General features: G+C 74.2%; 51 protein-coding genes and 2 pseudogenes. 30 read left to right on the forward strand and 23 right to left on the reverse strand.

Annotated features, from left to right (window positions below; genetic code table 11):
* Positions 1-142: 142 nt before the first annotated feature.
* The 5 genes from ABIE39_RS17410 to ABIE39_RS17430 form a co-directional block, all read right to left on the reverse strand.
* Complete coding sequence (locus ABIE39_RS17410) at positions 143-1,135, reverse strand: siderophore-interacting protein (protein WP_354052798.1); 993 nt, start codon at positions 1,133-1,135, stop codon at positions 143-145.
* 80 nt (positions 1,136-1,215) lie between these two features.
* Positions 1,216-3,375: an iron ABC transporter permease gene (locus ABIE39_RS17415; RefSeq protein ID WP_502914896.1), complete on the reverse strand. Its 2,160-nt coding sequence runs from the start codon at positions 3,373-3,375 to the stop codon at positions 1,216-1,218.
* 106 nt (positions 3,376-3,481) lie between these two features.
* Positions 3,482-4,480, reverse strand: coding sequence for an ABC transporter substrate-binding protein (locus ABIE39_RS17420; RefSeq protein ID WP_108049087.1), 999 nt, complete (start codon positions 4,478-4,480; stop codon positions 3,482-3,484).
* An 80-nt stretch (positions 4,481-4,560) separates the two neighbouring features.
* The gene (locus tag ABIE39_RS17425; protein WP_051876422.1) at positions 4,561-5,421 is read right to left on the reverse strand and encodes an ABC transporter ATP-binding protein; all 861 of its coding nucleotides are present in this window, start codon (positions 5,419-5,421) and stop codon (positions 4,561-4,563) included.
* Between the two features lie 80 nt (positions 5,422-5,501).
* Entirely contained in the window at positions 5,502-6,386 is an 885-nt protein-coding gene (locus ABIE39_RS17430) for an endonuclease/exonuclease/phosphatase family protein (RefSeq protein ID WP_354052802.1), read from the reverse strand.
* 105 nt (positions 6,387-6,491) lie between these two features.
* Here ABIE39_RS17430 and ABIE39_RS17435 point away from each other — a divergent pair, with 105 nt between their 5' ends.
* From ABIE39_RS17435 to ABIE39_RS17450, 4 genes are all read left to right on the forward strand, one after another.
* Positions 6,492-7,124 (forward strand): nucleotidyltransferase family protein, encoded by a 633-nt coding sequence (locus tag ABIE39_RS17435; RefSeq protein ID WP_354052804.1) that lies wholly within the window; start codon positions 6,492-6,494, stop codon positions 7,122-7,124.
* Positions 7,125-7,209: 85 nt separating this feature from the next.
* Positions 7,210-7,659, forward strand: coding sequence for an SRPBCC family protein (locus tag ABIE39_RS17440; protein ID WP_021483430.1), 450 nt, complete (start codon positions 7,210-7,212; stop codon positions 7,657-7,659).
* On the forward strand, positions 7,638-8,579 hold the full coding sequence (locus ABIE39_RS17445; protein ID WP_354052806.1) for an alpha/beta fold hydrolase: 942 nt from the start codon (positions 7,638-7,640) through the stop codon (positions 8,577-8,579). Before ABIE39_RS17440 ends, ABIE39_RS17445 begins: the two co-directional genes overlap by 22 nt.
* Positions 8,576-9,280: an esterase/lipase family protein gene (locus ABIE39_RS17450; RefSeq protein WP_354052808.1), complete on the forward strand. Its 705-nt coding sequence runs from the start codon at positions 8,576-8,578 to the stop codon at positions 9,278-9,280. Before ABIE39_RS17445 ends, ABIE39_RS17450 begins: the two co-directional genes overlap by 4 nt.
* A gap of 9 nt (positions 9,281-9,289) precedes the next feature.
* Here the strand turns inward: ABIE39_RS17450 and ABIE39_RS17455 are convergent, their stop codons facing one another.
* Positions 9,290-11,524 carry a HelD family protein gene (locus tag ABIE39_RS17455; protein WP_354052810.1) on the reverse strand — a complete coding sequence of 745 codons (2,235 nt, stop codon included), beginning with the start codon at positions 11,522-11,524 and terminating at the stop codon, positions 9,290-9,292.
* A 91-nt stretch (positions 11,525-11,615) separates the two neighbouring features.
* Positions 11,616-12,497 carry a TrmH family RNA methyltransferase gene (locus tag ABIE39_RS17460; protein WP_502914892.1) on the reverse strand — a complete coding sequence of 294 codons (882 nt, stop codon included), beginning with the start codon at positions 12,495-12,497 and terminating at the stop codon, positions 11,616-11,618.
* 50 nt (positions 12,498-12,547) lie between these two features.
* Here ABIE39_RS17460 and ABIE39_RS17465 point away from each other — a divergent pair.
* The 4 genes and pseudogenes from ABIE39_RS17465 to ABIE39_RS17480 form a co-directional block, all read left to right on the forward strand.
* A pseudogene (locus tag ABIE39_RS17465) lies at positions 12,548-12,772 on the forward strand (PIN domain-containing protein); the annotation flags it as partial.
* An 84-nt stretch (positions 12,773-12,856) separates the two neighbouring features.
* Positions 12,857-15,682: a cation-translocating P-type ATPase gene (locus ABIE39_RS17470; RefSeq protein WP_354052812.1), complete on the forward strand. Its 2,826-nt coding sequence runs from the start codon at positions 12,857-12,859 to the stop codon at positions 15,680-15,682.
* An 11-nt stretch (positions 15,683-15,693) separates the two neighbouring features.
* A pseudogene (locus ABIE39_RS17475) lies at positions 15,694-15,933 on the forward strand (IS5/IS1182 family transposase); the annotation flags it as partial.
* A gap of 50 nt (positions 15,934-15,983) precedes the next feature.
* Positions 15,984-16,538 carry a hypothetical protein gene (locus ABIE39_RS17480; RefSeq protein ID WP_354052814.1) on the forward strand — a complete coding sequence of 185 codons (555 nt, stop codon included), beginning with the start codon at positions 15,984-15,986 and terminating at the stop codon, positions 16,536-16,538.
* Positions 16,539-16,711: 173 nt separating this feature from the next.
* On the opposite strand, the gene ABIE39_RS17485 is transcribed toward ABIE39_RS17480, so the two are convergent.
* Complete coding sequence (locus ABIE39_RS17485) at positions 16,712-17,056, reverse strand: Imm10 family immunity protein (protein ID WP_186810493.1); 345 nt, start codon at positions 17,054-17,056, stop codon at positions 16,712-16,714.
* Positions 17,057-17,276: 220 nt separating this feature from the next.
* Here ABIE39_RS17485 and ABIE39_RS17490 point away from each other — a divergent pair, with 220 nt between their 5' ends.
* From ABIE39_RS17490 to ABIE39_RS17500, 4 genes are all read left to right on the forward strand, one after another.
* Positions 17,277-19,043, forward strand: coding sequence for an FAD-dependent oxidoreductase (locus tag ABIE39_RS17490; protein WP_354052816.1), 1,767 nt, complete (start codon positions 17,277-17,279; stop codon positions 19,041-19,043).
* Positions 19,040-19,399, forward strand: coding sequence for a rhodanese-like domain-containing protein (locus ABIE39_RS17495; protein WP_354052818.1), 360 nt, complete (start codon positions 19,040-19,042; stop codon positions 19,397-19,399). Before ABIE39_RS17490 ends, ABIE39_RS17495 begins: the two co-directional genes overlap by 4 nt.
* A gap of 91 nt (positions 19,400-19,490) precedes the next feature.
* A complete protein-coding gene (locus tag ABIE39_RS18735; RefSeq protein ID WP_488179681.1) occupies positions 19,491-19,607 on the forward strand; it encodes a DUF8730 family Cys-rich protein in 117 nt (38 codons plus the stop codon).
* A gap of 107 nt (positions 19,608-19,714) precedes the next feature.
* Positions 19,715-19,987, forward strand: coding sequence for a metal-sensitive transcriptional regulator (locus tag ABIE39_RS17500; protein ID WP_354052820.1), 273 nt, complete (start codon positions 19,715-19,717; stop codon positions 19,985-19,987).
* Between the two features lie 78 nt (positions 19,988-20,065).
* Here ABIE39_RS17500 and ABIE39_RS17505 read toward each other — a convergent pair whose 3' ends face one another.
* From ABIE39_RS17505 to ABIE39_RS17530, 6 genes are all read right to left on the reverse strand, one after another.
* Positions 20,066-22,177 carry an ABC transporter ATP-binding protein gene (locus ABIE39_RS17505; RefSeq protein ID WP_502914893.1) on the reverse strand — a complete coding sequence of 704 codons (2,112 nt, stop codon included), beginning with the start codon at positions 22,175-22,177 and terminating at the stop codon, positions 20,066-20,068.
* Entirely contained in the window at positions 22,174-23,907 is a 1,734-nt protein-coding gene (locus ABIE39_RS17510; protein WP_175009860.1) for an ABC transporter transmembrane domain-containing protein, read from the reverse strand. The genes ABIE39_RS17505 and ABIE39_RS17510 overlap by 4 nt, the downstream gene beginning before the upstream one ends.
* 115 nt (positions 23,908-24,022) lie before the next feature.
* On the reverse strand, positions 24,023-24,775 hold the full coding sequence (locus ABIE39_RS17515; RefSeq protein ID WP_354052822.1) for a TetR/AcrR family transcriptional regulator: 753 nt from the start codon (positions 24,773-24,775) through the stop codon (positions 24,023-24,025).
* An 84-nt stretch (positions 24,776-24,859) separates the two neighbouring features.
* Positions 24,860-26,188 (reverse strand): SPFH domain-containing protein, encoded by a 1,329-nt coding sequence (locus ABIE39_RS17520; RefSeq protein WP_175009862.1) that lies wholly within the window; start codon positions 26,186-26,188, stop codon positions 24,860-24,862.
* A 67-nt stretch (positions 26,189-26,255) separates the two neighbouring features.
* Positions 26,256-26,708 (reverse strand): NfeD family protein, encoded by a 453-nt coding sequence (locus ABIE39_RS17525; protein WP_034655620.1) that lies wholly within the window; start codon positions 26,706-26,708, stop codon positions 26,256-26,258.
* 90 nt (positions 26,709-26,798) lie between these two features.
* Positions 26,799-27,587 (reverse strand): ABC transporter ATP-binding protein, encoded by a 789-nt coding sequence (locus ABIE39_RS17530; RefSeq protein ID WP_209829767.1) that lies wholly within the window; start codon positions 27,585-27,587, stop codon positions 26,799-26,801.
* A gap of 27 nt (positions 27,588-27,614) precedes the next feature.
* Here ABIE39_RS17530 and ABIE39_RS17535 point away from each other — a divergent pair, with 27 nt between their 5' ends.
* Positions 27,615-28,451 (forward strand): Rv1486c family protein, encoded by an 837-nt coding sequence (locus tag ABIE39_RS17535; protein WP_255437361.1) that lies wholly within the window; start codon positions 27,615-27,617, stop codon positions 28,449-28,451.
* Between the two features lie 93 nt (positions 28,452-28,544).
* Here the strand turns inward: ABIE39_RS17535 and ABIE39_RS17540 are convergent, their stop codons facing one another.
* Positions 28,545-29,027, reverse strand: coding sequence for an SRPBCC domain-containing protein (locus tag ABIE39_RS17540; protein WP_209829766.1), 483 nt, complete (start codon positions 29,025-29,027; stop codon positions 28,545-28,547).
* Positions 29,024-30,235 (reverse strand): glycogen synthase, encoded by a 1,212-nt coding sequence (gene glgA, locus ABIE39_RS17545; protein ID WP_209829765.1) that lies wholly within the window; start codon positions 30,233-30,235, stop codon positions 29,024-29,026. Before glgA ends, ABIE39_RS17540 begins: the two co-directional genes overlap by 4 nt.
* Before the next feature lie 119 nt (positions 30,236-30,354).
* Between glgA and glgC the strand changes: the two genes are divergently transcribed.
* A complete protein-coding gene (glgC, locus tag ABIE39_RS17550) occupies positions 30,355-31,596 on the forward strand; it encodes a glucose-1-phosphate adenylyltransferase (protein ID WP_175009865.1) in 1,242 nt (413 codons plus the stop codon).
* An 83-nt stretch (positions 31,597-31,679) separates the two neighbouring features.
* The gene (gene serB / locus ABIE39_RS17555; protein WP_255179027.1) at positions 31,680-32,348 is read left to right on the forward strand and encodes a phosphoserine phosphatase SerB; all 669 of its coding nucleotides are present in this window, start codon (positions 31,680-31,682) and stop codon (positions 32,346-32,348) included.
* Positions 32,349-32,418: 70 nt separating this feature from the next.
* On the opposite strand, the gene ABIE39_RS17560 is transcribed toward serB, so the two are convergent.
* The 3 genes from ABIE39_RS17560 to fabG all read right to left on the reverse strand — a co-directional run bounded on the left by ABIE39_RS17560 (position 32,419) and on the right by fabG (position 34,584).
* A complete protein-coding gene (locus ABIE39_RS17560) occupies positions 32,419-32,973 on the reverse strand; it encodes a SixA phosphatase family protein (RefSeq protein WP_209829764.1) in 555 nt (184 codons plus the stop codon).
* A complete protein-coding gene (gene fabI, locus ABIE39_RS17565) occupies positions 32,970-33,737 on the reverse strand; it encodes an enoyl-ACP reductase FabI (RefSeq protein WP_175009867.1) in 768 nt (255 codons plus the stop codon). Before fabI ends, ABIE39_RS17560 begins: the two co-directional genes overlap by 4 nt.
* A gap of 121 nt (positions 33,738-33,858) precedes the next feature.
* Entirely contained in the window at positions 33,859-34,584 is a 726-nt protein-coding gene (gene fabG / locus ABIE39_RS17570; RefSeq protein WP_108047549.1) for a 3-oxoacyl-ACP reductase FabG, read from the reverse strand.
* Positions 34,585-34,782: 198 nt separating this feature from the next.
* On the opposite strand from fabG, the gene ABIE39_RS17575 reads away from it, so the two are divergent.
* From ABIE39_RS17575 to ABIE39_RS17605, 7 genes are all read left to right on the forward strand, one after another.
* The gene (locus ABIE39_RS17575; protein ID WP_074807059.1) at positions 34,783-35,151 is read left to right on the forward strand and encodes a DUF3099 domain-containing protein; all 369 of its coding nucleotides are present in this window, start codon (positions 34,783-34,785) and stop codon (positions 35,149-35,151) included.
* A complete protein-coding gene (locus ABIE39_RS17580) occupies positions 35,148-35,396 on the forward strand; it encodes a hypothetical protein (RefSeq protein ID WP_108047547.1) in 249 nt (82 codons plus the stop codon). Before ABIE39_RS17575 ends, ABIE39_RS17580 begins: the two co-directional genes overlap by 4 nt.
* Positions 35,393-36,394, forward strand: a complete 1,002-nt coding sequence (locus ABIE39_RS17585; RefSeq protein WP_354052826.1) for an SURF1 family cytochrome oxidase biogenesis protein — start codon at positions 35,393-35,395, stop codon at positions 36,392-36,394. Before ABIE39_RS17580 ends, ABIE39_RS17585 begins: the two co-directional genes overlap by 4 nt.
* A gap of 119 nt (positions 36,395-36,513) precedes the next feature.
* The gene (locus tag ABIE39_RS17590; protein ID WP_209830041.1) at positions 36,514-37,449 is read left to right on the forward strand and encodes an ABC transporter ATP-binding protein; all 936 of its coding nucleotides are present in this window, start codon (positions 36,514-36,516) and stop codon (positions 37,447-37,449) included.
* Between the two features lie 26 nt (positions 37,450-37,475).
* Positions 37,476-38,213, forward strand: coding sequence for an ABC transporter permease (locus tag ABIE39_RS17595; RefSeq protein ID WP_354052828.1), 738 nt, complete (start codon positions 37,476-37,478; stop codon positions 38,211-38,213).
* 54 nt (positions 38,214-38,267) lie between these two features.
* The gene (locus ABIE39_RS17600) at positions 38,268-39,566 is read left to right on the forward strand and encodes a sensor histidine kinase (protein WP_222592436.1); all 1,299 of its coding nucleotides are present in this window, start codon (positions 38,268-38,270) and stop codon (positions 39,564-39,566) included.
* Positions 39,551-40,183, forward strand: a complete 633-nt coding sequence (locus tag ABIE39_RS17605) for a response regulator (protein ID WP_342779617.1) — start codon at positions 39,551-39,553, stop codon at positions 40,181-40,183. The genes ABIE39_RS17600 and ABIE39_RS17605 overlap by 16 nt, the downstream gene beginning before the upstream one ends.
* Before the next feature lie 6 nt (positions 40,184-40,189).
* Here the strand turns inward: ABIE39_RS17605 and ABIE39_RS17610 are convergent, their stop codons facing one another.
* Positions 40,190-41,788: an ABC-F family ATP-binding cassette domain-containing protein gene (locus ABIE39_RS17610; RefSeq protein ID WP_354052831.1), complete on the reverse strand. Its 1,599-nt coding sequence runs from the start codon at positions 41,786-41,788 to the stop codon at positions 40,190-40,192.
* A gap of 249 nt (positions 41,789-42,037) precedes the next feature.
* On the opposite strand from ABIE39_RS17610, the gene ABIE39_RS17615 reads away from it, so the two are divergent.
* The 3 genes from ABIE39_RS17615 to ypfJ are packed head-to-tail and all read left to right on the forward strand — an operon-like array spanning position 42,038 to position 43,885.
* A complete protein-coding gene (locus ABIE39_RS17615) occupies positions 42,038-42,406 on the forward strand; it encodes a hypothetical protein (RefSeq protein ID WP_074807068.1) in 369 nt (122 codons plus the stop codon).
* A 5-nt stretch (positions 42,407-42,411) separates the two neighbouring features.
* On the forward strand, positions 42,412-42,945 hold the full coding sequence (locus ABIE39_RS17620) for a hypothetical protein (RefSeq protein WP_175010070.1): 534 nt from the start codon (positions 42,412-42,414) through the stop codon (positions 42,943-42,945).
* 34 nt (positions 42,946-42,979) lie between these two features.
* Positions 42,980-43,885, forward strand: a complete 906-nt coding sequence (gene ypfJ / locus ABIE39_RS17625; protein ID WP_175010071.1) for a KPN_02809 family neutral zinc metallopeptidase — start codon at positions 42,980-42,982, stop codon at positions 43,883-43,885.
* Between the two features lie 19 nt (positions 43,886-43,904).
* On the opposite strand, the gene ABIE39_RS17630 is transcribed toward ypfJ, so the two are convergent.
* Entirely contained in the window at positions 43,905-45,038 is a 1,134-nt protein-coding gene (locus tag ABIE39_RS17630; protein ID WP_209830036.1) for a GNAT family N-acetyltransferase, read from the reverse strand.
* Between the two features lie 121 nt (positions 45,039-45,159).
* On the opposite strand from ABIE39_RS17630, the gene metH reads away from it, so the two are divergent.
* Entirely contained in the window at positions 45,160-48,753 is a 3,594-nt protein-coding gene (metH, locus tag ABIE39_RS17635) for a methionine synthase (RefSeq protein WP_354052833.1), read from the forward strand.
* A gap of 41 nt (positions 48,754-48,794) precedes the next feature.
* Here metH and ABIE39_RS17640 read toward each other — a convergent pair whose 3' ends face one another.
* Positions 48,795-49,487, reverse strand: coding sequence for a hypothetical protein (locus tag ABIE39_RS17640; protein ID WP_175010074.1), 693 nt, complete (start codon positions 49,485-49,487; stop codon positions 48,795-48,797).
* A gap of 384 nt (positions 49,488-49,871) precedes the next feature.
* Here ABIE39_RS17640 and ABIE39_RS17645 point away from each other — a divergent pair, with 384 nt between their 5' ends.
* From ABIE39_RS17645 to ABIE39_RS17660, 4 genes are all read left to right on the forward strand, one after another.
* Complete coding sequence (locus ABIE39_RS17645; protein ID WP_175010075.1) at positions 49,872-50,348, forward strand: DUF2975 domain-containing protein; 477 nt, start codon at positions 49,872-49,874, stop codon at positions 50,346-50,348.
* Entirely contained in the window at positions 50,349-50,585 is a 237-nt protein-coding gene (locus ABIE39_RS17650) for a helix-turn-helix domain-containing protein (protein ID WP_175010076.1), read from the forward strand.
* Between the two features lie 86 nt (positions 50,586-50,671).
* Positions 50,672-51,319, forward strand: coding sequence for a dihydrofolate reductase family protein (locus ABIE39_RS17655; RefSeq protein ID WP_175010077.1), 648 nt, complete (start codon positions 50,672-50,674; stop codon positions 51,317-51,319).
* Between the two features lie 77 nt (positions 51,320-51,396).
* Positions 51,397-51,837: a VOC family protein gene (locus ABIE39_RS17660; RefSeq protein WP_074807084.1), complete on the forward strand. Its 441-nt coding sequence runs from the start codon at positions 51,397-51,399 to the stop codon at positions 51,835-51,837.
* Between the two features lie 13 nt (positions 51,838-51,850).
* Here the strand turns inward: ABIE39_RS17660 and ABIE39_RS17665 are convergent.
* A partial coding sequence (locus tag ABIE39_RS17665) for an integrase core domain-containing protein (protein WP_209830042.1) occupies positions 51,851-51,950 on the reverse strand: 100 nt, incomplete at its 5' end.

The following is a 51,950-nucleotide window of genomic DNA, read 5'->3' on the forward strand; positions in this document are numbered from 1 at the left end:
CGGCGGGCCCCCCCCCCCCCCGGCCCCCCCCCCCGGGCCCCCCCCGCGCCCCCCCCCCCCCCCCCCCCCCCCCCCCCCGGCCCGGGGCCCCCCCCACTTCTCGTGTCTCGACGGGGTCTCTCGACCGGATCGCGGGACCGCGTCAGCTCTCCGCGCGGCCTTCTCGCCAGTAGCCCATGAACGCGACGGCGCGGCGGTCGACGCCGAGGTCGGCGACGAGGTGACGACGCAGCGTCTTGATGGCGCTCGCCTCGCCCGCGAGCCACGCGTAGAGGACGGTCTCCTCGTCGAGGAGCCCGGGGACCTCCCAGAGAATCGACGCGTCGACATCGACGTCCTCGAGGTCCTCCGCGGTGCGGCACTGGACGGGCGGGTCCGTCCCGAGGACGCCCGCACCGAGCATGCGTGCGGCGGCCTCCTTGACGGCCGGCACGAGGCGCGCGCCGTGGGCGTCGTGCGGCCCGTCGGGGACGTCGTCGCGCGCGAGGAACGTCACGCGTACCCCGGGCGGGGTCACGAGGTCGCGCGCGTCGCCCACGTGCGGGACCTCGACGTAGACCTCGCCCCACGCGTCGGCGGGCAGGTCCTCGCAGATCGCCGCGATGGCGGGCAGCGCGGTCTCGTCGCCCGCGAGCAGGAGCGCGTGCGGGCGGGTGGGCGGCCGGAACTCGATGCCGCCCGCCGGGCCGTCGAACGTGGCGTCCGGGCCGAGCAGGACGAGCGGCGTGCCGACCTCGGCGGCGAGCGCCCAGCGCGACGCGGGGCCGGCGTCGCCGTGCAGCACGACGTCCACGTCGACCTCGCGCGCCTCGGGGCGCACCGCGACGGTCGTGTAGGTGCGCAGCGGGTTGCGGCGCTCCTCCGGCTGGTCGCGCCACGCGGCGTACCAGGACTCGGCGTCGCGCACGAGGTGCTCGTAGCCGCCGTCGGGCGCGGGGAGCACGAACTTGATCCGGACGTCGAGACCCGGGTCGCCGAAGAGGTCGAGCTCGGGGCCCGTGAAGGTGAAGCGGCGGAAGCTCGGCGAGAGCTGCTCGACCCGCGCCACCTCGACGTCGAAGAAGCGCCAGGGGGCGGTCGCACGGGCGACGGGACGACGAGCGCGGGTGCGGGGTGCGACGACGGTCTGGCTCACACAGGTGAGGCTAACCTACGCGCCCACGGCGGGGTCAACCCGTCCGGGACGCGGACCTGCGCCCGGCAGGGTGAGACACGTCACGCTCCGCGGCCGCGGCTGCGCCAGAGCAGGTAGACGAAGTACGGCGCGCCCAGCAGCGCGGTGCCGAGACCCGCGGGGATCTGCCCCGGTGCGATGACGACGCGGCCCAGCGTGTCCGCGACGGACACGAGGAGGGCCCCGAGCAGCATGGCGACGGGCACGACCCGGGAGTGCCGGGAGCCGACGAGCGCGCGGGCGGCGTGCGGCGCGACGAGGCCCACGAACGCGAGCGCCCCGATCGCGCACACGGCCGCGGCGGTGAGCAGCGCGGCGACGCCGAGCAGGAGCAGCCGCGTGCGGTCGAGCGCGACGCCGAGGACGCGCGGGGTGTCGTCGTCGAGCGCCACGACGTCGAGGTCGCGCCGGAACACCGCGGTGAGCGGGGTGAGCACGAGCAGCGCGAGCGCGACGGGGATCAGCTGCTCGAGCGTGCGGCCGTACGTGGAGCCCGACAGCCACGTGAGCGCGAGGTTCACGTCCCACGGCGCGACGACGACGACGAGCAGCGTGATGATCGCCATCACCCCGGCCTGGGCGCCGATGCCGATGAGCACGAGCCGGTCGGAGCTCAGCCCGCCGCGGTAGGAGAGCCCGTAGACGAGCCCGAACACGGCGAAGGCACCGATCGCGGCGGCAGCGGACATCGGCCAGATCCCGACGCCGGGGACGAGCAGGATCATCGTCACGGCACCGAGGCCGGCGCCCGACGTCACGCCGAGCAGGCTCGGTTCCGCGAGCGGGTTGCGGCACACGGCCTGCACGATCGTGCCGGCGAGCGCGAGCGCGGCGCCCGCGAGGAGGGCCGCGAGCACACGCGGGACGCGTTGGTCGAGCACGAACGTCACGTGCCGCCCGGCGACCCCGGCCCACCAGTTCGCGACGTCGCCCAGCAGCACGACCCGGTCGCCGAGCAGGAGGCCCGCCACGGCGGCCGCGGCGACGGCGAGCGACAGGACGACCACGACCACGACGACCGCGCGCCGCGAGCGCGGCCGGCTCAGGGCACCGTGCCCGCCGCGCGACGACGCGGGCCCCGAGTCGCGCAGGCGGCGCGCGAGCCACACGAGCAGGATCGCGCCGAGGACGGTCGTGACGATGCCGGTCGGCACCGCGATCGAGAGCGTCCCGGGCAGCAGGAGGCGGAGCAGGACGTCGGCGCCGAGCACGACGACCACGCCGACGAGGGCGGCGAAGGGCAGCAGGAGCACGTGCCGCCCGAGCCCGGGCACGCGACGTGCGACGAGGCGGGCCACGACGGGCGCCGCGAGACCGACGAACCCGACCGGCCCGGCGACGGTCACGGCGATCGAGGCGAGCAGGACGGCGACGAGCACCGAGGCGACGCGCGTGCGGCGCACGTCGACGCCGAGGACGGTCGCGGCGTCGTCCCCGAGGCCGAGGAGGTCGAGCCGGCGCGACAGGACGAGCGCCGCGAGGACGCCGACCACGACCACGGGTGTGGCCAGCGTGACGGTGCGCGTGCCCGACTGGACGATCGAGCCGCTCCCCCACGCGAACAGGCCCATCGTCTCCTGCTCGAACAGCACGAGGAGGACCGTCGTCAGCGCGTGGAGCGCGAGCATGATGGCGGAGCCGGCGAGCACGAGCCGGGTCGGCCCGTCGGCGCCGCCGCGCGCCAGGACGAGCACGAGCCCGGCCGCGGCGAGCCCGCCGAGGAACGCGAGGCCGCCCTGGAGATAGAACGGGACCGAGAGGCCGAACGCGGCGACCACGACGACCGTGAGGTAGGCGCCCGCGTTGACCGCGAGCGTGTCGGGCGACGCGAGCGGGTTGCGCGCGACCGACTGCAGCACGGCCCCGGCGACGCCGAGCGCGACGCCCAGCAGCAGGCCGGCGAGGAGCCGCGGCACGCGCGACGCGACGAGGACGGCGACCGTCTGGTCGACCCCGTCCCCCCCGGTCGCGAGGCGCAGCAGGTCGAGCGGGCCGACGTCGGCCGTGCCCTGCGTGAGGTGCACGGCGGCGAGCACGAGCGCGACGACGGCCGCCGCGAGGAACGCGCCCGCGACCCCGAGGCGCGACGTCCGCGCACGGGGGGCGGTCGCCGTCGGGCCCGGGGCGGCGTGGGCGCCCGGGGGGACGCCGCCCTCCGGGCCGTCCGCGCCGGGGACGACGGCCGGAGCCGGGTCCTCCAGGAGGAGGGTGTCCGGCTCCGGCGTCGTGCGCTGCTCTCGCCTGCTCACAGTGGGTCTCGTCAGCCTTCTCGTCGTCCTGGCGGGGTGCGCGCCCAGGTGTGCCGCGTCAGGCCGTCAGGGCCTCGACGACCGCGTCGGCGTAGGCCGCGGCGGACAGCGGGCCGCCGAACATCCAGATGCCGTCGGGCAGACGGTGCACGTCGCCGGCCGTGACGAACGGGAGCTGCTCCCACACGGCGTTGCCGGCGAGGCCCTCCTCGAACGGGTTCGCCTCGGAGTCGCTCGCGACGTAGAGGAACTGCACGTCGCCGAGCTGGGTGAGGCCCTCGACGTCGGTCTGCGCGAGGCCGTAGTCGGGGTCCCCGCCCTCGGTCCACGCGTTGACGAGGCCGATCTCCTCACCGATGGCGCCGAAGAACGAGCCCGGCGTGTACATGCGGATCGAGACGGCGCCGTTCGTCACCCAGCCGTCGGCCATCGTGAACTCGGCCCCGGCGAGGCCCGCCTCGTCGAGCGCGGTGGTGGCCTCGGCGATCTTCGCGTCGTACTCCTCGAGCGCGGCGGCCGCCTCGTCCTCGCGGCCCGTCACGGTGCCGAGCGTCTCGACCGTGGAGCGCATGTAGCCGATGGGGTCCTCCCCGTCGGAGCCGCGCAGCGCGAGCACCGGCGCGACCTCCTCGATCTGCGCGATGACGTTCTCGGGCAGGTCCGTGGTCGTCACGACGAGGTCCGGCTCGAGCGCGGAGATCGCGTCGAGGCTGGGCTCGCCGCGCGTGCCGACGTCGGGCGTGCTCGCGTCGATCGGCGCGACGGTGTCCCACGTGTTGTAGCCCTCGACGTCCGCCTGGCCGACGGGCTCGACGCCCAGCGCCACGAGGTTCTCCGTGAGGCCCCACTCGAGCGAGACGATGTCGGTGGCCGGGGCGTCGAGGGTGACCTCGCCGCGCTCGTCGGTGACGGTGACGGGGCCGGACGCGGCGTCGGTCGTCGCGCCGTCGGACGTGCCGTCGTTCGCGGGCTCCTCGGTCGTGCCGCACGCGGTGAGCGCGAGCGCAGTCGCGAGCGCGACGGCGCCAGCGGCGAGGGAACGGGTGGTCGAGCGCATGGGTGTCCTTCGGGGTCGGTGCGGAGGGGTGCGAAGAAGAGGGACGGCGAGGTGCCGCGTCGGGAGGCCGGACGCAGCGGTCAGACGAGGACGGCCGCGTCCAGGCGGGCCGCGTGCCGGCCGAGCGGCTCGCAGCACGTGCGCCCCGTGAGGGGGTGCGTGTAGACGTCGACGTGGATGCCGTAGACCTCGGTGAGGAGCTCGGTGGTGAGCACGTCCTCGGCCCGGCCCGTGGCGCGCACGACGCCGCCGTGGAGCAGGACGACGTGGTCGGCCACCGCGGCGGCCTGGTTGAGGTCGTGCAGCACGACGCCCACGGCCACGCCGTGCTCGCTCGCCAGGTCGCGGACCAGGTCGAGCAGCTCGACCTGGTAGCGCAGGTCGAGGTACGTCGTCGGCTCGTCGAGCAGGAGCACCTTCGTGTCCTGCGCGAGGCACGTCGCGAGCCACACGCGCTGCAGCTCGCCGCCGGAGAGCTCGTCGACGCCACGGTCGGCCATCGCCGTGATGCCGGTGACGTCCATGGCGTGCGCGATCGCCCGCGGGCCGTCGGGGTCGTTCGAGCGGAACCGGCCGCGGTAGGGGTGGCGCCCGTACGCGACGACGTCGCGCACGCTCACGCCCGACGGCGTGGGCCGGCTCTGCGACAGGAGCGTCACGCGCCGCGCGAAGTCCTTGGCGTGGAGCGCGAGCGCGTCGGGCTCGTCGTCCAGGGCGACTGTCCCGGCGTCGGGCCGGTGGAGGCGCGCGAGCGAGCGCAGGAGGGTCGACTTGCCCGAGCCGTTGGGCCCGATGAGGGCCGTGACGGCCCCCGGGGCGAGCTCGAGCGCGGCGCCGTGCACCACGGTGCGGTCGTCGTAGGACAGCCGCAGGTCGTGACCCGCGAGCGCCGGGGCGCCGGGCAGGCCCGGCGCGACCGAGGCAGCTGAGGTTCCACTCACAAAGGTGAGGCTAATCTATGTCGCCCGCCCGGAACCAGCCCCTCGCACGCGTGTGACGGGGCTCACGAACAGCGTCGCGGTCAGCCCTCGACGGCCCGACCGGCGCGCCGTCGCGGCTCTCCCGCGCCCGCGGTGGGCGGCGCGTGGTCCTCGTCCGCCGCGTGCGCGCGCGTCGGGGACGCGTGCCGCTCCCCGCCGAGCGCGACGGGCACGGTGAGCGCCCGGTGGTCCGACAGCCCCGTGTCGACCGTGACGGCGGGCGCCGTCGCCCGGACCGGGCCGTGGGCGAGCACGTGGTCGAGCTGGCGCGCGGGCTCGCCGACGGGGAACGTCGGCGCGGAGGCGAGCGCGCGCCACCCGCTCGTGCGCGCGGCCTGCGGCGCCTCGATGTTGAGGTCCCCGAGCAGGACGACGGGCTCGCCGTCGGGCACGTCGGCGGCGAGCTCCCGGGTGAGCCGCACGAGCTGCGTGAGGTTGCGCCCGGGCACGAAGGTCAGGTGCGTGCACGCGACCGTCAGCGGTCCGCCCGGCGCCTCGACGCGCGCGACGAGAGCCGCGCGCGGCTCGTCGCGCACGAGCGTCGGCAGCCGACGCCCGGGGAAGCGCACGGGCACGCGCGTGCGGGGCGCGGGCAGCAGGACGGTGCGCCACGCCGTGACGGGGTACCGGCTCACGACGGCGATCCCGTAGGCCGCCCGGCCGGGCTGGTGCTCGCCCGTCGGCGCGGACCACACGCCCGGCTCGCCGACGAGCGTCGCGACGAACCGGTGGTCGACGGCGCCCGCCGCCTCGGCCGCGACCGCGGTGAGGTCGGCGCGGTGCGAGCGCGGCTGGTCCCGGTCCACCTCCTGGAGCGCGAGGACGTCCGCGTCGAGGGCGCGGACGGCAGCGGCGAAGCGGTCGACGTCGACGCGGTCGTCGACGAGCGACCGTCCGTGCAGGATGTTGAACGTCGCGAGGCGCACCCTCCCGATTGTGGGGACCACGGCCCGACGCCGCACGCGCTCGGCCGGGCGTCCGCTCCCCCGTGGCGACGTGCCAGCGCATCGCGGGTGGTGTAGACCCTGGGCATGGTGGACGACAGGGACGCACTGCACGACGGCCTCCGGATGACCGCCGCGGCGCTGGCCGAGGCCGAGATCCCGCACGCGCTCGTCGGCGGCTACGCGGCGTGGGCCCGCGGGGCGCCGGAGCCGAGCCACGACGCCGACTTCGCGATCCGCGAGGTCGACGTGGACCGCGCGCGCGAGGTGCTGCGCGAGGCGGGGCTCGAGATCACGGAGCCGACGGAGAACTGGCTCTTCAAGGCGTACCACGGGGGCGAGCTCATCGACGTCCTGTACCGGATGGTCGGCGAGCCGATCGACGACGACCTGCTCGCGCGCACCGACGAGCTCGAGGTCCTCGCGGTCCGCATGCCTGTGCTGTCGGCGACCGAGATCATGGCGTCGAAGCTGAGCGTGCTCGGGGAGCACTACTGCGACTTCTCGCGGCTCCTGCCGGTCGCGCGGGCGATGCGCGAGCAGATCGACTGGTCCGACGTCCGGGAGCGCGTCGACGACAACCCGTACGCGCGCGCCTTCCTGTTCCTCCTCGACGAGCTCGCCGTCGTGGACGCGCAGGACATGGGCGACGACTCCCTGGGCTCGCGCACCGACGCGGCCGAGCCGGCCTCCGGGGACCCGTCGAGCGCGCTCGAGTGAGCCCGACCCCCGTTCGCCGCGCGAGCGGGACGGACCCCGGGAAGGGTGTGGTCGTACCGCCCGCCAACCACAGGAGGTCTCACCGATGAGCACGGTCACCCAGTCGATCGACGTCGACGTCCCCGTCCGCACGGCCTACGACCAGTGGACCCAGTTCGAGGAGTTCCCCCGCTTCATGGAGGGCGTCGAGGAGATCCGCCAGCTCGACGCGACGCACACGCACTGGAAGACGAAGATCGGCGGCGTCGAGCGGGAGTTCGACGCGGAGATCACGGAGCAGCACCCCGACGAGCGGGTCGCGTGGAACAGCACGTCGGGCCCCGACCACGCGGGCGTCGTGACCTTCCACCGGCTGAACGACACGCAGACCCGCGTCACGGTCCAGCTCGACTGGACGCCGGAGGGGGTCGTGGAGAAGGTGGGCGACGTCCTCCAGCTCGACGAGCGCCGCGTCAAGGGCGACCTCGCCCGGTTCAAGGAGTTCATCGAGTCCCGCGGGGCCGAGACGGGCGCGTGGCGAGGAGACGTCAGCTGACGACCCGGAGCACGTCGCCGGCCACGGCCGGCGACACCCAGCGCGTCACGGAGCGGGTCCGGTTCACCCGGGCCCGCTCCGGCGCGTCGTCCGCGCCGTCGACGGCGTCGGCGGGCACCGCGGAGGTGCGCTGCTCGGTCGGCGACCTCACCGCCGTCGTGCACGTGTCCGGGGCGGACGCGCCCGACGTCGTCGTCGTGCTCGTGCACGGCGTCGGGTCGTCGGCGCGCGCGTTCGACCCGGTGCGGCGCGCGCTCCTGCGGCCGGAGGCGCTCCCCCGGGTCGCGGTGCACGCGATCGACCTGCCGGGCTTCGGCGCGGCGCCCCGCGCGCCGCGCGACGTGTCGATCGGGGAGCACGCGGCCGTCGTCGCGGAGCACGTGCGCCGCCACGTGCTCGACCTGCCCGACGGCGCCCCGCGCCCCGTCGTCGTCCTCGTCGGCCACTCGATGGGCGCGCAGGTCGTCGCCCAGGCCATGGCCGACCACCCCCGCGAGGCACCCGCCGGGGTGCTCGTCGGGCCGACGGCGGACCGCCACGCCCGCAGCGCGCCGCGCCAGGCGCTGCGGCTCGTGCGCGACGCGGTGGGCGAGCGGCCGCGCGCGCTCGCGACGCTCGCCGTCGACTACGTGCTGCGCTGCTCGCTGCCGCACTACGGGCGCCAGGTCCGGCACATGCTGGGGCACCGGCTCGAGGACGTCGTGCCGCGCGTGCCGGGGCGCCTGGTCGTCGTGCGGGGCGCGCACGACCCGATCGCGCCGCGCCGGTGGTGCCGCGAGCTCGCGCTCGCCGCGCCGCGCGGCACGTCCCGCGAGGTCCGGGGACGCCACCACGCGATGGACGCCGACCCGGAGGCGATCGTCGTGGCCGTGCGCGACGCCGGTGGACTGCCGCACGACCCGTCCCGGGACCTGCCGTGAGGGTGCCCCGCTGGCCCCGCTCCCTGCGGCTGCGCGACCGCGCGGTGGACTACGCGTACGTCGCCGCGCGCCAGGTCCAGGGTGCCCTGCGCGCGCGCCGGCCCGTCCCGACCGGCCCCGGCGGCGTGAGCCCCGTCGTGCTCCTGCCCGGCGTCTACGAGACGTGGCAGCTCCTCGGGCCGATCGCGACCGCTCTCGCCCGGGCCGGGCACCCGGTCCACGCCGTGCCCGGCCTCGGCTACAACCGGCGCCCGTTCGCCGAGGCGGCCGACCGCACGGCGGCGTTCCTCGAGCAGTCCGACCTGCACGACGTCGTCCTCGTCGCCCACAGCAAGGGCGGCCTCGTCGGCAAGCGCGTCATGCTGTCGGCCGCCGGGCCGCGCGTCGCCGGCATGGTCGCCGTGGCGACGCCGTTCCACGGCTCGCGCTACGCGCAGTACCTCCTCAGCCGAACCCTGCGCGCGTTCTCCCCGCGCGACGCCGCGCTGCTCGCGCTCGCCGCCGAGCGCGGCGTCGACGCCCGCATCACGGCTGTCTACCCGCGTTTCGACCCGCACATCCCCGAGACCGGCCGGCTCGAGGGCGGACGGAACGTCGAGCTGCCGCTCGCCGGGCACTTCCTCCCGCTCGGCGAGCCGGCGCTCGTCGAGGTCGTGGTGCGCGAGGTCGACCGGTTCGCCCGGTCGGCCCCCGTGGACTGAGCGCGGCCCTCAGGCTGAGCGGGCGCGCTCGCCCACCGCGACGCGCACGAGCTCCTGCGTGCACCGGGTCATCGCCACGTACAGCCCGTTCCACCCGCGCGGCTCGGCGGCGACGCCGTCGGGGTCCACGACGACGACCGCGTCCCACTCGAGGCCCTTCGCCTCCGACGTCACGAGGACGGGCACGTCCCGGACCGCCGCGCGCAGCGCCGCGAGGCGGGCGAGCGGGGCCACGACACCGACGGTCCCGCCGTCGTACCGGGCCGCGAGGCGTGCGACCTCGGCGGCGACCGTCTCGCCCAGTCGTCCCGGCGCACCGCCCGGCACGACGACGTCCCGCGGCTCGACCCCCGCGTCCCGCACCGCGCGCGGCGGGTCGTTCCGGCTGCCCGCGGCGCGCAGCACCGGCCCGACGAGCGCCATGACCTCGCGCGGCGTGCGGTAGCAGATGGTGAGGTCCGCGCGCCGCCAGCGGTCCCCGAGGACCGGGCCGACGGCGTCCGCCCAGTCCGTGTGGCGGTGCGGCGCCTCGGTCTGGTCGACGTCCCCGACGGCCGTCACGGACCGCGTCGGGCAGCGGCGCAGGACCATGTGCCACTGCAGGGGCGAGAGCTCCTGCGCCTCGTCGACCACGACGTGCCCGTAGACCCAGTCGCGGCGCGCGGCCGCGCGCTGCGCGAGGAACTCGCCCTGCTCGCCGGGTGCGTCGGCAGCCCCCAGCGCGTCGGCGAGCGCGTCGAGCAGCGGCACGTCGCTCGGCGCGAGCGAGGCCGGCTCGCTCGTCACGCGGCGCACCTCGGCCGCCGTCAGGTCGGGGGCGTGGCGCGCGAGCAGCGCGGCGTCGCCCAGGAGGTCCGCGAGCGCGGCCCGCGCGTCCACGACCGGCCACCAGGCGTCGACGGCGGCCGCGAACCCGGCGTCGCGCGCGAGGTCGTCCCGTAGCCGGTCGAGGTCGTCCTCGGTGAGCTCGCCGTCGACGTCGCTGCCGCGCGCCCCCGTCGTGGGGGCGCGGTCGTCGCGCGCGGCGAGCCCGGCGTCGAGCTTCCCGAGCACGTCCTCGAACCCCTCCTCGACGCGGGCGAGCAGCTCGGCGTGGCGTGCCGCGGCCTCGTCCACGAGCGCGTCGAGCAGCAGGTCCACGGCCCGGCCCCGCGCGGCGAGCACGCTCCGACCGCCTGCGCGGGCGGCACGGAGGACCTCGGCGACGCGGGCCGCATCGAGCGTCAGCGGCTCGCCGTCGAGGCGGACCGTCAGGTCCCGCGCGTCCGGGACGAGGGCGTCCGCGTACCGGGCGACGACGTCGTGCCACAGCGCGCGCCCCTTGATCTCCGCGACGTCGCGCCCCTCGTCCCGCTCCGGCGCGACGCCGGGCACGAGCGTGTCGCACGTCGCCGAGACGACCGCCGTCTCCCCGAGCGCGGGCAGCACCTGCGCCACGTACTCGAGGAAGCGCGACGACGGCCCGAGCAGGAGGACCCCCCGCTCCGCGAGGTGCGGGTGGGTGAACAGCAGGTACGCGACGCGGTGCAGCGCGACGACCGTCTTGCCCGTCCCCGGGCCGCCCTGCACGACGAGCGTCTGCTCGGCCGGGGCGCGCACGATCGCGTCCTGCTCGACCTGGAGCGTCGCGACCGCCGTGCCCATGCGGCCGGTCCGACGCTCGGAGAGCGCGGCGAGCAGAGCGCCCTCGCCGACGAGGCCGTCCTCATCGCCCGCCCCGCTCCCCGAGCCGTCGAGCGGCTCGTCGTCCACGCCGGTGACCCGCTCCCCCGTGGTCCGCACGTGCCGACGCCGGGCGAGACCCTGCGGCTCGCGCGCCGTCGCGGTGTAGAAGGCGCGGGCGCCGTCGGCGCGCCAGTCCAGGACGAGCGGGTCGGCGTCGCCGTCGGGCGCGGCGATCCCGACGCGCCCGACACGGCGCGTGACGCCCTCGACCGTGTCGAGCCGGCCGAAGACCAGCCCGCTCCCGGCGCGCTCGAGCTCGGTCCGACGGCGGCGCAGCCCGGCGCGCCGCGCGCGCTCGACGACGGTCTCGGCCCCGACCGGACCCGCGGCCGGGACCCGGTCGGCGACGTCGTCGGCAGGAGCGGCGAGCTGCGCGTCGAGCTCCGCCAGGAGCTCCGCGCGGCGGGCGAGCGCGGCGTCGAGGTGCTGCTGCTCCTCGGCGACGGCATGCGTCGCGACGTCGCGGACGCGGTCGGGAGGAGTGGTGTCAGGCAGGGACGGGGAGGGCTGGACCGGCACGGGACCTCTTCTCGTACGACGTACGGACACGGGCCCAACGCGTCGCCGCGCTCCGTTGTTCCCGGCCGCGCCGCCTCGGACCCCAGGGAGGTCAGGGCAGGCGCGTCGCCCAGAACGCGACGGCCGACGCCGCGGCGACGTTGAGCGAGTCCACTCCCCCGGCCATGGGGATCGTGACGACCCGGTCCGCCGCCTCGATCGCACCGCGCGACAGACCGTCGCCCTCCGTGCCGAGCACGAGCGCGAGCCGCTCGGGCGGGTCGGCCACGACCTCGTCGAGGCTCACCGCGTCGTCGGCGAGGGCGAGCGCGGCGACGACGAAGCCCTCGTCGCGCAGCAGGTCGAGGCCGCCCGGCCACGTCTCGAACCGCGTCCACGGCACCTGGAACACCGTGCCCATGCTCACGCGCACCGAGCGGCGGTAGAGCGGGTCGGCGCAGCGCGGCGAGACGAGCACCGCGTCCACGCCGAGCGCGGCGGCGGAGCGGAAGACCGCGCCGACGTTGGTGTGGTCGACGACGTCCTCCAGCACGGCCACGCGCCGCGCGCCCGTCCCGCCACGGGCTGCCGAGAGCAGGTCGCGCACGGGCGCGAGCGGCGGGCGGTGCATGGCCGCGAGCGCCCCGCGGTGCAGGTGGAACCCGGTGATCGCCTCGAGCACGTCGGGTGCGCCGACGTACACCGGGACCTGCTCGCCCGTGCCGCCCGGGGCGTCGTCGACCGGCAGGGCGGCGATGTCGTCGGCGAGGTCGTCGAGCCAGCGCTCGGCCATGAGGAACGACCGCGGGCGGTGTCCCGCGGCGAGCGCGCGCCGGATCACCGTCGAGCTCTCCGCGATGTACAGCCCCTTCTCCGGCTCGTGCTTGGACCGCAGCGCGACGTCGGTCAGGCGGTTGTAGTCCGCGAGGCGGTCGTCGGTGGGGTCGGTGACGTGCACGACCCGCAGGCCGGCTCGGGTGCTGGTCTCGCTCACGCGGTCGATTCTCCCAGGCGCGCGACGCCGCGCGGGCGACCGCACTCGAGACGTGGGTCCACGGCCTCGAGGAGACGTACGGGGACCGCATCCTCCCCGTGACGCTCGAGATCGCGCAGCGCTGGCCGGCCGTGCACGCGGCGCGCCCGCTGCCCGTCGTCGACTCCCTGCTCGCGGCGACCGCGCTCGCCCACGGGCTCACGGTGGCGACACGGAACACCCGGGACTTCGTCGACAGCGGCGTCCCCGTCGTCAACCCGTTCTCCTCGCCCTGACCGCCGACCATCGACCGCTGGCGTGGCGCGGGTCACGGTCCTTCGCCCCTCGCGCGATCCGGGCATCGGGGGTCGAATAGGGGCATGGGATCCGCGCCGGACGCTGCACCGACCCCCGCCACGGCGGCCTCCTCGACCTCGGCGAGCACGACCGAGCGACCGCTCGACGCGCCGTGGTCGCGCCCGCCCGACGCCGTCCTCGCCGAGCTCGGCACGGACGCGCGCGGCCTCTCCAGCGCCGACGCCGCGGCACGGCTCGCGGAGGTGGGGCCGAACCGGCTGCCGCCGCCGCAGCGCGACCCGCTGTGGAAGCGGATCCTGGTCCACTTCGACGACATCCTCATCTACATCCTGCTCGTGTCCGCCGTGCTCAAGGCGATCCTCGGCGACTGGGTCGACTTCACGGTGATCCTCGCGGTCGCGGTGATCAACGCGGCGATCGGGTTCATCCAGGAGGGCCGCGCGGAGAGTGCGCTCGAGGGCATCCGGAACATGCTCTCCGTCAACGCCGAGGTGCGGCGCGACGGCGCGTGGGCCCGCGTGGACGCCGACGACGTCGTGCCCGGCGACATCGTCCGGGTGCGCTCGGGCGACCGCGTGCCCGCGGACGTGCGGCTGATCCAGGCGACGAACCTGCGTGTCGAGGAGTCGGCCCTCACGGGCGAGTCGGTCGCGGCGGCAAAGTCGGTGGCCCCGGTCGGGGCGGACGCGGGCGTGGGCGACCGGTCGAGCATGCTCTTCTCGAGCACGCTCGTGGCCGCGGGCCAGGGCGTGGGCGTCGTCACCGCGACGGGGACGGCGACCGAGATCGGCCGGATCCAGACGATGATCTCCGAGGTTCGCAGCCTCGCGACGCCGCTGACGCGCCAGCTCGACCGGTTCGGCAAGCTGCTCGCGGTGCTCATCCTCGCGATGGCCGTCGTCATGGTGATCATCGGCCGCGTCTTCCACGACTTCACCGTCCCGGAGCTCATCTCGGCGTCGATCGGCTTCGCGGTCGCCGCGGTGCCGGAGGGCCTGCCCGCGCTCGTGACGATCACGCTCGCGCTCGGGGTGCAGCAGATGGCCCGCCGCCGCGCGATCACGCGCAAGCTCCCCGCGGTCGAGACGCTCGGCTCGGTGACGACGATCTGCTCGGACAAGACCGGCACGCTCACGAAGAACGAGATGACGGCGCGCACCGTCCGCACGAGCGGGCGCACGTTCGCGGTCGCGGGCGCGGGGTACGCGCCCGTCGGCGACGTCACGCTCGACGAGGTAGACGGCGAGCGGCACGCGGACCTCTCCGACGACCGCGACCTCGCGGCCCTCGCGACGGTCATGATGCTGTGCAACGACGCGCGGATCGTGCCCGACGGCGAGGACGCCGACGGCTGGCGGCTCGTGGGCGAACCGACGGAGGGCGCGCTGCGCACGCTCGGCATGAAGGCCGGCGTCGACCCGACGGGGTGGCGGCGCGTCGCCGTCGTGCCGTTCGAGTCCGAGAACAAGTTCATGGCGACGCTCGACGCGGACCCCGACGGCGGCCTGCACGTGCACGTCAAGGGCGCGCCCGACCGCGTCCTCGACCGCTGCGCGACCCAGGTCGGCCCGGACGGCGCGCCGGAGCCGCTCGACCGCGCGTTCTGGGACGCGCAGATCGACACGCTCGGCGGGCAGGGCCTGCGCGTGCTCGCGGCCGCGCGGCGCCCGGCAGCGGACGGCACGACCGACCTCGACGTCGCCGATGTCGCGGACGGCCTGGAGCTGTGCGGGCTCGTCGGCATCGTGGACCCGCCGCGCCCCGAGGCGATCGAGGCCATCGCCGAGTGCCGCGACGCGGGCATCCGCGTGAAGATGATCACCGGCGACCACGCCGGCACCGCGCTCGCGATCGGCCGGGAGATGGGCATCGTCGATGCCCACGACGGCTCGTCCGCGCCGGCCGTGCTCACCGGGCCGGAGCTCGAGGAGATGAGCACGGAGCGGCTGCGCACGGTCGTGCGCGACGTCGACGTGTACGCGCGCACGAGCCCCGAGCACAAGATCCGGATCGTGTCCGCACTCCAGTCGCACGGCGAGGTCGTCGCGATGACGGGCGACGGCGTCAACGACGCCCCCGCGCTCACCCAGGCGGACGTCGGCGTCGCGATGGGCATCAAGGGCACCGAGGCGACCAAGGAGGCCGCCGAGGTCGTGCTCGCCGACGACAACTTCGCGACCATCGAGCGCGCAGTGAAGGAGGGGCGGCGGATCTACGACAACATCCGCAAGTCCGTCCTGTTCCTGCTCCCGACCAACGGCGCGCAGTCGCTCGTCATCCTCGTCGCGGTCCTGTTCGGCCTCACCCTGCCGCTCCAGCCCGTCCAGGTGCTGTGGATCAACATGATCACCGCGGTCACGCTGTCGCTCGCGCTCGCGTACGAGAAGGCGGAGCCCGACGTCATGCGCCGCGCCCCGCGCGACCCGAAGGCGTCGATCCTCGACGGCGCGTACGTGCGCCGCATCCTCCTCGTGTCGCTCCTCATCGGCGGCGCGACGATCCTGCTGTTCTACGTCGAGCGGGCGCAGGGCGTCCCGCTCGCCGAGGCGCAGACGACGGCGGTCACGATGCTCGCGCTCGGCCAGCTCGCCTACCTGTTCAACTGCCGGTTCCTCGACCGGTCGAGCCTCACGCTCGACGTGCTGCGCGGCAACCGGGTGGTCTGGGTCTCGGCGGCGACGCTGCTCGCCCTGCAGGCCGTCTTCGTCTACGCGCCGTTCATGCACTCGTGGTTCGACTCGGCACCCATCGCGCTCGCGGAGTGGGGCAAGACGCTCGGGCTCGCGCTCGTCGTCTTCCTGCTCGTCGAGGTCATCAAGTGGGTCGGACGGCGCTGGACCGCGCGCGACCACGTCCCTGCGCTCGTCGATCGGCACGACGCCTCCTAGGGCGCGCCTCCTCGCCGATGTGCGTGCCGCTGCTGGACGCGATCCGGTTCCCTCGGGGCATGGCGGGACCACCGGGCACCACCCCGGACGCCGTGCTGGGCGACAGGGCGTACTCCAAGCGTGTGATCCGTGCCGAGCTGCGCCGGCGCGGCATCGTCGCGGTCATCCCGAACCGCACCAGCAAGGGCGGACGAGCACTCGCGACCCGCTACGACAAGCACGCCGCGATCTCCCGTGGCGCGGCGGTGCTCGCGCCGCTCGGCTCCTCAGGCTCGAGAACTGACACGAGTACGTTTCCCTCATGGACTCGGTCGATGATCCGCTCGCGCCCTGGAGAGAGCTGGAGGCGCAGCGCGAAGCCCTGCCGCTGGAGGACCAGGCGGTCTTCATCCTCATCTGCGTCGAGAGCACCCTGCCGATGCACCCGGCACGAGACGCCGCTGGCCAGGGGTATCTCCACGCCATCTGGGACGCGATCGGCGCAGACCGTTCAGAGCTCTCGACGATCGCCGAGGCCCTCGCCCAGCGCCCAGACATCGACGACCACGACGAGCTGGCCGCCCTTCTCCATGCGGTCGAGGCCCTCCGCGGATCCCGCGAGGCCGCGACATGGGGCGCCCGCCGCCTTCTTGACGACGCCTACGAACGTATCCCGAGAGACGGCAGCGACGCCTTCTTCCCACCGCTTGCCGATGACACGGCGCACGAAGTCGTCCAGGACGAGCTCCGCTGGCAGCGCTCAGTCCTCGCATCACTCAGCGCGAGCGACCATGCAGCGCGAATCGCCTACCTCCGCGCGCAGGCACAGATTCGCGGCGCGGCCGGTCACCAGGGAGACGCGCCGTCAATGTCCTGACACGCCGCGTTGCCGACGCGGTCGACAGGGCGAGCGCCGTCGATGCCGAGGCGGGTCGCTTCATGGTGTCGTGCTCGAGCAACGAGGCAAGGCCGCGGCGCATGCGTTGGCGGAGGACCAGATGCGGGTGCAGGCCCACTCGGTGGCGAAGGTCCAGTCGTCGAGCACACTGCTCAACGAGTCGGCTCCACGATCCGGGGCAGGTGCTGCTTGATGATCTCGGCTGCTGCTCCGTCCACGGTGAGCTCGAGCAGGTCGGGCAGCTCGAGCACTCGGGCTGCCTCAGGGTCCAGCTCGAGCACGAGGACGTCGCCCCGCACATCGAACCGCACGAGCCCGCCGTAGTGCACGGCTGCGCTACCACGCACGATCGCGTAGGTATCCATACCGAGCCGCGCGTCCTGCGGGTCGTGGGCCAGCGAACGTTGAAGCTCGATCGTGTCTCCCGACTCCGCGTCCAGCAGCACGATCGCCTCGTAGTTGCCCTCGATGCTGCGCGTGAAACCGACCCTGATCACAGCCGAGATTCTGCCGCATCGACGGCACGACGCCGGGACCCTTGACCTGAGAGACGCGCCCTCAAGCCTGCCCCGCCCGTGGTGCGATCGTACGCCGCCGCGAGCGGGCCCGTTACGTCACGCCTGCCGTCGACCATCGGGGGTGGAGCAACCGACCGGTGACCGACCTCTCAGGCCCCGGACTTGCCATCACCGATACCCCTGGGGGTATCGTCGGAGCATGATCCCTTCGACTCCCGGCTCGACGACCCCTCCGTCCGACCTCGACGGCGCCCGCCGCATCGTCGTCGTCGGCGGTGTCGCGGGCGGCATGAGCGCCGCCGCGCGCGCCCGTCGCCTCGACGAGCGCGCGTCGATCATCGTGCTCGAGCAGTCCGACCACGTCTCGTTCGCGGGCTGCGGCCTGCCGTACCAGCTGTCGGGCGAGATCGCGGACCGCGACACCCTCCTGCTGCACACGCCCGCCTCGCTCCGCGCGAGCCTCGACCTCGACGTGCGGACGCGCCACCGCGTCACCGCGGTCGACCGCGCGGCACGCACGGTCACCGTCGCCGCCCAGGGCGGGACGTACGAGCTCGGCTACGACGCGCTCCTCCTCGCACCGGGCGCGACGACGGTCCTCCCGCCCGTCACGGGGCTGGACCACCCGGCCGTGCACACGCTGCGGACGATCGGCGACCTGGACGCCCTCACCGGCCGGCTCGCCGAGCTCGAGGCTGAGGTGGCCGACGGCCGGACGGCCCCGGTGCGGGCCGTCGTCGTCGGCGCGGGCTTCATCGGGCTCGAGGCCGTGGAGGCGCTCGTCGGGCGGGGCCTCACGGTCGACGTCGTCGAGCGCGCCGACCAGGTGCTCCCGCCGCTGGAACCGGACCTCGCGCCGCTGCTGGCGGACGAGCTGCGCGACCACGGGGTCGGGCTGCACCTCGGGACCTCCGCGAGCGCCGTCGTGCCGCTGCCGGCGGGCGCGGACCACGCCGTCGCGCTCGAGCTCACGGACGGCACGGCCCTCGACGCCGACGTGGTGCTCGTCAGCGTGGGTGTCCGGCCCGCGAGCGACCTCGCGGCGGCAGCCGGGCTCGCCCTCGGCGAGCGTGGCGCGATCCGCGTCGACGGCGACCAGCGCACGTCCGACCCGCACGTGTGGGCCGTCGGCGACGCCGTCGAGGTCGTGCACGCCGTGACCGGCGCGACGGGCCCCGTCCCGCTCGCCGGGCCGGCCAACCGCCAGGGCCGCCGCGCCGCGGACTCGATGACCGGGCACCGCACCACGCCGCAGGCGCCCGTGCTCGGGACGGCGATCGTGCGCGTGTTCGGCCTCACCGCCGCCGTGACCGGGCCGAGCCACGCCACCCTGGCGGCGGCCGACGTCGCGCACGAGCAGGTGCGCGTCCACGCGGCCCACCACGCGGGCTGGTTCCCCGGGGCCGAGCCCGTGCACGTGACGGCGAGCTTCGCACCCGACGGCCGCCTGCTCGGCGCGCAGGCCGTGGGCCGCGCGGGGGTGGACAAGCGCATCGACGTGCTCGCGACCGCGCTGCGCGCCGGGCTCACGGCCGACGACCTCGCCGAGCTCGAGCTCGCGTACGCCCCGCCCTACGGCGCTGCCAAGGACGTCGTCAACATGCTGGGGTTCGTCGCCCAGAACGTGCTCGACGGCACGATGCCGCAGTGGCACGCGGCCGACCTCGACGAGGTCGTCGCGACCTCGCTCGTGCTCGACGTCCGGTCGCGCGCCGAGCACGCCGGAGGCCACCTCGACGGGGCCCTCAACGTGCCGCACACCGAGCTGCGCGAGCGGCTCGACGAGGTGCGCGCCGCCGCGGCGGGGCGCCCCGTCGCCGTGCACTGCGCGAGCGGCGTGCGCTCCTACCTCGCGACCCGTGTCCTGCTCGCCGCCGGGCTCGACGCGCGCAACCTCTCCGGCGGCTGGCTCACCCTGACCACCACGCCGCGCGCCGCGCGCACCCTCGAAGGAGTCCCCGCATGATCGACCGCCTCCGCCGCCTGTTCTCCCGCTCGTCCGACGACGGCGGCGTGCGCCCGACCGTCGACGCCACCACCGCGGTGCAGCTCGTCCGCGACGGCGCGACGCTCCTCGACGTGCGCGAGCGCGACGAGTGGCGCGCCGGGCACGCACCTCAGGCCGTGCACGTGCCGCTCGCCGACGTCCCCTCCGCCGCGCCGCGGCGGCTGAAGGACGACGCGACCGTCGTCGTCGTGTGCGCGTCGGGGATGCGCTCGCGCACCGCCGCCCGCCAGCTCCGCTCGCTCGGCTACGCCGCGACGAGCCTGTCCGGCGGGCTCGGCGCGTGGCAGGCCGCGGGCGGAGCCGTGCGACGCTGATCCTGCGCCACCGCGCACGTGCCGGCCCCGTCCCCGTCGAACCCATACCCCCACACCCCCGATCGACACCCCACACCCGAGGAGACACACCATGTGCAGTCCCGCCCTGTGCCGCACGTGCGGCAAGACCACCTGGACCGGCTGCGGCATGCACGCCGACGAGGTCATGGCCGAGGTGCCGCCCGAGCAGCGCTGCACCTGCGCCTGACGCGACCCGCCCGGGAGACCCCGGGGCCGGGCGACGACGGCAGCCCGCTGCCGACCTCAGCTCGACGAGCACCGAGACCAGAACCGACGAACGCAGGAGAGACGATCGTGGAGCTCGACCCCACCGACATGGGCAAGGTCGCCAACCGGCTCAAGCGCGCCCAGGGCCAGCTCGCGGCCGTCGTGCGCATGCTCGACGAAGGGCGGGACTGCGAGGACGTCGTCACGCAGCTCTCGGCCGTCTCGCGGGCCCTGGACCGCGCCGGGTTCGCGATCATCGCGTCCGGCATGCGCCAGTGCCTCACCGAGCCTGCCGAGGACGGCGAGGACCCGACGCTCGACGTGGCCAGGCTCGAGAAGCTCTTCCTCTCGCTCGCCTGAGCGCGACGGCGCCGGGCGGCACGCGGCCCGCACCTCGGCCCACCCCTCGGGGTGGGCAGGGGTGCGGGCCGCGGCGTGTCAGCGTCCCGCGGGACCGCCCGCGGGAGCGCCCACGCCCTCCGGGTCCTCCGCCTCGGCGCCGAGCGGCGCCGCGAACTGGCTCTCGTACAGCCGGGCGTAGGCGCCGCCCGCCGCGAGCAGCTCGTCGTGCGAGCCCTGCTCGACGATCGAGCCGTGCTCCATGACGAGGATGGTGTCCGCGTCGCGGATCGTCGAGAGGCGGTGGGCGATGACGAACGACGTGCGGCCCTCGCGCAGCGCGTTCATCGCCTGCTGCACGAGCACCTCCGTGCGCGTGTCCACGGAGCTCGTCGCCTCGTCGAGCACGAGGATCGCCGGGTCGGCGAGGAACGCGCGCGCGATCGTCAGGAGCTGCTTCTCCCCCGCGCTCACGCTCGAGCCCTCGTCGTCGATCACCGTGGCGTACCCGTCGGGCAGCGTGCGCACGAACGGGTCGACGTGGGTCGCGCGCGTGGCGGCGAGGAACGCCTCGTCGTCCACGGTGCGGCCGTCGCGCACGCCGTAGCGCAGGTTCTCCTCGATCGTGCCCTTGAAGAGCCACGTGTCCTGCAGGACCATCCCGATGTCGGAGCGCAGGTCGTCGCGCGTCATGTCCCGCGTGTCCACGCCGTCGAGCGTGATCCGGCCCCCGTCCACGTCGTAGAACCGCATGAGCAGGTTGACGAGCGTCGTCTTGCCCGCGCCCGTGGGCCCGACGATCGCGATCGTCTGCCCGGGCTCCACGACGAGGTCGAGGTGCTCGATGAGCGGGACGTCCGGGTCGTAGGAGAACGAGACGTCCTCGAACGCGACGCGTCCGCGCACCGGGTCCACCGTCGCCGCGGGCGACGGGTCCGGCGTCTGCTCCTGCGCGTCGAGCAGGTCGTAGACGCGCTCCGCCGACGCGACGCCCGACTGGAGCAGGTTCATCATCGACGCGATCTGCGTGATGGGCTGCGTGAACTGCCGCGAGTACTGGATGAACGCCTGCACGTCGCCGAGCGTCATCGTGCCCGACGCGACCCGCAGGCCGCCCACGACCGCGACGATCACGTAGTTGAGGTTCGCGAGGAAGCCCATCGCCGGCTGGATGGTGCCGGAGATGAACTGCGCGCGGAAGCTCGCGTCGTAGAGGGCCGCGTTCTCGCGCTCGAAGTCGTCGATCGCGGCCTGCTGGTGGCCGTACACCTTGACCAGCGTGTGGCCCGTGTACATCTCCTCGATGTGCGCGTTGAGGCGGCCCGTCGCGGCCCACTGCCGGATGAACTGCGGCTGGGACCGCTTGGCGATCTGCGTCGTGACGACCACGGAGAGCGGCACCGTCACGAGCGCGACGACCGCGAGCAGCGGCGAGATCCAGAACATCACACCGAGCACGCCGACCACGGTGAGCACGGACGTCACGAGCTGCGACAGCGTCTGCGTGAGCGTCTGGGAGATGTTGTCGATGTCGTTCGTCACGCGCGAGAGGATCTCGCCGCGCGGGTTGCGGTCGAAGTACGACAGCGGCAGGCGCCCCAGCTTGGCCTGGACCTCGCCCCGCAGCCGGTAGACGGTGCGCTGCACGACGATCGCCGTGATCCGGCCCTGGAGCCAGCCGAAGAGGAACGAGCCGACGTACACGGCGAGCACCCACGCGAGCACGGTCGCGAGCGCCGTGAAGTCGATGCCCTCTCCCGGCACGAGCCCCGGCACGCCCGAGACGAGGTCGGCGACCTGGTCCTGGCCCTGCGCCCGCAGCGCCTCGACGGCCTGCTGCTGGGTGACGCCGGCCGGGAGCTGCGAGCCGACCACGCCCGCGAAGATGATGTTCGTCGCGTTGCCGAGGAGCTTCGGCCCGGCGACCGCGAGCGCCACGGACACCACGCCGAGGATCACGACGGCGACGATCGGCACCCGCTCGGGGCGCAGCGAGGCCACGAACCGGCGCAGGGAGCCCTTGAAGTCGAGCGCCTTCTCCCCGGGGACGCCCATGCCACCCATGGGACCGTGCCCGCCGCCACCGCGGGGTCGGCCCGCGAGCCGGGTCCGGGCGACGTCGCGCCCCGTGCCGGCCGCCGCGGGTGCGCCCTCGGGCGAGGCCGCGCCCGACGTCGCGGGCGTGCGCGAGGCGTCCTGCTCGCCGCTCATGCTGCCTCCTCGATCGAGAGCTGGGAGTAGACGATCTCCTGGTACGTCTCGTTGGACTCGAGGAGCTCGGTGTGCGTGCCACGGCCGACGATGCGGCCGTGGTCGAGCACGAGGATCTGGTCGGCGCCCCGGATCGTCGCGACCCGCTGTGCCACGACGATCACCGTCGAGCGCCGCGTGCGGGGCGCGAGCGCCGCACGCAGGCGGGCGTCCGTCGCGTAGTCGAGCGCGGAGAACGAGTCGTCGAACAGGTAGACCGCCGGGTCGCGCACGATCGCCCGGGCGATCGCGAGCCGCTGGCGCTGCCCGCCCGAGAAGTTCGTGCCGCCCTGCGCGACCGGTGCGTCGAGGCCGCCGTCGAGCGCCTCGACGAAGTCGCGCGCCTGCGCGACCTCGAGGGCGTCCCACATCTGCTCCTCGGTGGCGTCCGGTCGGCCGTAGCGGAGGTTGTCCGCGACCGTCCCGGAGAAGAGGTAGGCCTTCTGCGGCACGAGGCCGAGGAGCGAGCCGAGGTCCGCGCCGGTGAGGTCGCGGACGTCGGTCCCGTCGATCCGCACGGCGCCGCCCGTCACGTCGAACAGCCGCGGCACGAGATTGAGCAGCGTGGTCTTGCCGGAGCCGGTCGAGCCGATGATCGCCGTCGTCCGCCCGGGCTCGGCGACGAACGAGACGTCGTGGAGCACGGGCTCCTCGGCCCCGGGGTAGCGGAACTCGACGCCGTCGAGCTCGACGCGGCCCGTCCGCGTGGTGAGGGCGACGGGCCGCTCGGGCTCGACGACCGTCGCGCGGGTCTGCATGACGTCGGTGATGCGCTCCGCGGAGACGGCCGCGCGCGGCACCATCATGAACATCATCGTCGACATCATCACGGCCATGAGGATGTACATGAGGTAGGACAGGAACGCGGTGAGCGCCCCGACCTCCATGTCGCCGGCATCGATCTGTCGTCCGCCGAACCACAGGACCGCGATGCTCGACGCGTTCATGACGAGCATGACGGTCGGGAACATGAGCGCCATGAGCTTGCCCGCCTTGAGCGAGACGTCGAACAGGGCGTCGTTCGCGACGTCGAACCGCTCGGCCTCGCGCCGCTCGCGCACGAACGCGCGGATCACGCGGATGCCGGTGATCTGCTCGCGCAGCACGGCGTTGATGCCGTCGATCTTCTTCTGCATCTGTCGGAAGTAGGGCACCATCCGCCAGATGATGAGCCCGACGCTCACCCCGAGGACGGGCACGATGACGAGCAGCAGCCCGGAGAGCTCGACGTTCTCCTGCAGCGCCATGACGACTCCGCCGACCAGCATGATCGGCGCCATCACCATGATGGTCAGCGACAGCAGCACGAGCATCTGCACCTGCTGCACGTCGTTCGTCGTGCGGGTGATGAGGGACGGCGCGCCGAACTGGCCCATCTCCTGCGCGGAGAAGCGCTGCACGTTGGTGAACAGGCCGGCGCGCACGTCGCGGCCGAACGACATGGCGACCCGCGCGCCGAAGTAGACGGCCGCGACCGCGCACACGACCTGGCCCAGGCTCACGAGGAGCATGAGGCCGCCGGTGCGCATGATGTAGGCGGTGTCACCCTGCGTGACGCCCTGGTCGATGATGTCGGCGTTGAGGCTCGGCAGGTAGAGCGACGCGAGCGTCGCGAGGAGCTGGAGCACGAGGAGGACGGCGATCGGCGTCCGGTAGGGACGCAGTCGTGTCCGCAAGAGGCTGACGAGCATGGGCTTCCTGTCCGGGAGGGGGCTGCGGGACGAGGGCGCGAGCCGCGGGTCGCGGGTGCGCGGGGCGGGCGGCACCGGGCGAGGGTGCGCGCGCGTCGTGGACGGGGCCGCCGGGTCAGGGCGACGGGTCGGTCGTGACGTCCGCCCCGATGCCGCCGAGGATCAGGTCGGCGAGCTGCACGGCGTCGAGCCTGTCACCGCCCGAGAGGTGCGGCAAGGCGTTTCCGAAGACGAGCGAGAACAGCGCCCGGGCGGCCAGCGCCGGGTCCACGCGCAGCTGCGCCCGGTGCGCCGTGAGCTTGCGCTCGATCGCCGCGACGATCTCGCGCGCCGAGCGCTCTCGCGCGTCGAACCCGGCGCGGCGGGCGTCCGGGGCGTCCCCGGCCCGCATCCGGCGTACGGCCTCGGCGCGGTCCGCCGTCGCACCGCGGTGCGGGTCGAGCACCTGGTGCGCCGCGGCGAAGATGCGCATGCCGACACGCTGCGCCTCGAGCAGGAAGTCGACGATGCTCACGACGAGCGGGCGCAGCCCGTCGTCGTCCGGGAGCGTGCCGATCGCGGCGACGGCGGGCGCCGGGTCGAGCGAGCGCACGACCGCCGCATGGAGGATCTCGCCCTTGTCCGCGAACGCGCGGAACAGCGTGCCCTCCGCGACGCCCGCCGCGTCGGCGATCTGGCGCGTCGTGACGGCGGCGCCGTGCTGGACGAGCAGCGGGATCGTCGCGGCGGCGATCGCGTCGCGGCGCTCCTCGCGCGAGAGCGGGCGCGCGCGCGTGCGCTCTGGGGCCGACGCGTCGGACGGCGCGTCGGTGGGTGCGTCGACGCGAGCGTCGGTCGGGGCGCCGGGGGGCACGGAGACGGGGACCACGCCTCGACGGTAACTGAGTGAGCACTCACTCTCAAGCCCGTCCGCTCCCGGCGGCCGCTCAGGCTGCGCGGGTCGCGCGCCCCGTCAGTGCCGCGGCGAGAAGGACGGCGGCCCGCCGGCGGGCGGCTCGTCGGTCGGGGGCTGGTCCGTGGTGGGCGCGTCCTCGACGATCGGCTGCGGCGGCGGCGGCGCGTACTGCGACGGCCCGCCCAGCGGCCGCGGCGTGGCGGCCCCGGGCTCCGGCGCGGCCGCGTGGTGCTCGCCGGCGCCGCCCGGGTGCTGGCCCCGCTCGGTCTGCGGGTCGAACGGCAGGCCGGACCGGGTGCCCGAGCTCGTCGCGTCGGCGGTCGCCGCCTCCGCCTGGCGCCGCGCCTCGGCGAGGGCCTCGGCGGGGTCGGTGAGCGACGGGACGCCGAACTTCACACGGTCGCGCTCGCGCTCGCGACGCGCCTCGGCGCTCGCCTCGGCCGCCTCCGCGTCCTCCGCGGAGCCCCCGCTCGGCACTCCCCCGCCGTCGATCCCCGGCACGCCGCCGAACCCCTTGGCGATCGAGCCGAGCGCCGCGGTGAACTCCGTCGGCACGACCCACAGCTTGCTCGCCGTGCCGTTCGCGATCTGCGGGAGCATCTGCAGGTACTGGTAGGCGAGGAGCTTCGGGTCCGCGTCACCCTCGTGGATGGCGTCGAAGACCTGGAGGATGGCGCGCGCCTCGCCCTCGGCCCGGAGGATCTGGGACTGCGCGTCACCCTCGGCCCGGAGGATCGCCGCCTGCTTCTCGCCCTCGGCCGTGAGGATCTGCGACTGCTTGACGCCCTCCGCGGTGAGGATCGCGGCGCGACGGTCACGCTCGGCGCGCATCTGCTGCTCCATGGAGCCCTGCACGCTGGGCGGCGGGTCGATCGACTTGAGCTCGACGCGGTTCACGCGGATGCCCCAGCGGCCGGTCGCCTCGTCGAGCACGCCGCGCAGCTGGCCGTTGATCTGGTCGCGGCTCGTGAGCGTCTGCTCCAGGTCCATCGAGCCGATGACGTTGCGCAGGGTCGTGACGGTGAGCTGCTCGATCGCGGTGATGTAGTTCGCGATCTCGTAGACCGCGGACTTCGGCTCGGTGACCTGGAAGTAGATCACCGTGTCGATGCTCACCACGAGGTTGTCGGACGTGATGACCGGCTGCGGCGGGAACGACACGACCTGCTCGCGCAGGTCCACCGACGCGCGGACGCGGTCGATGAACGGCACCAGCAGGTGCAGGCCCGGCTCGAGCGTGCGCGAGTACCGGCCCAGGCGCTCGACGATGATCGCGACCGCCTGCGGCACGATGCGCACCGCCTTGACGAGCGCGACGATGACGAAGATCAGGATCAGCGCGAGGACGACGTACGCGAGGATCGTTCCGGGACTGGGGTCGTTCATCGACTGCCTCCTGGTCGTCGGTCGCGCGACCGGTCGCCCGGCGGCGCGGTACGGGTGTGCCGGGTGGTCACGACCCGGTGGGGTGCTGTGCGGGCAGCGGCGCGACGACGGCCGTCGCCCCGTCGATCCGGACGACGCGCACCTCGGTGCCCACGGGGATCTGCGGCGCGTCGGGCTCGGTCCGCGCGGTCCAGACCTCGCCGACGAGCTTCACGCGGCCGCCGAACTCGCTCACGCGGTCCACGGCGAGCGCCGTGCGGCCGACGTGCGCCGCGACGTTCGTCTCCGTGAGGGGGACGCGCGAGCGCAGGTGCCGCAGGAGCCACGGGCGCAGCGTGAGGAGCAGGATGACGCTCACGACCGCGAACGCGACGATCTGGAGCCAGAGCGGCCCGCCGGCGGCGTTGACGCCCGCCGCGGCGAGGGATCCCCCGGCGAGCATGATGAGCACGAGGTCGAGCGAGATGATCTCCACGAGACCGAGGAGCAGCGCCGCTCCGACCCACCACAGCCAGTCCATCTCGAACCCCCGTCCCCACGTGCACGCTTTACGTGTACTTTACCGAATTTCCGCCCGTGGTGCACGCCCCGGGCGCACCCGGTGCGGAGGTCAGGCCCGTGCGGCCCGCGCCATCCACCGGCCGCCGCCGTGCGCGACGAGCAGCGGCACGCCGAACGCGTCGCTGAGGTTCTCCGCCGTGAGCACCTCGCGGATCGGGCCGGCGGTGTGCACCACGCCGTCCTTGAGCAGCAGGACGTGCGTGAAGCCCGGCGGGATCTCCTCGACGTGGTGCGTGACGAGCACGAGCACCGGCGACGCCGGGTCGCCCGCGAGCTCCGCGAGCGCCCCCACGAGCTCCTCGCGACCACCGAGGTCGAGGCCCGCGGCGGGCTCGTCGAGCAGCAGGAGCTCCGGGTCCGTCATGAGGGCACGCGCGATCTGCGTGCGCTTGCGCTCCCCCTCGGACAGCGTGCCGAAGGTGCGGTCCGCGAGGGGGTCGACGCCGAACGCGGCGAGCAGGTCGTCCGCACGCTGCGCGTCGAACTCCTCGTACTCCTCGCGCCACCGGCCCGTGACGCCGTAGGCGGCGGTGAGCACGACGTCGCGCACCGTCTCGTCGCCGGGGATGCGGTCGGCCAGGGCGGCGGACGCGAGCCCGACGCGCGGTCGCAGCTCGAACACGTCGACGCGGCCGAGCCGCTCGCCGAGGACGTCGGCCGTGCCGGCCGTCGGGTGCATGCGTGCGGACGCGATCTGCAGGAGCGTCGTCTTGCCGGCGCCGTTGCGGCCCAGCACGACCCACCGCTCGCCCTCGTTCACCTGCCAGTCCACCGCGTCGAGGATGGTCTTGGGGTGGCGTCGGACGGTGACGCCCTTCAGGTCGAGAACCGCGCTCATGGTCACCGACCCTATAGGTTGGCCGTCGTGGTCTCACACTCGTCCGGGGGTCCGCACGACGCCCCGCATCCCGCCCCGGGCCCCGGCTCCGCGTCGAGCGCGGGTGCCCTCCCCCGCAGCGCCCTGCTCGCGCTCTGGCTGCGCGCCGCGCGCCTCGGCGACGACGACGGGACGGCCCGCCTCGTGCGCGCCGTGGAGCGCGACGACGAGCCGCACGTGGTGTCCGGAGCGCTCGGCGACGTCCGGCTCGCGGACCTCGCGGGCGCGTGGGCCGGCGACGCGCGCGAGGTCGTCGCGCTCGCGCCGGTCCCCGGCGACGTGTCGGGCGTCCCGCCCGAGGCCGCCGCGCACGCGACGGACGCGGGCGAGTGCGTCGTGGTCACGACGTCGTCCGGGTCGTGGGCGCTCGTCCCCGAGGTCACGGAGTTCGGCAGCGAGCTCGAGCCGGGCCACCTCGTCACGTGGCACGTGACGCAGGTCGGGCCGTGGAGCGCCCGTGTGCTCGGCGCGGTCGGGTCGCTCCCCGAGGCGGAGCGCGACCTGCGTACGGCCCTGCTGCTGGCCACGCGCGCCCTCGACGAGCTCGACGTCGCCCGCTGGCGCGACGACGCCGCGGGCGCCATCGCCGACCTGCGCGCGGGCGGCGCCCCGACGTGGCAGCTCCCGTCCGCCGTCCCGCCGCGCGCCGTCCAGGTCCTCGTGCAGGCCGTCCGGCTGAGGGCGATCGTCGACCTCGCGACCGCCGACGACGGCGGGTCGGTCAACCTCTGGCAGGCAGACCAGCGCTCGACGGCGCTGCGCGAGGTGGACCGCGCGTCGCGCCACGCGGTGGGCGCCGCCACCCTCTGGACCGCCACCACCTGACCCGGTCCGGGAGATCGGCCCGGGCGTGACGAGATCACCCTCCCGAGGTCCGATCTCGCACGCCGGGGTCGACCTCGCGCTGCCGAGGACCCGTCAGGCGCGCGACGTCACGTACGCGTCGAGGTGGGCGAGCGAGGAGGCCATCCCGGCGGCGTGGTCCTGCGGGGAGATACCCGACGGCACGTCCGTGGCGCGGACCGTGACGAGCGCCCCGTCCGGGGCGGGCTCGACGGTCCACGTCATCGTCATGGTCCCGGCGAACGCCGGGTCGTCCGCGGCGAAGACGACCCGCTGCACGACGCTCCGGCCCGGGTCGAGGTCGACGATCGCGACGTCGACGACGTCGGTCCCCTCGCCCGTCTTGCCGGGGTCGGCCTGCGGGTCGTCGTAGGCGAGGACCATGCGGTAGCCGCCGCCGGGGCGCAGGTCGAAGCGCTCGAAGCGGCCGGTCATGCCGTCGGGCGGGAGCCAGGCCGCGAGCGCGTCCTCGTCGACGAGCGCGCGGTACACGGCGCGGGGCGCGGCGGCGACGAGGCGCGACGCCTCGTCGACCCGGCCGCTCCCCGCGGTGGTCACGACTGCTCCAGCACCGTCCGGTAGACCTCGAGCGTGCGATCGCCGATCGCGTCCCACGCGAAGTGGTCCTCGACGCGCTGGCGGGCCGCGCGGCCCATCGCGGCGGCGCGCTCGGGGTCGGCCACGACCTGCGTGAGCGCGGCCGCGAGGTCGGCCACGAAGCGGTCGGGGTCGAGCGGGGTGCCCGTGCCGTCGTCCGCCTGGTCGATCGGCACGAGGAGGCCGGTGACGCCGTCGTCCACGACCTCGGGGATGCCGCCCGTGGCCGTCCCGACGACGGGCAGCCCGACGGCCATCGCCTCGAGGTTGACGATGCCGAGCGGCTCGTACACGGACGGGCAGACGAAGACGGTCGACGCGGCGAGCACCGCGACGAGCTCGGCGCGCGGCAGCATCTGCTCGATCCAGACGACCCCGCTGCGCTCGGCCTGGAGCTCGGCGACGGCGCCGCTCACCTCGGCGGCGATCTCCGGGGTGTCCGGGGCGCCCGCGCACAGGACGAGCTGGACGTCGTCGGGCAGCGAGCGCGCGGCCCGGAGCAGGTACGGCAGCCCCTTCTGCCGCGTGATCCGCCCGACGAACACCACGGCGGGCCGCCCGGGGTCGATGCCCAGGTCGCGCACGACACGGTCGGCGACGTCCTGCTGGGTGCCGGGCTCGGGGCGGCGCCAGCCGTCGAGGTCGATCCCGTTGTGCACGACGTGCACCTTCGCCGGGTCGACCTGCGGGTAGACCCGCAGGATGTCGTCGCGCATCCCGCCGGAGACCGCGACGATCCCCGCCGCGCCCTCGTACGCGGTGCGCTCCGCCCACGACGACAGCGCGTACCCGCCGCCGAGCTGCTCCGCCTTCCACGGCCGCAGGGGCTCGAGCGAGTGCGCGGACAGCACGTGCGGGACGCCGTGCAGCAGCCCCGCGAGGTGGCCCCCGAGGTTCGCGTACCAGGTGTGCGAGTGCACGAGGTCGGCGCCCGCGACGTCGTCGGCCATCTGCAGGTCGACGCCGAACGTGCCGAGCGCGGCGTTCGCCCCGGACAGGACGCCGGGCACGGAGTAGCCGGTCACGCCGTCCTCGCCGCGCGGGCCGTCGAAGCAGCGCACGCGCACGTCGACGTGGCGCCGCAGCACCGCGGACAGCTCGGCGACGTGCACGCCGGCCCCGCCGTAGACGTGCGGCGGGTACTCACGGGTCAGGAGGTCGACTCTCACGCGCCACACCGTAGCCGAGTCGCCCGCCGCGGACCCCCCGGTGGGCGGGGCCGAAGCGACCCGCGCCCAGGATGCGGGTCCTGCTGCGTGGTCCCGCCCCGAGGGGCTACCGTCTGGGCATGGCCGCCGCACCCCGAGTCCTCGCCATCGTCCTCGCCGGGGGCGAGGGCAAGCGCCTCATGCCGCTCACCGCCTCGCGGGCCAAGCCCGCGGTGCCCTTCGGGGGCATCTACCGCCTCGTGGACTTCGCGCTGTCCAACCTCGTGAACTCCCACTACCTGCACATCATCGTGCTGACGCAGTACAAGTCGCACAGCCTCGACCGGCACATCACGAAGACGTGGCGCATGTCGTCCCTGCTCGGCAACTACGTCGCGCCGGTGCCCGCGCAGCAGCGCGTCGGCAAGCACTGGTACCTCGGCAGCGCGGACGCGATCTACCAGTGCCTCAACATCATCGACGACGAGCGCCCGGACATCGTCGTGGTCGTGGGCGCGGACCACGTGTACCGCATGGACTTCTCCCAGATGGTCGACGCGCACGTGGAGTCCGGCGCGCAGCTCACCGTCGCGGGCATCCGCCAGCCGATCTCGATGGCGGACCAGTTCGGCGTCATCGAGACCGACCCGAAGGACCCGACGAAGATCGCGGCGTTCCGCGAGAAGCCCTCGGACCCGGTGGGCCTCGCCGACTCCCCCCACGAGGTGCTCGCCTCGATGGGCAACTACGTCATCGACACCGACGCGCTCGTCGACGCCGTCACGTCCGACGCCGCGAACGCGGACTCGCGCCACGACATGGGCGGTGACATCGTGCCCGCCTTCGTCGAGAAGGGCACGGCCGCGGTCTACGACTTCATCCGCAACGACGTGCCGGGCTCGACCGACCGCGACCGCGACTACTGGCGCGACGTGGGGACGATCGACTCGTACTACGACGCGAACAAGGACCTCATCGCCGTCACGCCGGTCTTCAACCTCTACAACGAGGAGTGGCCGCTGCACACCGGCTACACGGGGCTGCCGCCCGCGAAGTTCGTGCACGCGGGCCGCGGCCGCCTGGGCCACGCCGCGGACTCGCTCGTCTCCCCCGGCGTCATCATCTCGGGCGCGACGGCGGTCGGCTCCGTCCTGTCGCCCGGCACCTACCTGCACTCGTGGTCGTCCGTCTCGGACTCCGTGCTCATGGACGGCGTGCAGGTGCACCGCCACGCGCAGGTGCACCGCGCGATCATCGACAAGAACGTCGTCGTCGGGGAGCAGGCCCGTATCGGCCTCGACCCCGAGCAGGACCGCGCGCGCGGCTTCACGGTCACCGAGTCCGGGATCACGGTCGTCCCCAAGGGGACGGTCGTCGAGTGACGCCTTCCCCGACCGGTGTCGTGCACGTGCCCGACGCCGCGCCGAGCCCTGTCCCGCCCGCGACCGCCACGAGGAGCCCTCGCGTGACCCCCGACCCGCCGAGCGCCCCCGTGCGGCTCCTCGTCATGGACGTCGACTCGACGCTCATCGAGCAGGAGGTCATCGAGCTCCTCGCCGACCACGCGGGCACGCGGGCCGAGGTCGCCGCGGTGACCGAGCGCGCGATGCGCGGCGAGATCGACTTCGGCGCCTCGCTGCGCGAACGGGTCGCGACCCTCGCGGGCGTGCCCGTCGCGGCGTTCGCCGACGTCCGTGCGCGGGCGACCTTCACCCCCGGCGTGCGGGAGCTCGTCACCGAGGCCCGGCGCCGCGGCTGGGAGGTCGCGCTCGTCTCGGGCGGCTTCGAGGAGGTCGTGGCCGGGCTCGCGGCCGAGCTCGGCATCACGCGCTTCCGCGCGAACCGGCTCGAGGTCTCCGACGGGCGGCTCACGGGCCGCACGACGGGGCCGGTCGTCGACCGCGCGGCGAAGGAGGCCGCGCTGCGCGAGTTCGCGGCCGAGCTCGGCCTGCCGCTGAGCGCCACGATCGCCGTGGGCGACGGCGCGAACGACCTCGACATGATCGGCGCGGCGGGCGTCGGCATCGCCTTCGCGGCCAAGCCCGTCGTGCGCGAGCAGGCGCCCTACGGCGTCGACGGTCCGCGACTCGACGCGGTGCTCGCGGTCGTCGACCAGGTCGACGCCGCGCGCTGAACCCGGACGCGCGAGAGCCCCGGCACCGTGAGGTGCCGGGGCTCCGTCGTGCGGGTGCGCCGGGCTCGGGTCAGGACGGCCGGCCCACGTACGTCAGCAGGGCGGCCTGCGGCTCCCACGCGTCCCACGACGCCCCGGACTCCAGCACCGAGTACGTCGCGGTCGGCACGCCGACGCGCACCTGGGCGAGCGCGCCGCCGTCGGACGCCGGGTCGGCCAGGTACGACGCGGTGGCCGCCATCGTGGGCTCGTGCCCGACGACGAGCAGCGTGCGGACGCGCGGGTCCGTGGTGCGCAGGAGGTCCAGCACGTCGGCCACGTCGGCCGCGTACAGCCCGTCGCTCACCAGCACGTCGGGCTCGACGTCGCCCAGGTGCGCCGCGAGGAGCTCCCACGTCTGACGCGTGCGCAGCGCGGAGGAGCACAGCACGCGCTCGGGGACGAGCCCCGTCTCGCGCAGCGCCGCACCGACGCGCACCGCCTGCCGGCGGCCGTTGAGCGCGAGGGGACGCAGCACGTCGTCGACGCTCCCGCCGCCGGGCTCCGCCTTCGCGTGGCGCAGCAGGACGAGGCGGCGCGCGCCGCCGTCGGGGGTCTGCGCGCCGTTGCGCTGCTCCGCGGTCACTGCCCCATGGCGTGCACGCCGCCGTCGACGTGCACGATCTCACCGGTCGTCGCCGGGAACCAGTCGGACAGGAGCGCGACGACCGCGCGCGCGGCGGGCTCCGCCGTCGTCTGGTCCCAGCCCAGGGGAGCCCGGTTCGGCCAGCCGTCCTCCATCTGCTCGAAGCCCGGGATGGACTTCGCCGCCGTGGTGCGGATCGGGCCCGCGGAGACGAGGTTGGCCCGGATGCCGTCGGGGCCGAGGTCGCGCGCGAGGTAGCGGTTCGCGGACTCGAGGCCCGCCTTCGCGACGCCCATCCAGTCGTAGACCGGCCACGCGAACTGCGCGTCGAACGTCAGGCCGACGACGGCGCCCCCGTCGGTCATGAGGGGCTTCGCGGCGACCGCGAGGGACTTGTAGGAGAACGTCGAGACCTGGAGCGCGGTCGCCACGTCCTCCCAGGTGGCGGAGAGGAAGTTGCCGCCCATGACGCTCTGCGGCGCGAACCCGATCGAGTGCACGACGCCGTCCAGGCGGTCCGTGTGCTCGCGCACCGCGTCCGCGAGGCCGGCGAGGTCGTCGGCGTCCGTGACGTCGAGCTGCACGACGGGCGCCTCGACCGGCAGGCGCTTCGAGAAGGCCTGCGTGAGCTTCATCTGGCGGCCGAACGAGGAGAGCACGACCTCGGCTCCCTCCTCCTGCGCGAGCCGCGCCGCGTGGAACGCGATCGAGGAGTCGGTGAGCACTCCCGTGACGAGGAGCTTCTTGCCGTCGAGCAGACCCATCGGTTTCCTTCCGTCGTGCGCCCGCTGTGGGCGCGCTGAGGCGAGCGTACTGAAAGAGAGGTGGGGCGGGCGCGTCGGTGACGGCGCCGCGGGCGGGCGCGGGACGCGCCGCCGGGAGCGGTCAGTGGCCCATGCCGAGGCCGCCGTCGACGGGGATCACAGCCCCCGAGACGTACGCGGCGTCGTCGGACGCGAGGAACTGCACGACGCCGGCGACCTCGTCCGCCTGGGCGAAGCGGCCCGCGGGGATGGCGGCCTTGTAGGCGGCCTGGCGCTCCTCGGGGAGCTCGGCGGTCATCGCGGTGTCGATGAACCCGGGCGCCACGACGTTCGCCGTGATGTTGCGCGACCCGAGCTCGCGCGTGATCGAGCGTGCCATGCCGACGAGCGCGGCCTTCGACGCGGCGTAGTTGACCTGGCCCGCGCCGCCGTAGAGGCCGATCACGGACGACACGAGCACGATGCGGCCGCGGCGCTGCCGGATCATGCCCTTCGTCACCCGGCGCACGCAGCGGAACGTCCCGGTGAGGTTGACGTCGATCACGGACTCGAAGTCCTCGTCGGTCATCCGCAGCAGGAGCTGGTCGTGCGTGACGCCCGCGTTCGCGACGAGCACCTCGACCGGGCCGAGCTCCTTCTCGATCTCGGAGAACGCGGCGTCGACGGCGGCGGTGTCGGTGATGTCCGCCACGGCGCCGAAGACGCCCTCGGGCAGGTCACCGCCCCGGTAGACGGTCGCGACACGGTCGCCGTTCGCGACGAAGCGCTCGGCGATGGCACGGCCGATGCCCCGGTTCGCGCCGGTGACGACGACGGTGCGCGGGGCGGGGGCGGTGGCTTCGGACACGTGCGGCTCCTCGGGACGGTCGGGTGGGTCGGCGGCCGGGGACGGGTCCCGCGCGGCCGGTGCCGGGTGGGCCCTGCCGGGCCCGGCGCGACGGCGCCGCACCGACCGTACCGTGCGCGGGGCCCGCGGTGCGCGGTGCGGCGAGGTCACACCGGTCCCCCACACTTTGTGGGGGACCGACAAACGTAGACTGGACGGGTGACCACACGACGCGCCGCCCGGAGGTCGGCCGAGGCGGTCCCGAGCATCACCGCCGCCCCGGAACCGCTCGCCGCGGACCAGGCGCGCCGGGAGCGCAAGTACCTGATCCAGATGGGCATCCGCCTCGTGTGCATCTTCGGCGCCATCCTGGCGCAGGGCAGCTGGGTGACCTGGGTCCTCGCCGTCGGCGCGGTCGTGCTGCCGTACAGCGCGGTGCTCGTCGCCAACGCGGGCCGCGACCAGGCGCACTACGACACCTCCCCCATGGAGCACCGGGCGCTGCCCACGGCGGGAGCACCCGGAAGCCACGGCATCGCGGGCGCCGAGCCCCGCGAGCCGCACGACGACGAGGAGGACCGCCGGTGACCGACGTCCTGGGCCTCGCCGACCCCGTCGGCGAGGAGGAGCTGGTGTGCAGCGCCAAGGGCTGCCGCGAGGCCGCCGCGTGGGGTCTGCTGTGGAACAACCCCAAGATCCACACGCCTGAGCGGCGCAAGGTGTGGCTCGCGTGCGACGCGCACCGGGAGCACCTGGAGACGTTCCTCGGCGCCCGCTCGTTCTGGCGCTCGACCGTGCCGGTCGACGAGCTCGAGCGCCGGGCGGCCCCGTGACGCAGGCCGCACCACCGCACGTCCCCGCGGGCCCGACGCCGCAGCGCGCCACCGCGGACGCCCACCAGCCGCGCACGCCGCGCCAGTGGGCGACGCTCGCGGTCGGGGTCCTCGTCCTCGTCGCGCTGTGCCTCGTCGCGGGCCGCTGGCAGTGGAACCGCTACGTCTCGCGCGACGCCGAGATCGAGCGCATCGAGGCGAACTACACGTCGACCCCGGTCCCGGTGGAGGACGTGCTCCCCGCCCCCGGTGCGGAGCTCGACGAGGCCGACCTCTGGCGGCCGGTGACGCTCGAGGGCCGCTACGAGACGGACGCCACGGTCCTGCTGCGCAACCGGCCGGTCGGAGGCAGCCCCGGCTTCCACGTGCTCGTCCCGTTCGTGACGAACCCCACGCCGTCCGCGCCGGACGGGCTCGTCGTCATCGTGGACCGCGGGTTCGTGCCGCTGGGGACCGACGCCGTCACCCCGGGGGACGTGCCCCCGCCCCCCGCGGGCGACGTCGAGGCGACCGTCACGCTGCGCGGCGACGAGCCGCCGTCGGGCCGGGACGCACCCGCGGGCCAGGTGCAGGCCATCTCGACGGACCAGGTCCTCGCCGCCGGCCCGGACGGCGGCGGCTGGGCCGAGGGTCGCACGGTCGGTGCCTACGGGCAGCTGCGCACCGAGGTCCCGCCCGCGGCGCAGACCCTGGAGGCGCTGCCGAAGCCGGACACCGACCCCGGCTCGCACCTGTCGTACGCGTTCCAGTGGGCGGTGTTCGCCCTCGGCGCCGTCGCCGGCTTCTGGCTCCTCGTGCGCCGCGACCGGCGCGACGCGCGCGGGGAGGAGACCACCCTCACCGCCGGTGACCTCCTCGCGGCCCAGGACCCGGACGCCGCGCGGGCCCGGCGGGAGCCGCGCTCGCGCCGTCCGAGCGCCGAGGACGAGGAGGACGCGCTCATCGACGCGCAGCTCGGCACGACGCCGGGTGACGCGAGCGAGCGACCGCCGCGCTAGGCCGCGCTCGCGTCGTCCCCGCCGCGGACCGGGTCCACCGAACGGTGGAGGCGCGCGTCCACCCGAGCAGCGACGCGACGGTCGATCCCCGGGGCGGCGCGCGTCCCTAGCCTCGCAGCATGACCGCACTGGAAGTCCGTCATCTGCACAAGCGCTACGGACGGCACGTCGCCGTCGACGACGTCTCGTTCTCCGTGGACGAGGGAGAGATCTTCGGCATCATCGGGCCCAACGGCGCCGGCAAGACGACGACCGTCGAGAGCATCGCCGGGCTCCGGAGGCCCGACTCCGGCTCGGTCTCGGTGCTGGGGCTCGACCCGGTCGCGGACCGGGCCGAGGTGCGCCGGCGGCTCGGCGTCCAGCTCCAGGAGAGCAGCTTCCCCGACGCGATCACGGTCGGCGAGGCCCTGGACCTCTACGCCTCCTTCTACCCGGACCCCGCCGACCGGCGCGAGCTGGTCGAGCTCCTCGACCTCGGCGACCAGCGCGACACCCGGTACAAGGCGTTGTCCGGCGGGCAGAAGCAACGCCTGTCGATCGCGCTCGCCCTCGTCGGCAACCCGAGGGTCGCGATCCTCGACGAGCTCACGACCGGTCTCGACCCGCAGGCGCGCCGCGACACGTGGAGCGTGGTCGAGCAGGTCCGCGACCGCGGCGTCACGATCCTCCTCGTCACGCACTTCATGGACGAGGCGGAGCGCCTCGGCGACCGGATCGCCGTCATCAGCGGCGGCAGGGTCGCGGCCGTGGACACGCCCGCGGGCCTGGTCGCACGGGTCGACGCGCCGCAGCAGGTCCGCTTCCGCCTGCGCCAGCCCCTCGACGCGAGCGTCCTGACGGGGCTGCCGGACGTGACCGGGGTGGACGTGGTGGACGACCGCTGGCGGGTCACCGGGCGAGGACAGGTCCTGAGCAGCGTCGCCGGGGCCCTCGCCCGGGCTCAGGTCGTCGCGGAGGACCTCCGCGTCGACCGACGCAACCTCGACGACGCGTTCGTGGCGCTCACGGGGCGTACCCCGGGCTCCGTGGACGCCTCCGAGCGGAAGGCCGGCTGATGGGCGCCCTGCGCAGGACGGTGACCGTGGAGACGAGGCTCTTCCTCCGCGACCCGACCACCGTCGTCTTCGGCGTGCTGTTCCCGACGGCGCTCCTGCTCGGCCTCGGCACGGTCCCCGCGCTCCGCGAGCCGACGCCGGAGTCCGGCGGGCTGCGCGCCATCGACGTCTGGGCACCGACCGCGCTGGTGTTCGGGATGGTGATGATCGCCGTCCAGCACGTCCCGGCGGTGGTCGCGACGTACCGCGAGCGCGGCATCCTGCGCAGGCTGTCGACCACTCCCCTGCCGCCGCAGCGCGTCCTGCTCGCCCAGGTGCTCGTCGCCTCGGCGTCGGTGGTCGTCTCGGCCGTGCTCCTCGTCCTCGCCGCCTGGGTGGTGCTGGACGTCGCACCGCCCGAGCGGCCGCTGGAGTTCGTCGTGGCCTTCGTCGTCGGCTACGCGGCGCTGCTCGGGGTCGGACTCGTCTCCGCGTCCGTGGTCCGCACGAGCAGCGCGGCCAACCAGGCCGGCACGATCCTGTTCGTCGCGCTCATGTTCTTCGGCGGGGCCTTCCTGCCCCGCGCCGTCATGCCCGACGCGCTGCGCGCCGTCGGCGAGCACGTGCCGCCCGGGCTCCAGGCCCTCACCACGGCCTGGTCCGCCGAGGCGGGCCAGGCCACCGCCACCAGCGCCGGGCAGCCCTTCTGGCTCCAGGTTGCCATAATGGCGGGCATCGCGGTCGTCGCGAGCGCGGTCGCCGCGAAGCTCTTCCGCTGGGAGTAGGGGTCGATGATGCGGGATCTCGCGGCGAGGCCGGAGCTGAGTCCCGGGACGCTCGTGCCCGACGCCACGGACGAGGCGGGGGCGGCCCACCGCCCCCGCCTGGCGTGGAGGGAGGAGCAGCTGCGGGTCTGGGACCTGCTGCAGCTGTTCGCGCCGTGGCTGCTGCTGACCGTCTCCACCGTCGCGTACCTCGTCCAGGCGCTGCCGCCCTCGGGCACGAGCTTCTGGCCGGAGGGCGCGTCGGCGCTCGGGCTGATCGCCGCCACGGCGCTGTGGGTGCTGTTCGGGCAGACGCTGCCGCTGCGGAGAAGGGCTCTGCGACCGGTGCCGGCGGGCCTCTACCTCGTGGGGCTGCTCGCCCTGTGCGTCGCCCTCATGACGGTCTCCGACGTGTTCCTCGTGCTCACCGTCGCCGGCTTCTTCCAGGCCTACCTGCTCCGACCGTGGCAGGTCGGCGTGCTCGGCGTGCTCGCGACCTCCGTGGCCCTCAACGGGGCGGCGATGGGCGTGTGGGCCGACCCGAGCCCGGACGTGCTCGCGGAGTTCCTCGTGATCGTCACCGTCCAGACCGCGGCGATCGGCGCCGGCATCCTCCTCACGGCGCGGAGCGAGCCGGAGGAGCGCAGACGGGAGGAGCTCGTCGCCCGGCTCGAGGCAGCCCTGCACGAGAACGCCGGTCTCCACGCGCAGCTCGTCGTCCAGGCCCGCGAGTCCGGGGCGCAGGACGAGCGGCAGCGGCTGGCCGGCGAGATCCACGACACCCTCGCCCAGGGCCTCGCCGGGATCATCACGCAGCTCCAGGCCGCGGAGCGCTCCGCGAGCGCCCGGGACGAGCCGGACGAGCACGTGACGCGGGCGCTCCGGCTCGCACGGAGCAGCCTGACGGAAGCGCGACGCTCCGTCCGGGCGCTCGCGCCGCGGGAGCTCGGGCAGGCGCACCTCCCCGACGCGCTGCGCACCCTGGCCGAACGCTGGTCGCGCGACCAGGGGGTCGGCACCCGGGTCGAGGTCACCGGCACGCGGGAACCGCTGAGCCCGGCGATCGAGGTGTCGCTCTTCCGGGTCGCGCAGGAGTCGCTCACCAACGTGGCGAAGCACGCCCGTGCGTCGCGCGTCGGTGTCACGCTGTCGTACACGGGCACCGAGGTGCTGCTCGACGTGCGGGACGACGGTCGCGGGTTCGCCGACGGGGTCGGCACCGGTTTCGGGCTCACGAGCATGCGCCAGCGCATCCGCGGGGTCGGGGGCCAGGTGGTGGTCCAGAGCACGCCGGGCGAGGGCACCTCCGTCAGCGCGCGCGTCCCGGCGATCGCCCTCGGGGGCGCGAGCGAGAGGGGGTGGACGGACCGATGATCCGGCTCGTCGTCGTCGACGACCACCCGGTCGTACGAGGCGGTCTGCGCGACACCTTCGCCGGGGCGGAGGACGTCGTGGTGGTCGGCGAGGCCGGGGACGGCGCCGAGGGCGTCGAGCGCGCGCGGGCGCTGGCGGCGGACGTCGTGCTGATGGACCTGCGCATGCCCGGGATGGACGGGGTCGCCGCCACGGCCGCCCTGCGCGCGCAGGTCCCCGACGCCCGGGTGCTGGTCCTGACCACCTTCGACGGCGAGAGCGACGTCCTCCCCGCGATCGAGGCGGGGGCGATCGGCTACCTCCTCAAGGACGCGCTGCCCGACGACCTGCTCCGGGCCGTGCGCGCGGCCGCCCGCGGAGAGCCGGTGCTCGCGCCGTCGGCGACCCAGCACCTCATGGGTCAGGTGCGCCGGCCCGGTGCCGGCACGCTCACCGACCGGGAGAGGCAGGTGCTGCAGCTCGTCGCGAACGGCAGCTCGAACCGGGAGGCCGCGGCGACGCTGTTCATCGGTGAGGCGAGCATCAAGACCCACCTCCAGCACGTCTACGACAAGCTCGGCGTGCGCGACCGCGCCGCCGCGGTGGCCGAGGGCTACCGCCGCCGCCTCCTGACGTGACGCCGGTCAGGCCAGCGAGACGAGCTCCGCGTACTCGTCGCTCCACAGGTCCTCGTCGCCGTCCGGCAGCAGGAGGACCCGCTCGGGCTCGAGCGCCTCGACCGCGCCGTCGTCGTGCGTGACCATGACGACCGCGCCCTCGTACGTCTTGAGCGCGCCGAGGATCTCGGCGCGCGACGCCGGGTCGAGGTTGTTCGTCGGCTCGTCGAGGAGCAGCACGTTCGCCGCCGAGACGACGAGCGTCGCGAGCGCGAGGCGCGTCTTCTCCCCGCCGGACAGCACGTTCGTCGGCTTGTCCGCGTCGTCGCCGGAGAACAGGAACGACCCGAGGACCGAGCGCACCTGCGTGTCCGTGAGGTCGGGCGCCGCGTGACGCAGGTTCTCGACGACGGTCGCGTCCATGTCGAGCGTGTCGTGCTCCTGGGCGTAGTACCCGATCTTCAGGCCGTGGCCCGGGTTCACCTCGCCCGTGTCCGGCTGCTCGACACCGCCGAGGATGCGCAGGAGCGTCGTCTTGCCGGCGCCGTTGAGGCCGAGCACGACGACGCGGCTGCCGCGGTCGATCGCGAGGTCGACGCCCGCGAAGACCTCCTGCGAGCCGTAGGCCTTGGACAGCCCGCTCGCGGTGAGCGGCGTGCGGCCGCACGGCGCGGGCTTGGGGAAGCGCAGCTTCGCGACCTTGTCGCTCTGGCGCTCGCCCTCGATGCCGGCGAGCATCTTCTCGGCGCGGCGCATCATCTGCTGCGCGGCGACGGCCTTGGTGGCCTTGGCGCGCATCTTCTCGCCCTGGGCGAGGAGCGCGCCCGCCTTCTTCTCCGCGTTCTGCCGCTCGCGACGACGGCGCCGCTCGTCGGACTCGCGCTGCGCGAGGTAGGCGTCCCAGCCGAGGTTGTACTGGTCGAGCTCGCCGCGGTTGGCGTCGAGGTGGAACACCTTGTTGACCGTCGCGCGCAGCAGCTCGACGTCGTGCGAGATCACGACGAAGCCGCCGCTGTACGACTTGAGGTAGTCGCGCAGCCAGACGATCGAGTCCGCGTCGAGGTGGTTCGTCGGCTCGTCGAGGAGCAGCGTCTCGACGCCGGAGAAGAGGATGCGCGCGAGCTCGATGCGGCGGCGCTGCCCGCCGGACAGCGTGCTCAACGGCTGGCCGAGCACGCGGTCGTCGAGACCGAGGTTGCTCGTGATGCGGTGCGCCTCGCTCTCGGCCGCGTACCCGCCCGCCGCGAGGAACCGTGCCTCGAGCTTGGGGTAGCGCTCCATCGCGGCCTCGTGGGTCTCCGCGTCCGCGCTCGCCATCGCGCCCTCGGTCTCGCGCATCTGGCGCACGATCTTGTCGAGGTTGCGTGCCGAGAGGACCCGGTCGAGCGCGATGACCTCGAGGTCGCCCGTGCGCGGGTCCTGGGGCAGGTAGCCGATGTCGTTGCCGCGCGTGATCTTGCCCGCCGTGGGCTGGGTCTCGCCCGCGAGGGTCTTGGTCAGGGTCGTCTTGCCGGCGCCGTTGCGGCCGACGAGGCCGATCCGGTCGCCCGCGGCGATCTGGAACGTCGCCTCGTGCAGCAGGACGCGGGCGCCGACGCGCAGCTCGACGCCGTGGGCGGTGATCACGTGCAGGTCCTCTCCGAAGGGGTGACCCCGGTGGATCCAGCCTGGTGGGGCGATCCGATCGACGGGGCCCGACGATTCTACGGGCCGCGGGCTCGCTCTCGCGCGGTCTTTCCACGGACCGTGCCGCGGACCCTCGCCGGCGCCTTCGACGGGCGTGGAACAGAACGGGACAATCAGCCCATCATGCTAGCCTCCGGACGACCCGGACCACGGACGAGACCGCGGTCCGGCCCGAGCAAGGAGAGCACGTTGAGCAACGCCGAAGCAGCACTGAGCACGGTCCTCGAGCTGGACGGGGCGATCGCGATCGCGGTCGTCGACTACAGCAGCGGCATGGCCCTGGTCCAGAAGCAGACCGCTCCGTTCGACCTCGAGCTCGCCGCGGCGGCCAACACCGAGGTCATCCGTGCCAAGCTCCGGGCGATCGAGCAGCTCGGTCTCGAGGACGGCATCGAGGACATCCTCATCACGCTCGGCCGCCAGTACCACCTCATCCGCCTCGCGCAGCGCGAGAGCCTGCGCGGCACCTTCTCCTACCTCGTGCTCGACCGCGGACGGGCGAACCTCGCGCTCGCGCGCCGCGGCCTGGCCCAGCTCGACGAGTCGTTGTCCCTCTGACGCCCGTGGTCGCGGACGCCCTCGACCAGCCCGGGCGGGTCGCCCCCCGCAGCGTGGTGGACGTGCTGCGGGGCATCGACGACGCCCTCGACCACGAGGCGCACGTGCTGGCGCTCGGACCCGGCGGCCGGGTCCTCGGCAGCGCCGGCCCCTCCCCCGGGCCGGTGGTCGAGGTGGCGCGGGCCGTCGCCGCGGCCCTCACCCAGGGCCCGGCCGTCCCGGGCAGCTCGGCGCGGTGCATCCTCAACACCGCGGAGGCGTGCGTCTTCGTCTACCTGCTCGGGCAGGACCTGTCGGTCATCCTCGTGGGCCCGACGGACTGGAACATCGCCCTCACGGGCCGACGCGTCGAACGGTTCCTCGTCGACTTCGTCGACACCTACCTGGCCGAGACCGTCGCCGAGCTCCCGGGTGAGGACCCCGGGACCCTGCCGCGTCGCGAGCCACCGGCGCCCGTCGTCGGGCCCGGTGAGCGGCACGAGCACCGCGGCGACCACGACCTGCTCGCGCGCGTGCTGCGCGCCCTGGTCCGTTTCTGAGGCCTGTGGCCGCGCTCGGCGGTAGCGTTCCCCTGTGACATTCCAGGAAGGCGGATCGTTCGAGGGCGGACGCGTCCGCAAGGGTGGCGGCCGCGGGCGCGGCCCGTTGATCGCGGGCGGCGGGATCGGCGCGGTGCTCGTCGCGCTGCTCATCGCGTTCGTCGGCAACCAGACGGGCGTCGACCTCAGCGCGCTGACCGGCGGCGACGGGTCGGACTCGGGCGCGTACGGCGACGGTCAGCAGGAGTACATCGACACCTGCACCGCCGAGCAGGCGAACACGACGCGCGAGTGCCGGCTCAACGGCACCGTCCAGTCGCTCGACGCCTACTGGACCGAGGCCCTCCCCCAGCAGGCCGGCGTCGAGTACGCGCTGCCCGAGGTCGTGAGCTTCACCGGGCAGGTCTCGACGGGCTGCGGTGCGGCGACGAGCGCCGTGGGGCCGTTCTACTGCCCGCCCGACCAGACGGTGTACATCGACCTCGGCTTCTACGACGACCTGACGAACCGCTTCGGCGCGAACGACGGCGGGCTCGCGGAGATGTACGTCGTCGCGCACGAGTTCGGGCACCACATCGAGCAGCTCACCGGCGCCATGGACTCGGCGGACCGGCAGGGCACGGGCCCGGAGTCCGACTCCGTGCGCATCGAGCTCATGGCCGACTGCCTCGCCGGCATGTGGGCGGGCCACGCGGCGACCACCGTCGACCCGGACACAGGCGTGACGTTCCTCGCACCGATCACCGCGCAGGAGCTGGACGACGCGCTGTCCGCGGCGTCCGCCGTCGGGGACGACCGCATCCAGGAGGCCGCGACCGGCCAGGTCAACCCCGAGGGCTGGACCCACGGGTCGAGCGAGCAGCGCCAGCGCTGGTTCACGACCGGCTACGAGGGCGGCACGCTCCAGGACTGCGACGCGCTCTCCGCCTCGACGCTGTGACCGCTCCCGTCGAGCTCGCTCAGAGCTCGATCGAGTACATGCGCGAGCCGGTGACCTTCTCGTAGCCGAGGCTCGCGTACAGGCCGTGCGCACCGGACGGGTTCTCGGTGTCGACGTCGAGCGCGGCGTACTGCATGCCGTCCGCCGCGAACGCGCGCATCGCGGCCGCGAGCGCCGCGACGGCGACGCGGCGGCCGCGGTACGCGCGCCGGACGCCGAGGAGCTCGGTGTACCCGAACGTGTACCCGCGCACGGGGAAGTCCTCGTCGTACCGGCCCGCCATCTCGTAGCCGACGACGAGCGGCTCGCCCGCGCGCAGCGCGGCCGCGGTCTCGGGGTCGGTGGCCGGGTCGGCGAGGAGCGCGTCGACGTCGGGCGCGTCGTCGACCACGAGGAACGACCACTGCGGCGCGAACTCGCTGCGACCGTGGGTCCAGGCCTCGGCGGTGCGGGGCTCGCTCCCCCAGTGGTCACGGAACGCGTCGTTGTGCGCGAGGCGCGTCGCCTCGTCGAGCTCGGTGGTCCAGGGGACGACGCGCAGGGACCCGTCGAGCGGGACGTCGGGCACGGGGGCCGCGAGGTCGCGGCGCAGGTCGGAATAGAAGCGGCGGGCGACGAACCCGAACCGCGCGTAGAGCCGCGCCTTCTCGGGCGGGTCGGTGTCCTCCCCGAAGACGGCGAGCCGCGCGGGCAGCTCCTTGCCGCTCGCGGCGAGCACCTGCCGGGCACGGGCGACCTGCCAGGCGAGCACCTCGCGCCCGATGCCCCGCCCCCGGTGGGTGGGATGGACGCCGCCGCCGAGGAACGCCCGCACGGTGCGCGCGTCCCCGGGGTTGGTGTCAACCATCCCGTAGGCGCGCAGCGTCCCGTCGGCGTCGACGCCGACGATCGAGTCGGCCGCGACGTCGCGCCACGGCGCGGTGAAGATCTCCTCGATCTCCGCGAGCGTCTCGCGGTACGGCTCGTCGTCCGCCTCCGCGATGTCGTTGCGCAGCGTGAGCAGGGCCGGCGCGTCGGCAGGCGTGGCGGAGCGCCACGTGAGCCCGCCCGCGGTGACCGGCGGCAGGGTCGACGGCGCGGCGGCGCGCTCGGCGATCGGGGCGAGCGTCGGGGGCGCCGCCTCGGCGCGGTCGGTCGTCGAGGGAGAGGACATGGCGACCACGGTAGGGGGGCCCGCTCCGTCGGGCACGTGCTTTTCCCATGACGTCCGCGCGGCGCGTCGGCAGGCTGAGACGGCTCCCCGTGCCGTGCCGCACGCGATCTACGCTGCGAGCATGCCGACCGTCGTTCCTCAGGACCTCGCCGACGCCCGCTCCCGGGCCCTCGCGGAGGCGCTGCGCACGCGCGTCGTCGTCGCGGACGGCGCGATGGGCACGATGATCCAGGAGCAGGACCCGACGCTCGAGGACTACCAGGGGCTCGAGGGCTGCAACGAGATCCTCAACGTCTCGCGACCCGACATCATCGCCGCGGTGCACGACGCGTACCTCGAGGTCGGGGTGGACGCGATCGAGACGAACACGTTCGGCGCCAACTGGTCCAACCTGTCGGACTACGACATCGACGACCGGATCCGCGAGCTCGCCGCGGCCGGGGCGCGGATCGCGCGCGAGCGCGCGGACGCCCACGCGACCGCCGACCACCCGCGCTGGGTGCTCGGCTCGATGGGTCCGGGGACCAAGCTGCCGAGTCTCGGGCACACGACGTACGCGCACCTGCGCGACACGTTCGCCGAGCAGGCCGCGGGTCTCCTGGAGGGCGGGGCCGACGCGATCCTCGTCGAGACGAGCCAGGACCTGCTCCAGGCGAAGGCCGCGGTGACCGGGTCGCGGAACGCGATGCGCGACGTCGGGCGCGAGGTGCCCGTGATCGTCCAGGTGACGGTCGAGACCACGGGCACGATGCTCATGGGCTCCGAGATCGGGGCCGCGCTGACCACGCTCCAGGCGCTCGGCGTCGACGCGATCGGTCTCAACTGCGCGACCGGCCCGGCCGAGATGAGCGAGCACCTGCGGCACCTGTCGCGGCACGCGGAGATCCCCGTGACGTGCATGCCCAACGCGGGGCTGCCGGTGCTCGGCCCGAACGGGGCGACGTACCCGCTGACGCCGGACGAGCTCGCCGCCGCCCACACCCAGTTCGTCACCGAGTTCGGCCTGGGCCTTGTGGGAGGCTGCTGCGGCACGACGCCCGAGCACCTGCGCCGCGTCGTCGAGGCGGTGCGCGCGCGGCCGGTCGTCGAGCGCCACCCGGAGCGGGAGAACGGCGTCGCGAGCCTGTACTCGCACACCGACCTGCACCAGGACGCGTCCTTCCTCGCGATCGGCGAGCGCACGAACGCGAACGGGTCGAAGGCGTTCCGCGAGGCGATGCTGGCGGAGAACTGGGACGAGTGCGTCGAGATCGCGCGGGCGCAGACGCGCGACGGCGCGCACCTGCTCGACGTGTGCATCGACTACGTGGGGCGCGACGGCGTCGCGGACGTGCAGCAGGTCGTCTCGCGCCTCGCGAGCGCGTCGACGCTCCCGCTCGTCATCGACTCGACGGAGCCCGAGGTCATCGCGGCGGGCCTCGAGCTCGTGGGCGGCCGCGCCGTCGTGAACTCGGTGAACTTCGAGGACGGCGACGGGCCGACGTCGCGGTTCGCACGGATCATGCCGCACGTGGTCGAGCACGGGGCGGCCGTCGTCGCGCTGACGATCGACGAGGAGGGCCAGGCGCGCACCGCGTCGGGCAAGGTGGAGATCGCGACCCGGCTCGTCGAGACCCTGACGCGCGACTGGGGCCTGCGCGTGGACGACATCATCGTCGACGCCCTCACGTTCCCCATCGCCACGGGTCAGGAGGAGACGCGGCGCGACGCGATCGAGACGATCGAGGCGATCCGCGAGATCACGCGCCGCTACCCCGGCATCCACACGACGCTCGGCGTCTCGAACGTGTCGTTCGGCCTCAACCCCGCGGCGCGCACGGTTCTCAACTCGGTGTTCCTCCACGAGGCGGTCGAGGCCGGGCTGGACTCCGCGATCGTGCACGCCGCGAAGATCCTGCCCCTCGCGCAGATCCCCGACGAGCAGCGCGAGGCTGCGCTCGACCTCGTGTGGGACCGGCGGCGGTACGACGACGAGGGGAACCTCGTGCACGACCCGCTCGCCCGGCTGCTCGAGCTGTTCGAGGGCGTGGACTCGGCGGCGCTCAAGGACCAGCGCGCGGCCGAGCTCGCGGCGCTCCCGGTCGGCGAGCGGCTCGAGCGCCGGATCGTCGACGGCGCGCGCAAGGGCCTGGAGGACGACCTCGACGCCGCGATGGCGTCGGGCATCTCGGCGCTCGACATCGTCAACGAGCACCTGCTCGAGGGCATGAAGGTCGTGGGCGACCTGTTCGGGCGCGGTGAGATGCAGCTCCCGTTCGTGCTCCAGTCCGCCGAGGTCATGAAGACGGCCGTCGCGTACCTCGAGCCGCACATGGAGAAGGTCGAGGGCGCGAGCGGGTCCAAGGGCACGATCGTGCTCGCGACCGTGCGCGGCGACGTGCACGACATCGGCAAGAACCTCGTCGACATCATCCTCACCAACAACGGCTACACGGTCGTGAACATCGGCATCAAGCAGCCGATCTCCGCGATGATCGAGGCCGCCGAGGAGCACGACGCCGACGTCATCGGCATGTCCGGGCTGCTCGTGAAGTCCACCGTCGTCATGAAGGAGAACCTCGCGGAGCTCGCGTCGCGCGGGCTCGCCGGCCGCTGGCCGGTCCTGCTCGGTGGCGCGGCGCTCACGCGCACGTACGTCGAGGACGACCTCGCGGGCCAGTTCCCGGGCGTGGTCCGGTACGCGCGCGACGCGTTCGAGGGACTGCGCCTCATGGAGCCGCTCGTGCGCGTCGCGCGCGGCGAGTCGCCCGACGCCGTCGGGCTGCCCGCGCTGAAGAAGCGCCGGCACGCGGTGGTCACCGTGACCGAGACGCCCGCCGAGGACCTGCCCGCGCGGTCCGACGTCGCGGCCGACAACCCGGTGCCCGCTCCCCCGTTCTGGGGCACGCGCCTCGTCAAGGGCGTCCAGCTCGCCGAGTACGCGGCGTTCCTCGACGAGCGCGCGACGTTCATGGGCCAGTGGGGTCTCAAGCCGGGGCGTGGCGACGACGGGGCGTCGTACGAGGAGCTCGTCGAGACCGAGGGTCGCCCGCGCCTCAACGCCTGGTACGAGCGGATCCGCACCGAGGGCGTCGTCGACCCGTCGGTCGTGTACGGGTACTTCCCGGTGTGGTCGGAGGGTGACGACGTCGTCGTCGCGCACCACGGCGCCGGGCTCGCAGGGATCGGCGCGCCCGACGGCGGGTCGGGCGGCGAGCCGGGGACGGAGCGACTGCGCTTCACCTTCCCGCGCCAGCGCCGCGACCGGCACCTGTGCCTCGCCGACTTCGTCAAGCCGCGGTCCTGGGTCGAGGAGACCGGCCGGTACGACGTGCTGCCCGTCCAGCTCGTCACCATGGGCGCCTCCGTGGATCAGCACACCGCGAAGCTGTTCGCCGGGAACCACTACCGCGAGTACATGGAGCTCCACGGGCTGTCGGTGCAGCTCACCGAGGCGCTGGCCGAGATGTGGCACTCGCGCGTGCGTGCCGAGCTCGGGTTCGCCGACGAGGACCCGACCGAGGTCGAGGGCATGTTCAAGCTCGAGTACCGCGGGGCACGCTTCTCGCTCGGTTACCCCGCCTGCCCCGACATGGAGGACCGCACCAAGGTCGTCGAGCTCCTGCGACCCGAGCGCGTGGGCGTCGAGCTGTCCGCGGAGCTCCAGCTCCACCCCGAGCAGTCGACGGACTGTTTCGTGTTCCATCACCCCGAGGCCAAGTACTTCAGCGTCTGACGTTCCCGGGGACGACGTCCCCGAGCGCACGAGGTGCCGCGTCAGGCCCACGTCCACGAACCCGCCACCTGGTCGATGAGCTCGTCGCCGTTGTCGTAGGGGGTGACGATCGCGATCACGAAGAACTGCACCTCGTCGGTGCCCGTCGTGAACCGCTCGGGTGCGAAGGCCGTGATGAAGGCCTTCGTCCGCGTCTCCTCGAACGTTCCGTGGACCCGGGTGATGTTTGCCGGGACACCGTCGAGGGTGGTCGCCTCGTGCAGGCTGAGGATGCTGCCGTTCTCCGCGAAGTACGAGTCCGCGAGGAGGTCGACCGCTCCCCCGAGATCGGTCCCGACCCCCCACGCCTCGGACGTCGCGACCCGCACCGGTTGGACCGACACCTGCCCGTAGACCGCCCCGACGCCCGTGGGCACCACCGCGCCGTCGACGACCTCACCCCAGAGCTCGAGGGCCCCGTGGCAACGCTCCTCCTCCTCCGTGGACACGTTGTTCACGAAGGCCTCAGGACCCTCGTAGGACCAGCACGGCGTCCGGATCGGCTGGCCCGACACGATCGCGTGCTCCGCTCCCGAGGCAGGTCCGGGGGTCGCCGACTCGCCCTCGCTCGACTCGTTCTCGCTCCGGGATGACGCTGCCGCCACAGGGGTCGCGCCGTCGTCGGTCTCGACGATCGGCAGCGCGCACCCGGGGACGACCGCGAGGACGACGGCGACCACGAGTCCTGAGAGCACACGACCGACGGCGGCTCTCCGACGGGTGGCGAGAGACGCACGGCGACGGTGCCCCGTGCGAGGCACCCCGGTCGATCGCTCGGGCCGGCTCGTGCGCTCGTGCTGGTCGGGCATGATGATCCTCCTGGTCGTGGACTTCTGGACCGGACGGTAGACGCCACGACGACGAGGGCACCGGTTATCCACAGGCCAGGATCCGCGGGTGCCTCGGACGACACGCTGTGACTCGCCTGATCGTCCGTCTCACGGGCGAGAGAACGGCGGAAGCCGTGGGCGGCGGCGGGCGCCGCGCTGACCAGGACGGCCGGGCCGCGCGTTCTTTCTCCGGGCCACGGTCGTGCCTCGTTCGTTGACACCAGCACCCCATCTATCGACAATCGATAGATGAAACGTCCTCTCGTCGCGTGCACACGAGCGCTCCTCGTCCTCGTGGCCCTCGGCACCGCTCTGTCGATGTTCCTCGCCCCGCTCCTCGCGGCCGAGGTCGCCACGCAGTACCCGGAGGTCCGCGGCCTCGTGGTCCCGTACTCCGTCCTGGCCGTGCTGGCGCTGCTCGCGGTCGAGGTCGCGCTCGTGGCGGTGTGGCGCCTGCTCGATCTCGCCGCCCGCGACGAGGTGTTCGACCCGCGCGCGCTGCGTTCGGTCACCGTGGTGATCGGGTGCGTGATCACGGTCGCGACCCTCGCCGCGACGGTGTTCGGTCACCTGACCTTCGGGGCGCAGGTCGGCGGCCCGCTCGTGCTCCTCGGCCTCCTGGGCTCGCTCGCGGGCGGGGGCGCGCTGGCACTGCTCGTCGTGGTCCTGCGCGAGCTGCTGCGCGCCGCGACCACCGACCGCCGCGAGCTGGCCGCGGTGATCTAGGTGCCGATCGTCATCGACCTCGACGTCCTCCTGGAGCGGAGGCAGATGGCCGTCGGCGACTTCGCCGCCGCGGTCGGCATCACCCCGGCGAACGTCGCCGTCCTGAAGAACGGGCGCGCCAAGGCCGTGCGGTTCTCGACGCTCGACGCCGTCTGCCGTGTCCTCGGGTGCCAGCCCGGCGACGTCCTCCGGTGGGTCCCGGACGAGCGCGACGACGCGGGTCCGCCCGACTCCTGACCCGCCTCGGCCGCCGCGTCGATGAGTTCGGCGACCGGACGACGTCCTACCCGTGACGGAGACCACGACGCCACGGGAGCCGAGCCATGGGAAGCATCGAGATCGAGCTGTTCACGACCCTCGACCTCGTCGGGCAGGCGCCCGGCGGGCCAGAGGAGGACCCGGAGGGCGGGTTCGCGTTCGGCGGGTGGCAGGCGCCGCTGCTCGACGACGTCGCGGGCGCGCAGATCGCCGCGGCGTACGAGGGCACGGACGCGCTGCTGCTCGGGCGCCGCACGTACGACATCTTCGCGTCGTACTGGCCGTTCCAGGAGGGCGGGCAGGACGACGACTTCGCCACCCTGTTCAACCGCATCCCGAAGTACGTCGCGTCGCGCGGGACGCCGGACCTGCCGTGGGCCGGGTCGACGCTGCTCGGCCCGGACCTGCCCGCCGCGGTGCACGAGGTGCGCGACCGGCACGCGCACGTCAAGGTCGTGGGGAGCCTCGACCTGGTGCAGACGCTGCTGCGCGAGAGGCTGTTCGACCGGCTCGACCTGTGGGTGCACCCCATCGTGCTCGGCACGGGCAAGACCGTGTTCGACGGCGGTGCTGTCCCCACCAACCTCACGCTCCTCGAACCGCCGTCGTCCAGCCCCACTGGCACGGTCCTGCTGCGCTACGGCCTCGGCGACGGCACGCCGAGCACGGGTGACATGAGCGAGCCGGGACGCGGCGTCGGGCAGGGCGCCTGACCCCGGGGAGACCGCCGCCCGGCACGGCTGCCCGGCACCGTGGACGACCCACCGACACCAGACCTCAGGAGGAACCCGTGGCGATCCAGCGCCTCGACAACGTGGCCGTCGTCGTCGACGACCTCGACGCGGCCGTCGCGTTCTTCGCCGAGCTCGGGATGGAGCTCGAGAACCGGATGACGATCGAGGGGCGGTGGGCGGAGCGCGTCGTCGGGCTCGACGGCCTGCGGTCGGAGATCGCGATGATGCGCGTCCCCGACGGCTCTGGGCGGCTGGAGCTCACGCGGTACCACGCGCCGGCGCCGCTCGACCTCGGCCTGAGCACGGCGTCGCCGAACGTGCTGGGCCTGCATAGGGTGATGTTCGCCGTGGACGACCTCGACGACACGGTCGAGCGCCTCGCCCGCCACGGCGGGGCGGTGCTGCGGGAGATCGTGCGCTTCGAGGACGCGTACCGGCTCTGCTACCTGCGGGGACCCGGAGGCATCATCGTCGGGCTCGCGGAAGAGCTCGGGTGAGCCCCGGGCGCCGCTAGGTGTACTGACCGGACAGGTTGGTCAATCGGGTGATCGGTGGCTTGTTCCCGCAGGCGGTGTGGGGGCGGTGGTGGTTGTACTCGTGGATCCATGCT

The organism is Cellulosimicrobium sp. 4261, assembly GCF_040546915.1.
GTDB classification, from domain to species: Bacteria; Actinomycetota; Actinomycetes; order Actinomycetales; family Cellulomonadaceae; genus Cellulosimicrobium; species Cellulosimicrobium cinnabarinum.

What these genes read in the sequence shown, in the direction of transcription:
- ABIE39_RS17520 (WP_175009862.1), bottom strand. Translation starts at nt 26,188, where the DNA reads ATGAACGACCCCAGTCCCGGAACGATCCTCGCGTACGTCGTCCTCGCG.
- glgC (WP_175009865.1), top strand. Translation starts at nt 30,355, where the DNA reads ATGGCCGCCGCACCCCGAGTCCTCGCCATCGTCCTCGCCGGGGGCGAG.
- ABIE39_RS17530 (WP_209829767.1), bottom strand. Translation starts at nt 27,587, where the DNA reads ATGAGCGCGGTTCTCGACCTGAAGGGCGTCACCGTCCGACGCCACCCC.
- ABIE39_RS17505 (WP_502914893.1), bottom strand. Translation starts at nt 22,177, where the DNA reads ATGAGCGGCGAGCAGGACGCCTCGCGCACGCCCGCGACGTCGGGCGCG.
- ABIE39_RS17510 (WP_175009860.1), bottom strand. Translation starts at nt 23,907, where the DNA reads ATGCTCGTCAGCCTCTTGCGGACACGACTGCGTCCCTACCGGACGCCG.
- ABIE39_RS17495 (WP_354052818.1), top strand. Translation starts at nt 19,040, where the DNA reads ATGATCGACCGCCTCCGCCGCCTGTTCTCCCGCTCGTCCGACGACGGC.
- metH (WP_354052833.1), top strand. Translation starts at nt 45,160, where the DNA reads ATGCCGACCGTCGTTCCTCAGGACCTCGCCGACGCCCGCTCCCGGGCC.
- fabI (WP_175009867.1), bottom strand. Translation starts at nt 33,737, where the DNA reads ATGGGTCTGCTCGACGGCAAGAAGCTCCTCGTCACGGGAGTGCTCACC.
- ABIE39_RS17420 (WP_108049087.1), bottom strand. Translation starts at nt 4,480, where the DNA reads ATGCGCTCGACCACCCGTTCCCTCGCCGCTGGCGCCGTCGCGCTCGCG.
- ABIE39_RS17590 (WP_209830041.1), top strand. Translation starts at nt 36,514, where the DNA reads ATGACCGCACTGGAAGTCCGTCATCTGCACAAGCGCTACGGACGGCAC.
- ABIE39_RS17655 (WP_175010077.1), top strand. Translation starts at nt 50,672, where the DNA reads ATGGGAAGCATCGAGATCGAGCTGTTCACGACCCTCGACCTCGTCGGG.
- ABIE39_RS17630 (WP_209830036.1), bottom strand. Translation starts at nt 45,038, where the DNA reads ATGTCCTCTCCCTCGACGACCGACCGCGCCGAGGCGGCGCCCCCGACG.
- ABIE39_RS17470 (WP_354052812.1), top strand. Translation starts at nt 12,857, where the DNA reads ATGGGATCCGCGCCGGACGCTGCACCGACCCCCGCCACGGCGGCCTCC.
- ABIE39_RS18735 (WP_488179681.1), top strand. Translation starts at nt 19,491, where the DNA reads ATGTGCAGTCCCGCCCTGTGCCGCACGTGCGGCAAGACCACCTGGACC.
- ABIE39_RS17490 (WP_354052816.1), top strand. Translation starts at nt 17,277, where the DNA reads ATGATCCCTTCGACTCCCGGCTCGACGACCCCTCCGTCCGACCTCGAC.
- ABIE39_RS17645 (WP_175010075.1), top strand. Translation starts at nt 49,872, where the DNA reads ATGAAACGTCCTCTCGTCGCGTGCACACGAGCGCTCCTCGTCCTCGTG.
- ABIE39_RS17525 (WP_034655620.1), bottom strand. Translation starts at nt 26,708, where the DNA reads ATGGACTGGCTGTGGTGGGTCGGAGCGGCGCTGCTCCTCGGTCTCGTG.
- ABIE39_RS17435 (WP_354052804.1), top strand. Translation starts at nt 6,492, where the DNA reads ATGGTGGACGACAGGGACGCACTGCACGACGGCCTCCGGATGACCGCC.
- ABIE39_RS17440 (WP_021483430.1), top strand. Translation starts at nt 7,210, where the DNA reads ATGAGCACGGTCACCCAGTCGATCGACGTCGACGTCCCCGTCCGCACG.
- ABIE39_RS17480 (WP_354052814.1), top strand. Translation starts at nt 15,984, where the DNA reads ATGGACTCGGTCGATGATCCGCTCGCGCCCTGGAGAGAGCTGGAGGCG.